General features: G+C 72.3%; 50 protein-coding genes and 2 pseudogenes (1 of these 52 running past the window's edge). 24 read left to right on the top strand and 28 right to left on the bottom strand.

The genetic code is table 11. The annotated features are described in order from the left end of the window. On the top strand, window positions 1-394 hold the 3' portion of the coding sequence (locus tag VE614_RS18420) for a glycosyltransferase family 2 protein (protein ID WP_324937849.1). 608 nt of this gene lie to the left of the window's left edge; 394 of the gene's 1,002 nt are visible here — the last part of the coding sequence; its start codon lies beyond the left edge, outside the window; its stop codon occupies window positions 392-394. After that, window positions 391-930: an HAD-IIIA family hydrolase gene (locus VE614_RS18415; protein ID WP_324937847.1), complete on the top strand. Its 540-nt coding sequence runs from the start codon at window positions 391-393 to the stop codon at window positions 928-930. Before VE614_RS18420 ends, VE614_RS18415 begins: the two co-directional genes overlap by 4 nt. A gap of 201 nt (window positions 931-1,131) precedes the next feature. Here VE614_RS18415 and VE614_RS18410 read toward each other — a convergent pair whose 3' ends face one another. After that, window positions 1,132-2,061, bottom strand: coding sequence for a polysaccharide pyruvyl transferase family protein (locus VE614_RS18410; RefSeq protein ID WP_324937845.1), 930 nt, complete (start codon window positions 2,059-2,061; stop codon window positions 1,132-1,134). A gap of 103 nt (window positions 2,062-2,164) precedes the next feature. Between VE614_RS18410 and VE614_RS33780 the strand changes: the two genes are divergently transcribed. Together VE614_RS33780 and VE614_RS33775 are read left to right on the top strand one after the other, a co-directional pair. Continuing rightward, window positions 2,165-2,389, top strand: coding sequence for a hypothetical protein (locus tag VE614_RS33780; RefSeq protein WP_414719597.1), 225 nt, complete (start codon window positions 2,165-2,167; stop codon window positions 2,387-2,389). Beyond that, window positions 2,386-2,679: pseudogene (locus VE614_RS33775) on the top strand (Gfo/Idh/MocA family protein); the annotation flags it as partial. The gene VE614_RS33780 and the pseudogene VE614_RS33775, both read left to right, overlap by 4 nt. 131 nt (window positions 2,680-2,810) lie before the next feature. Here the strand turns inward: VE614_RS33775 and VE614_RS18400 are convergent. Beyond that, on the bottom strand, window positions 2,811-4,319 hold the full coding sequence (locus VE614_RS18400; RefSeq protein WP_324937843.1) for a hypothetical protein: 1,509 nt from the start codon (window positions 4,317-4,319) through the stop codon (window positions 2,811-2,813). Between the two features lie 1,070 nt (window positions 4,320-5,389). Between VE614_RS18400 and VE614_RS18395 the strand changes: the two genes are divergently transcribed. Further along, window positions 5,390-5,842, top strand: a complete 453-nt coding sequence (locus VE614_RS18395) for a nucleoside deaminase (protein WP_414719600.1) — start codon at window positions 5,390-5,392, stop codon at window positions 5,840-5,842. 135 nt (window positions 5,843-5,977) lie between these two features. Further along, window positions 5,978-7,099, top strand: a complete 1,122-nt coding sequence (locus tag VE614_RS18390) for a winged helix DNA-binding domain-containing protein (protein WP_324937839.1) — start codon at window positions 5,978-5,980, stop codon at window positions 7,097-7,099. Between the two features lie 99 nt (window positions 7,100-7,198). Here VE614_RS18390 and VE614_RS18385 read toward each other — a convergent pair whose 3' ends face one another. From VE614_RS18385 to VE614_RS18375, 3 genes are all read right to left on the bottom strand, one after another. Then, on the bottom strand, window positions 7,199-7,990 hold the full coding sequence (locus VE614_RS18385; protein WP_324937837.1) for a serine protease: 792 nt from the start codon (window positions 7,988-7,990) through the stop codon (window positions 7,199-7,201). A gap of 248 nt (window positions 7,991-8,238) precedes the next feature. After that, window positions 8,239-11,124, bottom strand: a complete 2,886-nt coding sequence (locus tag VE614_RS18380) for a LuxR family transcriptional regulator (protein ID WP_324937835.1) — start codon at window positions 11,122-11,124, stop codon at window positions 8,239-8,241. Between the two features lie 309 nt (window positions 11,125-11,433). Further along, window positions 11,434-12,294: a helix-turn-helix transcriptional regulator gene (locus VE614_RS18375; RefSeq protein WP_324937833.1), complete on the bottom strand. Its 861-nt coding sequence runs from the start codon at window positions 12,292-12,294 to the stop codon at window positions 11,434-11,436. Window positions 12,295-12,417: 123 nt separating this feature from the next. Between VE614_RS18375 and VE614_RS18370 the strand changes: the two genes are divergently transcribed. The 3 genes from VE614_RS18370 to VE614_RS18360 all read left to right on the top strand — a co-directional run bounded on the left by VE614_RS18370 (window position 12,418) and on the right by VE614_RS18360 (window position 16,800). After that, entirely contained in the window at window positions 12,418-14,115 is a 1,698-nt protein-coding gene (locus VE614_RS18370; RefSeq protein ID WP_324937831.1) for an AMP-binding protein, read from the top strand. Then, complete coding sequence (locus tag VE614_RS18365) at window positions 14,112-15,707, top strand: AMP-binding protein (RefSeq protein WP_324937829.1); 1,596 nt, start codon at window positions 14,112-14,114, stop codon at window positions 15,705-15,707. Before VE614_RS18370 ends, VE614_RS18365 begins: the two co-directional genes overlap by 4 nt. A gap of 67 nt (window positions 15,708-15,774) precedes the next feature. Then, window positions 15,775-16,800 (top strand): LacI family DNA-binding transcriptional regulator, encoded by a 1,026-nt coding sequence (locus tag VE614_RS18360; RefSeq protein WP_324937827.1) that lies wholly within the window; start codon window positions 15,775-15,777, stop codon window positions 16,798-16,800. Between the two features lie 150 nt (window positions 16,801-16,950). Here VE614_RS18360 and VE614_RS18355 read toward each other — a convergent pair whose 3' ends face one another. Then, window positions 16,951-17,265, bottom strand: a complete 315-nt coding sequence (locus tag VE614_RS18355) for a hypothetical protein (protein WP_324937825.1) — start codon at window positions 17,263-17,265, stop codon at window positions 16,951-16,953. Between the two features lie 198 nt (window positions 17,266-17,463). On the opposite strand from VE614_RS18355, the gene VE614_RS18350 reads away from it, so the two are divergent. The 7 genes from VE614_RS18350 (at window position 17,464) to gcl (ending at window position 31,030) form a co-directional block, all read left to right on the top strand. Next, window positions 17,464-18,588: an MFS transporter gene (locus VE614_RS18350; protein WP_324937976.1), complete on the top strand. Its 1,125-nt coding sequence runs from the start codon at window positions 17,464-17,466 to the stop codon at window positions 18,586-18,588. 453 nt (window positions 18,589-19,041) lie between these two features. Continuing rightward, window positions 19,042-21,435 (top strand): glycoside hydrolase family 9 protein, encoded by a 2,394-nt coding sequence (locus VE614_RS18345; protein ID WP_324937823.1) that lies wholly within the window; start codon window positions 19,042-19,044, stop codon window positions 21,433-21,435. Between the two features lie 290 nt (window positions 21,436-21,725). Continuing rightward, entirely contained in the window at window positions 21,726-22,856 is a 1,131-nt protein-coding gene (locus VE614_RS18340) for a GH12 family glycosyl hydrolase domain-containing protein (RefSeq protein ID WP_324937821.1), read from the top strand. 164 nt (window positions 22,857-23,020) lie between these two features. Beyond that, window positions 23,021-25,282, top strand: coding sequence for a glycoside hydrolase family 3 N-terminal domain-containing protein (locus VE614_RS18335; protein WP_324937819.1), 2,262 nt, complete (start codon window positions 23,021-23,023; stop codon window positions 25,280-25,282). A gap of 82 nt (window positions 25,283-25,364) precedes the next feature. Then, a complete protein-coding gene (locus tag VE614_RS18330; protein WP_324937818.1) occupies window positions 25,365-27,587 on the top strand; it encodes a glycoside hydrolase family 6 protein in 2,223 nt (740 codons plus the stop codon). Window positions 27,588-27,643: 56 nt separating this feature from the next. Then, window positions 27,644-28,750, top strand: a complete 1,107-nt coding sequence (locus tag VE614_RS18325; RefSeq protein WP_324937816.1) for a lytic polysaccharide monooxygenase — start codon at window positions 27,644-27,646, stop codon at window positions 28,748-28,750. A gap of 495 nt (window positions 28,751-29,245) precedes the next feature. Then, window positions 29,246-31,030 carry a glyoxylate carboligase gene (gene gcl, locus VE614_RS18320; RefSeq protein WP_324937814.1) on the top strand — a complete coding sequence of 595 codons (1,785 nt, stop codon included), beginning with the start codon at window positions 29,246-29,248 and terminating at the stop codon, window positions 31,028-31,030. Window positions 31,031-31,096: 66 nt separating this feature from the next. Here the strand turns inward: gcl and VE614_RS18315 are convergent, their stop codons facing one another. From VE614_RS18315 to VE614_RS18230, 18 genes are all read right to left on the bottom strand, one after another. Beyond that, window positions 31,097-31,672: a TIGR04222 domain-containing membrane protein gene (locus VE614_RS18315; RefSeq protein WP_324937812.1), complete on the bottom strand. Its 576-nt coding sequence runs from the start codon at window positions 31,670-31,672 to the stop codon at window positions 31,097-31,099. Window positions 31,673-31,828: 156 nt separating this feature from the next. After that, on the bottom strand, window positions 31,829-32,065 hold the full coding sequence (locus tag VE614_RS18310; RefSeq protein ID WP_324937810.1) for a hypothetical protein: 237 nt from the start codon (window positions 32,063-32,065) through the stop codon (window positions 31,829-31,831). Between the two features lie 301 nt (window positions 32,066-32,366). After that, window positions 32,367-33,824, bottom strand: a complete 1,458-nt coding sequence (locus VE614_RS18305) for a catalase (RefSeq protein ID WP_324937808.1) — start codon at window positions 33,822-33,824, stop codon at window positions 32,367-32,369. Between the two features lie 175 nt (window positions 33,825-33,999). Further along, complete coding sequence (locus VE614_RS18300) at window positions 34,000-34,917, bottom strand: 2-hydroxy-3-oxopropionate reductase (protein WP_324937806.1); 918 nt, start codon at window positions 34,915-34,917, stop codon at window positions 34,000-34,002. A 27-nt stretch (window positions 34,918-34,944) separates the two neighbouring features. Further along, a complete protein-coding gene (locus VE614_RS18295) occupies window positions 34,945-35,784 on the bottom strand; it encodes a TIM barrel protein (protein WP_324937804.1) in 840 nt (279 codons plus the stop codon). A gap of 179 nt (window positions 35,785-35,963) precedes the next feature. Further along, the gene (locus VE614_RS18290; protein ID WP_324937802.1) at window positions 35,964-36,821 is read right to left on the bottom strand and encodes a hypothetical protein; all 858 of its coding nucleotides are present in this window, start codon (window positions 36,819-36,821) and stop codon (window positions 35,964-35,966) included. Window positions 36,822-36,853: 32 nt separating this feature from the next. Further along, window positions 36,854-37,372, bottom strand: a complete 519-nt coding sequence (locus tag VE614_RS18285; protein WP_324937800.1) for a hypothetical protein — start codon at window positions 37,370-37,372, stop codon at window positions 36,854-36,856. Next, window positions 37,345-38,610: an MlaD family protein gene (locus VE614_RS18280; RefSeq protein ID WP_324937798.1), complete on the bottom strand. Its 1,266-nt coding sequence runs from the start codon at window positions 38,608-38,610 to the stop codon at window positions 37,345-37,347. Before VE614_RS18280 ends, VE614_RS18285 begins: the two co-directional genes overlap by 28 nt. After that, a complete protein-coding gene (locus tag VE614_RS18275; RefSeq protein ID WP_324937796.1) occupies window positions 38,607-39,893 on the bottom strand; it encodes an MCE family protein in 1,287 nt (428 codons plus the stop codon). Before VE614_RS18275 ends, VE614_RS18280 begins: the two co-directional genes overlap by 4 nt. Then, window positions 39,890-40,987 carry an MCE family protein gene (locus VE614_RS18270; protein ID WP_324937974.1) on the bottom strand — a complete coding sequence of 366 codons (1,098 nt, stop codon included), beginning with the start codon at window positions 40,985-40,987 and terminating at the stop codon, window positions 39,890-39,892. The genes VE614_RS18275 and VE614_RS18270 overlap by 4 nt, the downstream gene beginning before the upstream one ends. Window positions 40,988-41,013: 26 nt before the next feature. Next, a complete protein-coding gene (locus tag VE614_RS18265; protein WP_324937794.1) occupies window positions 41,014-42,018 on the bottom strand; it encodes an MCE family protein in 1,005 nt (334 codons plus the stop codon). Then, the gene (locus VE614_RS18260; protein WP_324937792.1) at window positions 42,015-43,040 is read right to left on the bottom strand and encodes an MlaD family protein; all 1,026 of its coding nucleotides are present in this window, start codon (window positions 43,038-43,040) and stop codon (window positions 42,015-42,017) included. Before VE614_RS18260 ends, VE614_RS18265 begins: the two co-directional genes overlap by 4 nt. Next, window positions 43,037-44,269, bottom strand: coding sequence for an MCE family protein (locus VE614_RS18255; protein WP_324937790.1), 1,233 nt, complete (start codon window positions 44,267-44,269; stop codon window positions 43,037-43,039). Before VE614_RS18255 ends, VE614_RS18260 begins: the two co-directional genes overlap by 4 nt. A 7-nt stretch (window positions 44,270-44,276) precedes the next feature. Continuing rightward, window positions 44,277-45,080, bottom strand: coding sequence for an ABC transporter permease (locus VE614_RS18250; RefSeq protein ID WP_324937789.1), 804 nt, complete (start codon window positions 45,078-45,080; stop codon window positions 44,277-44,279). Between the two features lie 6 nt (window positions 45,081-45,086). Further along, on the bottom strand, window positions 45,087-45,857 hold the full coding sequence (locus VE614_RS18245) for an ABC transporter permease (RefSeq protein WP_324937787.1): 771 nt from the start codon (window positions 45,855-45,857) through the stop codon (window positions 45,087-45,089). After that, a complete protein-coding gene (locus VE614_RS18240) occupies window positions 45,854-46,786 on the bottom strand; it encodes an ABC transporter ATP-binding protein (RefSeq protein ID WP_324937785.1) in 933 nt (310 codons plus the stop codon). Before VE614_RS18240 ends, VE614_RS18245 begins: the two co-directional genes overlap by 4 nt. A gap of 106 nt (window positions 46,787-46,892) precedes the next feature. Then, window positions 46,893-47,933: an RNA polymerase sigma factor gene (locus tag VE614_RS18235; protein ID WP_324937783.1), complete on the bottom strand. Its 1,041-nt coding sequence runs from the start codon at window positions 47,931-47,933 to the stop codon at window positions 46,893-46,895. Window positions 47,934-47,993: 60 nt separating this feature from the next. After that, window positions 47,994-49,049: a lytic transglycosylase domain-containing protein gene (locus tag VE614_RS18230; protein ID WP_324937781.1), complete on the bottom strand. Its 1,056-nt coding sequence runs from the start codon at window positions 49,047-49,049 to the stop codon at window positions 47,994-47,996. A 142-nt stretch (window positions 49,050-49,191) separates the two neighbouring features. Between VE614_RS18230 and VE614_RS18225 the strand changes: the two genes are divergently transcribed. From VE614_RS18225 to VE614_RS18190, 8 genes and pseudogenes are all read left to right on the top strand, one after another. Then, a complete protein-coding gene (locus tag VE614_RS18225) occupies window positions 49,192-49,443 on the top strand; it encodes a thiamine-binding protein (RefSeq protein WP_324937779.1) in 252 nt (83 codons plus the stop codon). After that, window positions 49,440-49,808 (top strand): helix-turn-helix domain-containing protein, encoded by a 369-nt coding sequence (locus tag VE614_RS18220; protein ID WP_324937777.1) that lies wholly within the window; start codon window positions 49,440-49,442, stop codon window positions 49,806-49,808. Before VE614_RS18225 ends, VE614_RS18220 begins: the two co-directional genes overlap by 4 nt. A gap of 194 nt (window positions 49,809-50,002) precedes the next feature. Further along, on the top strand, window positions 50,003-50,515 hold the full coding sequence (gene uraD / locus VE614_RS18215) for a 2-oxo-4-hydroxy-4-carboxy-5-ureidoimidazoline decarboxylase (protein ID WP_324937775.1): 513 nt from the start codon (window positions 50,003-50,005) through the stop codon (window positions 50,513-50,515). Between the two features lie 4 nt (window positions 50,516-50,519). Next, window positions 50,520-50,915 carry a hydroxyisourate hydrolase gene (gene uraH, locus VE614_RS18210; RefSeq protein WP_324937773.1) on the top strand — a complete coding sequence of 132 codons (396 nt, stop codon included), beginning with the start codon at window positions 50,520-50,522 and terminating at the stop codon, window positions 50,913-50,915. A gap of 6 nt (window positions 50,916-50,921) precedes the next feature. Next, window positions 50,922-51,845 (top strand): factor-independent urate hydroxylase, encoded by a 924-nt coding sequence (gene pucL, locus VE614_RS18205; protein WP_324937771.1) that lies wholly within the window; start codon window positions 50,922-50,924, stop codon window positions 51,843-51,845. A gap of 64 nt (window positions 51,846-51,909) precedes the next feature. After that, window positions 51,910-52,239, top strand: a pseudogene (locus VE614_RS18200) (purine permease); the annotation flags it as partial. Window positions 52,240-52,467: 228 nt separating this feature from the next. Beyond that, a complete protein-coding gene (locus VE614_RS18195; protein WP_324937769.1) occupies window positions 52,468-53,853 on the top strand; it encodes an 8-oxoguanine deaminase in 1,386 nt (461 codons plus the stop codon). Window positions 53,854-54,191: 338 nt separating this feature from the next. Continuing rightward, the gene (locus VE614_RS18190) at window positions 54,192-55,538 is read left to right on the top strand and encodes a nucleobase:cation symporter-2 family protein (protein WP_324937972.1); all 1,347 of its coding nucleotides are present in this window, start codon (window positions 54,192-54,194) and stop codon (window positions 55,536-55,538) included. Between the two features lie 180 nt (window positions 55,539-55,718). Here the strand turns inward: VE614_RS18190 and VE614_RS18185 are convergent, their stop codons facing one another. The 4 genes from VE614_RS18185 to VE614_RS18170 form a co-directional block, all read right to left on the bottom strand. Continuing rightward, window positions 55,719-56,141 carry an acyl-CoA thioesterase gene (locus VE614_RS18185; protein WP_324937970.1) on the bottom strand — a complete coding sequence of 141 codons (423 nt, stop codon included), beginning with the start codon at window positions 56,139-56,141 and terminating at the stop codon, window positions 55,719-55,721. 73 nt (window positions 56,142-56,214) lie between these two features. Continuing rightward, window positions 56,215-56,865: a hypothetical protein gene (locus tag VE614_RS18180; protein WP_324937767.1), complete on the bottom strand. Its 651-nt coding sequence runs from the start codon at window positions 56,863-56,865 to the stop codon at window positions 56,215-56,217. Between the two features lie 47 nt (window positions 56,866-56,912). Then, window positions 56,913-57,512: a histidine phosphatase family protein gene (locus VE614_RS18175; protein WP_324937766.1), complete on the bottom strand. Its 600-nt coding sequence runs from the start codon at window positions 57,510-57,512 to the stop codon at window positions 56,913-56,915. Between the two features lie 33 nt (window positions 57,513-57,545). Beyond that, on the bottom strand, window positions 57,546-57,671 hold a 126-nt coding region (locus VE614_RS18170; protein WP_324937968.1), incomplete at its 5' end, for a DUF397 domain-containing protein.

Here is a 57,671-nt window from a genome sequence, read left to right as displayed (position 1 = left end):
CCCCGCCGCGCGCTGGGCCGCCTCCCTGCGAGCCCAGCGCCGCCACGCCGACGACGCCCTCATGCGGCGGCTGCACGGCCCCCGCTGGTGGCACCGGGCCGTCGCACCCCCCAACCGCCCGACCGCCCCGCTCGCCGTCACCGCCACCGGCGCCACCGCCTGCGCCCTGGCCCTCGCCGGACACCGGCGGGCCGCCCTCGCCGCCGGACTCGGCTGGGCCGCGGGCACCGCCGCGATCGCCCGGACCCGCATCGCCCCCGGACCGCGCACCCGCGACGAGGTGACCACCCTGCTCGTCACCAGTGCGCTCAACCCGCCCGCCGCCATCTGGCACCGGCTCGCCGGACGATGGCGGCACCGCTCCGCGCCGCCCTGGCGGGACGTGGCCGCATGACCCGCGTCCAGGCCGTGCTCTTCAACCGCGACGGCGTTCTCCTCGAAGGCGCCCCCCGGTCGCCCGACGACGTCCGCCCGGCGCCCGGTGCCGCCGAGACCCTGGGGCAGCTGCGCCGGCGCGGTCTGCGCACCGGCGTCATCACCCTGCGCGGACCGCTCACCGAGGCCGAGACCCGCCGCGTCGACACCCGCGTCGAGGAACTCCTCGGTCCCTTCGACGTCTGGGCCGTCTGCCCGCACGCCGCCGACGAAGAGGACTGCCGCTGCTGCGCCCCAGACCCGACCCTGCTGCTGTGGGCCGCCGGACGGCTGTGCACCGCCCCCGCCGCCTGTGCCCTAGTCGGCGACACCGCCGCCGACGCCGAGGCCGCGCAACGGGTGGGCGCCCGGGCTCTGCTGCTGCCGAGGCGGGGGAGCGGAGCGCAGGGGGCCGAGGAGGGCGCGGGGGACGCCGAGTCCGCCGCAGAGGTCGTTCCCGACCTGTCGGCTGTCGCCCGCGCTCTGATGCCTGACGCGCCGCGCACACCCGGCTGAGACGGGCCTGCTGACCGTGGCGCCGGGCGACTGTCGACCGCGGACAGCGGGTCGACGGCTGCGTCCTGTGTCCGGGATCCCCTGTCCACCGTCCACCGTCACCGACCCGTCCACGTCGGCCGCAGACAGTAGACCGTCCAGATCATCGCGGCCCCGAGCGGACCGGATCCTGCGAGCGAGTGACGGCAGACGGCGGACCGTCTACGTCGCCCTTCCGGCCCGCGGTGGGCGACCGTCGACGAGTGCGGACAGCAGATCGTCCGCACCATCCCGTGCACCGCCCCCGGCGAACTCCCCCCGCGCCCGCCGCGCCGCCTCCCGTCCCGGCCCCAGACACCACTCCCACCACCGCTCCAGCCCTTCCGCGTCCAGGCCCTCGGCGGGCAGGAGCGCGGGCCAGGCGCAGGCGCGGGCCTGGGCGGTGACCTTGGCGCCGCCCGCGACGGGGTCGACGGCCAGCGCCGGTGTGCCCGCGCGCAGTGCCAGCACCAGACCGTGCAGCCGGTCGGTGACGACGAGGTCGAGGCGGGCGAGGACGGAGGAGAGCTGGGCGGGTGTCGCGCACAGCCGCCAGTCGCGGATGTCGAGCCGGGTCTCCAGTTCGAGCCGGGCGCAGTCCTTGCCGGCCAGCCAGCGGGTCACCCGCTCGGCGACCAGGTCATGCCGCCGCTGTGCCCCGTACTCGTGCTGTCCGTGGGTGAGGACGACCCCGGCCACGGGCCGGACGGGGTCGGCCGGTGCCCGCGCCGCCAGGTCGGTCACCGGCTCGGTGCCGGGCGCGTCGCGGGCCACCACCCGGTGGAACCCGGTGACGGCCGGGGCACCGGGGTCGAGCACGGACGTGCCGACCGCGATCCGCGTGCAGTGGGCGAACCGCCGGTGCAGGTCCTCGATCTGCGGCCCGTGCAGGGGACCGCAGACGAACACCAGATGTGAGTAGCTTTCGGGCCGCACCTCGTCAAGGTGCGGTGCCCGGGGCCGGAAACCGGGGCTCCAGACGACGTCGTAGGGCCATCCCGCCCGGCCGAGCACCTCCTCGACCCGGGCCAGCGCCAGTACGTCCCCGGCGGTGGCCTCCCCGTGGTGGAAGCTGAACCACCCGGTGAGCAGAATCCTCCGCGGCGCGGTCACGGCGGGCCGAGTGCCCGGCCGGGCCGCACCTCAACCGCCGGTCTCCCTCTCCTGGACCCACCCCCTCCAGAAAGCGATTGCTCCGATCTGTGACCCTGGGGACATGACTGCCGCCCCCGCGTCCCGCCGCGGCTGCGCCGTGGTGGGCCTCGGCTCCCGTGCCCGGCTCTACTCGCAGGCGCTGTCCGGCCCGTACGCGGACCGTGTCGACCTGGTCGGCTTCTGCGACACCACCGCCCACCGCATGGCCGTCCACAACGAGTGGGTCTCCGCCGCCCACGCGGGCCGCTGGAGGCGGGCTGCGACGTGGTCACGGAGAAGCCGATGACGACCGACGCGGAGCGCGCCCGGCGGGTCCTCGACGCCCGGCGCCGCACCGGGCGTCCGGTGCGGGTGGCGTTCAACTACCGCTACAGCCCCGTCCACACGGCCGTACGGGAACTCCTCGCCGCCGGAGAGATCGGCGAGATCGGCTCCGTGCACTTCGAGTGGCTGCTGGACCTGCGGCACGGCGCCGACTACTTCCGCCGCTGGCACCGCGAGAAGACGAACTCGGGCGGTCTGCTGGTGCACAAGTCCACCCACCACTTCGACCTCGTCAACTGGTGGCTGGACGCGGCACCCGACACCGTCTGCGCGCAGGGCGGGCTGGTCTCCCTGGACGCCGAGGCGGAGGACGGCTACCACCGCGACCGGAACGTCTGCGCGCGTGCTGGAGGTCTGACGGCGCGCACGGGTGGGAGCGGCCCTCACCGCCAGGGCGTCGCCGAGAGGCGGATGCTCGCCTCCTCGCCGAGCAGCGACCGGGCCGTCTCGGGGAACGGGATGTGCGCGACCCAGCGGTCGGCGGCGGGGTCCTCGTCGGTCAGCGGGCGGCCCTGCGGCTCGTGGTCCTTGATCGTGCCGGGGATCAGCGAGTTCCAGGTCGCCCAGATCCCGGGCATCGCACCGCTGCCGACGTCCACCACCAGGGAGTCGTCGAAGTCGGCGGTCTGCTCCAGATGGTCGCCGAAGCTGAGGATCCGGTTGCTCGCCCGCAGCGACAGGATCCGCACATGCAGGGCGTACCGCATGGTGGGGCTGTCGGCCGGGCGCGGCAGGTCGGTGCTCAGGAACGTGGTCGTCAGCGGCACGGGCGGGGTGTCGGCGCCCTCGGCGACGGGTTTCGGCAGCGGTAGGGGGCACCAGTGGGCGGCCTGCCGTTCGTGCACCACGACGGGCAGGCCCCGGATGGCCAGCAGCACCTCGGCCTGCCAGCTGACGTCGCGGTCGGCGGACAGCCGGTGGCCGGCCAGCGCGGCCTCGATCCGGCGGTCGCCGAAGAGGAAACGGCGCAGGTTCTGGTAGCCCTCCTCGGAGTTCACCAGCCCGTAGCGGCCGCTGTGGCTGCGGTGCACGAACGCCCCGTGGGAGCCCGGCACCGCGGCCTTGTCGATCTGCACCAGGCCGTCGCTGCGGGCGCCGACCATGCCGGCGGACATCCCCAACGCCACGTCGTAGTCGCCCGGGTTGGTGCCGACCAGGCAGAACACCCGCTCCACCGGGAACCTCCCCGGCCCCTGGGGCATGGCCCGGGCGTCCCAGTCGTCCGGGGGCTCGTCGCCGCGCCGCTCGGCGTCGGGGGTCAGGTAGGCGTACATCCGGCGCGGTCCGAAGATGTCGCCGCCCTGGATGCCGAAGGTGTCCCGCAGCCGCTCGAAGAGACCGAAGCCCACGTCGAAGGAGATCCCGCCGTGCGGTGTGCCGTAGGTGAAGAGCTTGTCCACGTGCTCGACCGGGTCGATGCCGCGGCCGGGGAGGACCTTCTGCAACAGGCAGCGGCAGACCAGCCCGCCCATGGAGTGCGCGACCAGGTGCACCCGGGGCGCACCGCTCTTCCCCTTGATCTTCTCGATCAGCCGCAGCAGATCGGTGGCGGCGTCCTCCAGGCGGAATTCCTTGGGCTTCGCGCCCCAGCTGGTGGCCGACGCGTCGTAGAAGCGATGGACCCAGATGCTGTTCGCCGGAATCTCGGGGTGCGTATCCAGATAGGCTTCCTGGCCGCCTTCGACGAGAATGTGGTAGCCCTCGTCGAGATGGAGGCGGAGCAGCGGGCTCTCGAACTGATGGAAGGTCGGTTTCTCGCCCGGGCCCACCCGCACATGCGTGGATCCTTCGTTGAAGCCGTAAAAGGGATCCGTGACGGCCTTGTTGATTCCTGAAGTATCGCCCGCGAATCCTCTGACGTAGATGATCGGGAGCTTGTCCTGGCTGGTCATGGCCGGCTCCGGGAGGGGCGGAATTCAACTCCACTCTACGTCCGGCCCTCCGCACCGGCCACCGCCGGAGCGGCAGGGGCCTGGCGGGTGACGGCATCCTCGGGCCCCAGGCCCGAGCGGCCCTGTCCGCGGATCTGCGGGCCCGGGGTCACGACACCAAAGGCTGGGCGCGCGGCGTTCGCTCCGTCGCGGCAGCGCCTCCCACAGCGCGCCGGCCAACCGGGCGTGCAGGCCGTCCGGTTCGGCGGTGACGGTGATCCCCGGGCCGGCCGGGCGATCTCGATATGCCCGGCCGGCCGGACGACGTCTCGGACCAGGCTTTCTCCTTCGTTCGGTGAGATGCCGGCGGGGTGTCGGTGAGCTGACGGCGGGCTGACGGCGGGCTGTCAGCGGGCTGACCGTGAGCCGGAAGGGACGTGGACGCAGGTCCTGGCCGGAGATTCGGGCATCGCGCGAGGCCTCCCGAGCGCGGGGGCGGTGTGGACACGGCGAGGACGATCCCCTGGTTCGTCCGACTCGTGTGAGGAGCACACAGGCAGCCGAGCGAAGTCAGCCAGGGGTGGAAGACATGAAGAGATCCGCAGGGGAGAGCGGCACTTCATGGACTTCTACGAGAACCGGTCCGCTCGCACGGTCGCTCCCCCCGGCACCCCTCCGGCCGGAATGCGTGCGCGAATCCGGTCCGTGATGAAGCCGAACGCACCGGCCGCCGTCCGCGCCCGGCGCACAGGCATGTAGGAGTCTACGAAGCGGGGGTCCCAGCCTGCGGAAGTCTTCATGTCTTCCACCCCTAGCTGCCCCGGCCCGGTCGGCTGTGTACTCCTCACACGAGTCGCCACGCAGCAAGGGATGAGTGTCGTGGACGGCTCCCCGCTTCCCGCACACCAGGACCGTGGAGGCTTCCGCATGACCGGCCCGGCCTCTCCCGCCCGCACCCCGCAGGACCGCGACGAGCGCCCCGCCGAACCCCCGCGGGCCCCAGGCCCGGGGAACCCTTCCCCTCTCCGAAAGAAGTGACCGTGACTGCTCAGACCCAGGAAAAGAACATCCAGGAGATCGAGCGTGCCTGGATGGACGAGGCGATCAGGCTGGCCACCAACAGCGTGATGAACGGGGGCGGGCCGTTCGGCGCCCTGGTCGCCAAGGACGGCGAGATCGTCGCGCTCGGGAACAACCAGGTCACCGCGACCCTGGACCCGACGGCGCACGCCGAGGTGAGCGCGATGCGCGCCGCCTGCAAGCAGCTGGGCACCTTCTCGCTCGAGGGCTGCGTCCTGGTCACGTCCTGTGAACCGTGCCCGATGTGCCTTTCCTCCGCGCTGTGGGCGCGGGTCGACCGGATCGTCTACTCCGCGGACCGGCACGACGCCGCGGTGGCCGGCTTCGACGACCGCAAGTTCTACGACCTGTTCGACAAGAAGCCCCAGTCCATGTGGCCGACCCGGGTCGAGCAGCTGGACCTGCCGCACCGCACGGCACCCTTCGACGCGTGGCTGGCCAAGGCCGACCGCATCGACTACTGAGCACATCGCCCGCCGGGTGCATCGCCCTCCGGGCACCCGCTAGCCGGGCGGTGGACGACCGCCATGTCGTCCGCTGCCCGGGCCGTTTCCCATTTAGGACGGTATCTGGCCTCTTCTGGCGCTAGCGTGCCGTCCATGACCAGGACGAAGCCGCAGCCCGCCGCGACCGCCCCCGTGCTCTCCACCCGCGCCCTGAACCGGGCCACGCTCGCCCGGCAGCTGCTGCTGCGCCGCGCGCCGATGTCCGCCAAGTCGGCCGTGGAGCACCTTGTCGGGCTCCAGGCGCAAGAGGTGAAGCCGCCGTACGTCGCGCTGGCCGCCCGTCTCGACGGGTTCGCGCCCGAGGAGCTGTCCGGGCTGCTGGCCGACCGCGAGGTCGTACGGATGGTCACCCTGCGCTCCACCATCCATCTGCACACCGCCGACGACGCCCTCACCCTGCGGCCGCTGGTGCAGCCCGCCCGGGACCGGGAGGTGAACATGAAGCAGTTCCGCGAGGGGCTCGTCGGTGTCGAGCTCGACCGGCTCGCCGCCCTCGCGCGCGACCTGGTCGAGGTCGAGCCGCGCACCATGCGGCAGTTGCGCGAGGCGCTGCTCGTCGAGTGGCCGGACGCCGATCCGCTGGCCCTCGCCGTCGCCGCCCGCTGCAAGCTCCCGCTCGTCCAGGTCACCCCGCGCGGACTGTGGGGGAGGAGCGGCCAGGTCGCCCTCACCACCGTCGAGCACTGGCTGGACCGCCCGGCCGAGCCGCCCGCGTCCCCCGACACGGTCGTCCTGCGCTACCTCGCCGCCTTCGGTCCGGCCTCCGTGCAGGACATGCAGACCTGGGCCGGGCTGACCCGGATGCGCCCGGTCTTCGAACGGCTGCGGCACCGGCTCGTCACGTTCCGCGACCCCAACGGCGTGGAGCTCTTCGACCTGCCCGACGCCCCGCGCCCCGACCCGGACACCCCCGCCCCGCCGCGCCTGCTGCCCGAGTTCGACAACCTGCTGCTGTCCCACGCCGACCGCACGCGGGTGATCCCGGCCGCGCAGGGGGGCCGCACCTGGCAGGTGAACACCTTCTCCCGTCCGTTCCTCGTGGACGGTTTCCTCGCGGGCGTGTGGTGGCTGTACGACGACGCTCTCGTGATCGAGACCTTCACCGAAGCGGCCGAGGCCGCGCGCGACGAGCTGGCCGCGGAGGCGGAGCGGATGCTCAGGGTGCTGTATCCGGAAGGGTCCTACGACATCCGGTTCGGGACCGTCCCCGCCTGACGCCGCGGGCATGGAAAGGGGGCGTTGCGGGCCGCTCGTGGAGGCCCGCAACGCCCCCTGGTATTCACCTGAGGGGTGCCCTCAGGAGCTCGTCGCCCGTTACGAGTTGACCTGCGCGGTCACCAGGCTGGAGAACGTGGTCAGCCGGGTGTAGACACCCGGGTAACCGGCCTGGGCGCAACCCTCGCCCCAGGAAGTGATCCCTGCCAGGACGCCCCCGACAAGCAGGGGACCGCCGCTGTCGCCCTGGCAGGTGTCCACGCCGCCGGAGGAGTATCCGGCGCACACCATCTCGCTCTTGACGTAGTCGGAACCGTACGAGCCGCCGCAGCTGGTGTCGGAGACGATCGGCACGGTCGCGGTGCGCAGCTGGTTGGAGGAGCTGCCGCCCGACGACGTGGTGCCCCAGCCCAGCACGCGGGCGGTGGTTCCGGCCGCGTAGACGGAGGTGTCGGTGGACGAGACGTACTTGGCCGTGGTGTACGGCATCGCCGTCGACAGGGTCAGCACCGCGACGTCCTCACCGCGGGTGGCGGTGGTGTAGTTCGGGTGGATCCAGATCTTGCTGACCCGGGCGACCGTGCCGTTGGTGCCGTTGAGGTAGGTGCGGCCGCCGACCACGCGGACGCCGCTGGTGGTCTCTCCGACCATGCAGTGCGCGGCGGTCACGACCTTCGTCGGGGAGACCAGCGTGCCGCCGCAGAACTGGTTCTGCGAGGCGTCGGTGATCTGCATCATGAACGGGTAGCTGCTGGTCGTCGTGGTGGTGCCGCCGACGATGGGCTGGGGGGCGGCGACGGCCGAAGGGGCGGCGGTCAGCGCGGTCGCGGCGGCGGCAGCGGTGGCCGCTATGGCGACGGCGGTCTTTCTCGCACGGGTGAGCCCGAACATGAGGTCTCCTCAGGGGATTGCCGGTGGGGGGTCGCGCGGGTGTGGGGGGTGTGGCACGGAGGTCTGGGACGGACCCCCGTGTGCCCGGCGAGCGGCACGCCCCTTACGCTAGATCCCGGTCCGCTGACCTCCCAATGAGGGAAGCCCCTAAGGGGGTTGGTGAGGGAAAACCCTCGGTCTGCTCCCCCTCGGCCCGGCCCTCGGTCCGGCCACCTCGGCCCCGTCAGGGGCCGGCTCCCTCCCGGCCCTCAGCCCGTGCGCCCCGCCGCCAGCCGGACGATGTCCACCCGGGACCGGATCCCCAGCTTGCGGTAGACCCGGGTCAGGGTCGCCTCCACCGTCTTGACGCTGATGAACAGCCGGGCGGCGATCTCCCGGTTGGTGGCGCCCTCCATGACCAGTGCGGCGACCTGACGCTCCATCGACGCCAGTCCGTCCAGCGCGGCCGTCGCGGGCGCGGGCACCGGAGCCGGGCCGTGAGCCGGCGGGGGAGCGGCCGCCGCCTCCACCTGCCGCAGCCACGGCAGCGCCCGGCACCGCCGGAACAGCCGCGCCGCCTCGTCGTACGACGCCGGACCGGACCGGGCGCCGCCGCCCGCCCGGGCGAAGCCGAGCGCCTGCGCGTGAGTGCGCAGCCGGGCCAGCGCGAAGGCGGCCCGCGCCTCCTCCAGCCCGTATCCCAGTTCGGCCAGCCGGTCCTGAACCGACGTCAGCCGCGCGATCGCGCCGTCGTGGTCCCCGTGTGCCGCCCGCACCAGGGCCTCCGCCCGGTCCAGCACGGCCAGCACGCTCTCCCGGCCCAGTCGCAGCGCCTGCTCGCGCGTGACGGCGATGACGTCCTGCGCCTCGGCGACCTCCCCGATCCGCACCAGCGCCTCCGCGAGGTCACCGTGCCAGCGCCCGCGTGCCGGGTCCGTCACCCCGAGTCCGTGCTCCAGTTCCCGCACCCGGCGCAGCGACCGGACGGTGCCGGGGGCGTCCCCGGCGACCAGCTGGACGTAGCCGAGGGAGGCCAGTGCGCGCGACATGTAGATCTGGTCGCCGTCCTCCTCGGCGTGCTCGGCCGCCTCCCGGGCCAGCGCCAGCGCCCGGTCGACATCCCCGCCGGACGCCTCCGCGACGGAGGTGAGCACGGCGGAGGCCACCTCGCCGATCCCGGAGTCCCGGGCCAGCCGCAGGCTCTCCCGGGACAGGTCCAATGCCCGTCCGCAGTGCCCGGCGCGCAGCTCGGTCTCGGCGAGCATCCGCAGGAAGTGCACCTCGCTCTCCACCATGCCGCGCCGCCGCACCTCGCTGAGCAGCCTGGTGACGGTGGCGCGGGCCTCGGGCAGCTGGTCGCTCATCAGCAGCCAGCGCAGCCGGGTGGAGCCCGCCCCGTTGTGGTGGCAGGCGACCTGCGGGTCCTGCGGTTCCTGGAGGGCCCGCCGGATGGTCGCCGGGGCGTCGGGGTGACCCATCAGGGTCTCGGCCTGCGCCTGGAAGGCGAGCGCCAGCAGCTCGGTGCGCCGGTCGGCGCCGCGCGCGGCCAGCTCGGCGGCGTGCGCGGCCTCCTCCCGGCCCTCGGCGAAGTCGCCCTCGACGACGAGGGCCCGCCAGGCCAGCTGGTAGTGGACCAGGGCGAGCAGCCGGGGGTCGTCGCCCGCGTCGGCGAGCGCCTGCGGGAAGACCGCGTCGACGTCTCCGAGGGCCTGCCCGGCGGCCTCGATCACCACCATCCAGGCCCGTACCCGGTCGGCGGGCGCGGTCGCCCGGGACAGCACCTCCCGCGCGATGTCCCGGGCGAGGTCCACCTCGCCCGCGGTGATCGCGTCCTCGGCGGCCTGCAACCGCCGCTCGTCGGCGGCCGGTACACCGTCGGCGGGGGTGTGCCGGGCGGCGAGGAGCCCCAGCGAGGCCGCCATGGACGGCGCGCCGCGGTCCCGGGCCAGCGCGGCGGCCTCGGCGAGCCGGGCCGCCACCTCCGGGTCGGTTCCGTTGGTGGCCAGCGCCAGGTGCCGGGCGCGTTCGATCGGATCGGAGGCCGCCTCGGAGAGCGCCGCGTGCGCGGCGCGGCGCCGGTGCGCGGGCGCTTCCGCGTACAGCGCGGCCGAGATCAGCGGATGCGCGAACCGTACGGCCGGGCCCTCCGGTTCGGTGGCGAGCAGCCCCAGTTCGGCGGCCCGCGCGGTCTCCGCCTCGGCGTGGTCGCGGCCGGCCGCGTGCAGCAGGGCCAGCGTGGGACGGGCGCCCGCGCTGGCCACCAGGAGGGTGTGCCGGGCCTCGTCGGACAGCATCTCCAGCCGGTTCAGCACCAGAGCGCGCAGCGAGGTCGGCACCGGCAGCGGCTCGCCCGGCCGGGGCGGGGTCGGGCTCTCGGCGAGCGCGCGGCCCAGTTCCAGTGCGAACAGCGGGTTGCCGCCGCTGGTGCGGTGGATGTCGCGGACCGTGGAGCGGGGCAGCCCGGTGTAGCCGCGGTGGTCGAGCAGCGCGGAGACCTGGACGCGGGAGAGCGGGCCGAGGCGCAGGGCGAGGGTGTCGGGCGGGGACGGGGGTCCCCCCGCTCTCGTGAAGTCGAGGGCGGGGAAGCGCGGTTGCCGGTCGTACTCCTGGCCCTCGGTGCGGACCGCGCACAGCAGCTGGACCGGGGCGCCGCCGAGGCGGCGGGCGGCGAAGCCGAGCAGTTCGGCGCTGGCCGGGTCGAGCCACTGGAGGTCGTCGGCGACGACCAGGACGGGTCCCGCCGCGGCGAGCGCGCGCAGCGCCGAGAGCACGGCGAGCCGCAGCGCGAGGCCGTCGCGCTGGAGGGTGGACTCGCCGCGGCCGGTCAGGGCCGACTCCAGCGCGGTGCGCTGGGTGGCGGGCAGCTGGTCGGACACCTCGTGGAGGACCAGGCCGAGCAGGTCGGCGAGGGCCAGGAAGGGGAGATGGGATTCGGACTCGGTCGCGGAGCAGCGCAACACGGTGCGGGCCGTGGCGCCGTATTCCGCGGCCAATGCCCGCAGCACGGTCGACTTTCCTATTCCGGCGGGCCCGTGGAGCAGCACACTGCCGCCGCGCGCCAGCTGCTCACGCGCCGACGCGAACGGCTCCTCCCGGCCGATGACCAGGTCGGGGCGGCATCTGGCAGGCTCCTTGAAGTCCCGTCGCACGGTCACCGCTCCCCTCCGTGTGTCGTGTTCTGGCCAAATTCTAGGCGGGGAGTGATTGAAATTCGGAGCGACGCGGTGGTGAGGGAAATAACAGCGACGTGCATGGGGAATTTCAGCTCCGTGTCAATTGCATGACGAACGGCACACGGGGAGGGCCGCGACTCCGGGTGCGCCCGGAAGGGGCGCGGGGAACCGTGCGAGCAACCACGAGGAACCCCCATCCGCCAGCCTCCAGAACCCCTACGGCGCTCACACCCCGGAACCCCGACGGCGCCCACGCCCCGGAACCCCGACGGTGCCCACGCCCCGGCACTCCTACGGCAGCACCCCCGCCCGCCGCGCGGCCACCACCGCCTCTCCCCGCGTCCGCGCGCCCAGCTTCCGCATCGCCGAGCGCAGATAGCTCTTCACCGTCTCCGGGCGCAGCCCCAGCCGCTCGGCCGCCGCCGCGTTCGTCGACCCCGCCGCCACACAGGCCAGCACGTCCACCTCCCGGGGCGCCAGCCGCACCCCGCCCGGCGCTCGGACCGGTGCCAGCAGCCCGCAGGCGTCCAGGAGTTCCGCCCGCAGGCCCGGGTCGGCGATCCGCGGCGCCAGCGCCCGCAGCGCCGCGTGCGCTTCCCGCATCCGCTCTCTTACCGCCCCCGCCTCCGCCGGGTCCGCCGCCTCCGCGCCGCCCCGCGGCTCCGCTCGGGCGGCGTCCAGCAGCCCCCGCGCCTCCTCCCGCGCCACCAGCGCCTGCTCCACGTCCCGCGCCGCCTCGACGGCCGCGTGCAGCATGCGGTCGCCCAGCGGCTGGGCGGTGCGCAGGGCGCCGTACAGCACCCCCCGCACCCGCCGCCGTACGACGACGGGCACGGCGAGCACGGACCGCAGCCCCTCCACGGCGACCGGCGCGTCGTACTCGTGGCTGATCTGCCGGGAGGCGGAGTAGTCGGCCACGGCGCACGGCCGGCCCAGCGCCACCGCCTTGCCGCCCAGCCCGTTGCCGGAGGTCACCGCGAGCGCGCTGAGCGCCGGGGTGCGGGTCCCGGTCAGCTCCGTGATGCGCACCCGCGGCCGTCCCGCCTCCACCAGGCCGCCGAACGCCACCGGGAGGCCGGTCGTGCGGCGCAGCCGCAGCAGCGCGCCCCGGATGACCGCGGTGTCCGACGTGTCCGCTCCGTCTGCTCCCACGTGCTCGCCCTTTCCTGGCGCGCCCCGCGGCGCGCACCCCCGTTAGGGGGTAGTGAGACCTGCATCACGGATTACACGATGTCCGGGAGCCGCCCGGCAACGGTCCGGACAGAGGGAGAACGAATGACGACGGCGACCGAGGACTTCCGCCAGGCGCGGGACTTCCTGCTGGCACACCGTGAGGACTACAGCACGGCCTACGACGGCTTCGCCTGGCCCCGGCCCGAGCACTTCAACTGGGCACTCGACTGGTTCGACGTCATCGCGGACGGCAACGACCGCACCGCGCTGCACATCGTCGAGGAGGACGGCACCGAGACCCGGCTGAGCTTCGCCGAACTCTCCGACCGCTCCGACCGGGTCGCGAACTGGCTGCGCGCCCGCGGCGTCACCGCCGGCGACCGCGTCCTCGTCATGCTCGGCAACCAGGCCGAGCTGTGGGAGACCGCGCTGGCCGCGATGAAGCTGCGCGCCGTCGTCATCCCCGCCACCCCGCTGCTCGGCGCCGCCGACCTGCGCGACCGCGTCGACCGGGGCCGCGTCCGGCACGCGATCGTGCGCGCCGCCGACACCGGCAAGTTCGACGAGGTGCCCGGCGACTACACCCGGATCGCGGTGGGCGGCACCCCGGGCGGGGCCTCGGGTGGTGCGCCGGCCAGGTCCTGGCTGCCGTACGAGGAGGCGTACACGTCCCCGGCCGGCTTCGCCCCCGACGGCCCGACCCGCGCCGACGACCCGCTGATGCTCTACTTCACCTCCGGGACGACCGCCCGCCCCAAGCTGGTCGAGCACACCCACACCTCGTACCCCGTCGGGCACCTGGCCACCATGTACTGGATCGGCCTCAAGCCCGGCGACGTCCACCTGAACATCTCCTCGCCCGGCTGGGCCAAGCACGCCTGGTCCAACCTCTTCGCCCCCTGGAACGCCGAGGCGACCGTCTTCCTCCTCAACTACACCCGCTTCGACGCGGCCCGCCTGATGGCCGAGATGGACCGCGCCGGCGTCACCACCTTCTGCGCACCGCCCACCGTCTGGCGCATGCTCATCCAGGCGGACCTCGGCGCGCTGCGCACCCGGCCCCGCGAGGCCGTCGCCGCCGGCGAGCCGCTGAACCCCGAGGTCATCGAGCAGGTCCGGCGCGCCTGGGGCGTCACCATCCGGGACGGCTTCGGCCAGACCGAGACCGCCGTCCAGGTCGCCAACACCCCGGGCCAGCGGCTGAAGACCGGCTCCATGGGCCGCCCCAGCCCCGGCTACCGCGTCGAACTCCTCGACCCCGTCACCGGCGCCCCCGGTGCCACCGAGGGCGAGATCGCCCTGGACCTCGCGCAGCGGCCGGTCGGCCTGATGACCGGCTACCACGGCGACCCCGAGCGCACGGCGGAGGCGATGGCCGGCGGCTACTACCGCACCGGCGACGTCGCCGCACGCGACGAGGACGGATACCTGACCTACATCGGGCGAAGCGATGACGTCTTCAAGGCGTCCGACTACAAGATCAGCCCCTTCGAGCTGGAGAGCGCCCTGCTGGAGCACGAGGCCGTCGCCGAGGCCGCCGTCGTGCCCGCCCCGGACGCACTGCGCCTCGCCGTCCCCAAGGCGTACGTCGTCCTCGCGGACGGCTGGACGCCCGGCCCCGACACCGCCAAGGTCCTCTTCGAGCACTCCCGCGAGGTCCTGGCGCCCTACAAGCGCATCCGCCGCCTGGAGTTCGCCGACCTGCCCAAGACGGTCTCCGGCAAGATCCGCCGTGTGGAGCTGCGCGAGGCCACGGCGGCCGGCTCGGACGCCGAGTACCGCGAGGAGGACTTCCGGTGAACTCGTACACCCACGGGGCGAGCGCGATCCCGCTCCTCGGCGACACCATCGGCGCCGATCTGGACCGCGCGGTCGCCGCCTGGCCGGACCGGGAGGTGCTGGTCGACGTCCCGTCCGGCCGCCGCTGGACGTACGCCGCGTTCGCCTCGGACGTCGACGGCCTGGCGCGCGCCCTGCTCGCCGCCGGGGTCGCCAAGGGCGACCGGGTCGGCATCTGGGCGGTCAACTGCCCCGAGTGGGTCCTCGTCCAGTACGCCACCGCGCGGATCGGCGCGATCATGGTGAACATCAACCCGGCGTACCGCACCCACGAGGTCGCCTACGTCCTGAAACAGGCGGGCGTCCGCGTCCTCTTCGCCTCCCTCCGGCACAAGACCAGCGACTACCGGGCGATGACCGAGCAGGTCCGCGGCGACTGCCCGGAGCTGCGCGAGGTCGTGTACTTCGGCGACCCGAGCTGGGACGCGCTGCTGGGCCGGGCGGCGGGCGGGGCCGGCGGGCCGGAGGCGTTCCCGGAGCTGTCCTGCGACGACCCCGTCAACATCCAGTACACCTCGGGCACCACGGGCTTCCCGAAGGGCGCCACGCTCTCCCACCACAACATCCTCAACAACGGTTACTTCGTGGGGGAGTCGATCGGATACAGCGAACAGGACCGCATCTGCGTCCCCGTCCCCTTCTACCACTGCTTCGGCATGGTCATGGGAAACCTGGCGGCCACCTCCCACGGCGCCTGCATCGTCATCCCCGCCCCGTCCTTCGACCCGAAGGCCACGCTGGAGGCGGTGCAACGGGAGCGCTGCACCTCGCTGTACGGCGTTCCCACGATGTTCATCGCCGAGCTGAACCTGCCGGACTTCGCGTCGTACGATCTCTCCTCGCTGCGCACCGGCATCATGGCGGGCTCGCCCTGCCCCGTGGAGGTGATGAAGCGGGTCGTCGCCGAGATGCACATGGAGCAGGTCTCCATCTGCTACGGCATGACCGAGACGTCCCCCGTCTCGCTCCAGACCCGCATGGACGACGACCTGGAGCACCGCACCGCCACGGTCGGCCGGGTCCTGCCGCACATCGAGGTGAAGATCGTCGACCCGGCGACCGGCGTGACCCTGCCGCGCGGCTCCGCGGGCGAGCTGTGCACCCGCGGCTACAGCGTGATGCTCGGCTACTGGAACGAGCCCGAGAAGACCGCCGAGGCCGTCGACGCGGGCCGCTGGATGCACACCGGAGACCTCGCGGTGATGCGCGAGGACGGCTACGTCGAGATCGTCGGCCGCATCAAGGACATGATCATCAGAGGCGGCGAGAACATCTACCCGCGCGAGATCGAGGAGTTCCTCCACGCCCACCCCAGGATCGCCGACGTCCAGGTCGTCGGGGTGCCGCACGAGCGGTACGGCGAGGAGGTGCTGGCCTGCGTCATCCCGTCCGACCCCGCCGCCCCCCTGACCCTGGAGGAACTGCGGTCGTTCTGCGACGGCCGGCTGGCCCACTACAAGATCCCGAGCCGGCTGCGAATCCTCGACTCCTTCCCGATGACCGTGTCCGGAAAGGTGCGGAAGGTGGAGCTGCGGGAGCGGTACGGCGGCTGAGAGACCGCCCGGGCGTTCGATCACAGGAGCCGGGGCCCGTAAGATCGGACGCCCTTGGGGGTGAAGGATGGTCAAACGGCGGCCCGTTGCGACGCCCACGCTGGAGGAGGTGGCCGCGCTCGCCGGTGTCGGGCGGGGCACGGTCTCCCGCGTCATCAACAACGAGACGGGCGTCAAGGAATCGACCCGCCGCGCCGTACAGCGGGCCATCGCCGAACTCGGCTATGTGCCCAACCTGGCGGCGCGGTCACTGGCCGGACGGCGCGCCGACGCCGTGGCGCTGGTGATGACCGAGCGGGACTGGCGGCTGTTCGGCGAGCCGTTCTTCGCCGAGACCGTCCGCTCCGTCGGCGACGCCCTCACCGACACCTCCGTCCAGCTGCTGCTCACCCTGGTCCGCACCGACGCCGAACGGCAGCGGTTCCTCGAATACGCGCGCGGCGGCCGGGTCGACGGCGTGCTGCTGATGTCCGTACGCGCCGAGGACCGGCTGCCCGACATGCTCGCCGACGCCGGCCTGCCCACCGTGCTGCTCGGGCGCCGCTCGGGCGACGAGCAGGTCACCTCCGTCGACGCGGACAACGTCGGCGGCGCCCGCGAGGCCGTCGCCCACCTCGTGCGCGGCGGCCGCCGCTCGATCGCCACCATCACCGGGCCGCTCGACATGTACGTCGCCCAGTGCCGCCTGCGCGGCTACCGCCAGGCCCTCGCCGACGCCGGACTGCCCACCGACCCCTCCTGGACCGTCGAGGGCGACTTCACCGAGGCGAGCGGACGCCGGGCGATGACCGAACTCCTCGAACGGCACCCTGACGTCGACGCGGTCCTCGCCGCCTCCGACACCATGGCCGCCGCGGCCCTGTCCGTCCTGCGCGCCGCGGGCCGCCGCGTCCCCGACGACGTGGCCGTCGTCGGCTTCGACGACTTCCACCTCGCCCAGCACACCGACCCGCCCCTGACCACCGTCCGCCAGCCCCTGGAGGAGATCGGCCGCACCATGGTCCGTCTCCTGCTGGAGGAGATGGAACAACCGGAGGTCGCCTGGCGGCACGTGATGCTGCGGACCCGGCTGGTGATCCGGGAGTCGGCGTGAGCCCCTCAAAGGAGGCCGCCGGACTCGCCGAGCGCGTACTGCTCATCGAGAGCCGCGCCGGCGAACGGGCCGTCGCGGCCTTCGGCCGAGGCCTCCCCGCACTCCCCGGTCACCGGCCTGACACCCTCGCCTCTCGGTCGTCCGGCCGGTTCACCGAGTCCACACCTGCTGGAACTCTTCGGCCGGGATCGTCTCCAGCGGGTCCTCGTCGGGGGCGATCGCTTGGTCTGTCAAGCCGCCGTGCTCGTCCTCCAGGTGCTCCCAGCTGTACCGGTGGAGTTGGCCGGCCGACGTCAGCTGTGCTTGCTTGATGATGATCAACTCGCCGCGATCGGCTACGGCCTCCAGGTACCAGAGGCCGCCTTGCTCGTCAGCGTGGCGGAAGTGGTGCCGCGGGGCGGCGGCCTCGTCGAGTGCTCGGTAGTACGCCACGGTCTCAGCTGTGATGCGCTCCAGGTCAACCACGAGACCATCCTGCCAGCGAGCCCACATGGCTGATCCGCACCGCAGGGACGAATTCGGTTGCGGCAGGACCGGTGAACCCGGTGAAGTACCTCCATGGGCGGCGCCAGGGAGCAGGCGCGATCGGCGCGGGCGGGAAGAGACCGTGCGGTCGGTGGGCGGCCGGCCCCATGGCAACGGTCGGCGGTGCTCGTGGCCCTGATGCTGGCCGCCTTCACCTTCAACACTGCGGAGAACCTGCCGATCGGCCTCCTGGATCTCCTCTCCGAAAGCCTTCGGGTGTCGGTGCCGGCGGTCGGCCTCCTGGTCACCGGTTACGGTGTGACGGTCGCCGTCGCGTCCGTGCCGCTGGCCCACGTCACGCGGACCCTGCCTCGACGTCATGTGCTCACGGGCCTGCTGGCCGCACTGGTCGTGTCGAGTCTGATTGCGTCGCTGGCCACCTCCTACCGGCTGCTCCTTGTGGCACGGCTGCTGACCGCGCTCGCCCAGGCGCTGTTCTGGGCCGTGATGGGGCCGGTCGCGGTGGGCCTGTTCGCACCCGAGGTCCGCGGGCGGGTGGTCGGGGCGCTGTCCGTCGCCGGTTCGCTCGCCCTCGTGCTCGGTGTCCCCGCCGGGACCTGGCTGGGCCGGCGGAGCGATTGGCCAGTGCCCGTCGCGATGCTGGCCGGTCTGGGCCTCGTGTCCCTCGTGACGGTCGTCGTTCTGCTGCCCACCTCGCGTCCGGAAGAAGAGCCCGCCGCCTACGGAACCAGTCCCGACGCCCGTCGGTTCGGCATCGTGCTGGCGGCCGGGACGCTGTCCGCTACGGGGGCGTTCGCGGGATTCACCTACATCGTGACGTTCCTGGGTGACGTGAGCGGATTCGCCCCGAGCACGGTCAGCGTCCTGTTCACAGTTTTCGGCGTTGCGTGTCTGACCGGGGTGAGCATCACCGGTGCGCTACTGGACCGCTTTCCGCACGCCGCGTTGACCACTGCGGTAGCCACGCAGGCGGTGGGCATGCTGGGCCTGTACGCGGGAGGCGCCGATCCGGTGGCGGCGGTGGTGTTCTTGGTGCTGATGGGCGGTGCGCTCGGGCCGGTGTTCATGACCACGCAGAACGAGATGCTGCATTGTGCTCCGGGCCGCACGGACATCGCACTCGCGGCGAACTCCGCTGCTTACAACGCCGGAATCGCGGCGGGTGCCGCACTCGGGGGAGTGGTCCTGCCGCTCGCCGACGTGCGGGGCACCTTCCTCGCCGGCGGTCTTCTGACCGTCGGGTCCTGCGCTGTGCTGCTCGGCGGGCGGCTGCTCCGTTGCCGGCCGGAGTCCGTCGAGTAGAGCTGCCGCCGGAAGGCGGCCGGTGGTCTTCTCGTCCAGCTGTCACACACCGGCAGGGGACCGGACCGCGTCACCTTCCCGCGGGTGCTGCACGCCGGCACGACGGGAGCCGGTCGATCGAATGCGACAGGCCGAGCGGGCCTGACCAGCCGGGCCGTGGAGAAGGACCGGCAGCCCGAACTCCTATCCCCGCCATGCCTTGACACGACTGGTCACGGCTGGCTTCATGGCCAGCACGTGGGAGCGCTCCCAGGGGCTCCCGGCACCGGCTCCCGCACGCCTCCCCGCGGACGCGAGCCGGCGCCGGGCTTCAACGCGTCGCGTGCGCACACCTCGTACACCCCGTACGCACGCCCGCGTGCACCGTGCGAAGCAGACCTCCGGCCGCCCCCCGTGCACGGCACGACCCCGATCCATCCTCCCCGCACACGCCCGTACGGAAAGGACGATCCGTTGCGCCCGCACTCACCCAACCCCTTCAAACGGCCCCAGCCGTCCCCCGCCCCCGCCCCCGCCCGGCGCGGACGCGCACGCGGCCCCGCCGCCCTCGCCGCCACCCTCACCGCCGGTCTGCTGCTGCCGCTCACCGCCGCCGCCCCCTCCTCCGCCGCGCCCGCGTTCAACTACGGCGAGGCCCTGCAGAAGTCCCTCCTCTTCTACGAGGCCCAGCAGTCCGGCCCGGTCCCGGACTGGAACCGGGTCGGCTGGCGCGGGGACTCCGGGCTGAACGACGGCAAGGACGCCGGCCTCGACCTCACCGGCGGGTGGTACGACGCTGGTGACCACGTCAAGTTCGGCCTGCCGATGGCGTATTCCGCGACCGTGCTGGCCTGGGGCGGCCTGGAGGAACGCGCCGCCTACACCGGCACCGGCCAGTGGACCCACCTGAAGAACAACCTCCGGTTCGTCAGCGACTACTTCGTCAAGGCCCACCCCTCGCCCAACGTCCTGTACGGTCAGGTCGGCCACGGCGGCAAGGACCACGCCTGGTGGGGGCCGGCCGAGGTCATGCCCATGGAACGGCCCGCCTTCAAGATCGACGCCTCCTGTCCCGGCTCCGACCTCGCCGGGCAGACCGCCGCCGCCCTGGCGGCCTCCTCCATGGTGTTCGCGGACAGCGACGCCGCGTACGCCGGGAAGCTGCTCACGCACGCCAAGCAGCTCTACGCCTTCGCCGACACCTACCGCGGCGAGTACAGCGACTGCATCACCGACGCCCAGAGCTACTACAACTCCTGGAGCGGGTACCGGGACGAGCTGGTGTGGGGTGCCGTCTGGCTGTACAAGGCCACCGGTGATCCCGCCTATCTCGCCAAGGCCGAGAGCTACTACGACAACCTCTCCACCGAACCCCAGACCTCCACCCGCTCCTACCGCTGGACCCTCTCCTGGGACGACAGCTCCTACGGCGCCTACGTCCTGCTCGCCCAGCTCACCGGCAAGCAGAAGTACGTCGACGACGCCAACCGCTGGCTGGACTGGTGGACCGTCGGCGTGAACGGCAGCCGGGTGCGCTACTCGCCCGGCGGACAGGCCGTCCTCGACAGCTGGGGCTCCCTGCGCTACGCCGCGAACACCGCGTTCGCCGCGCTCGTCCACTCGGACTGGCTGACCGGCGATCCGGCCCGCAAGGCCCGCTACCACGACTTCGCCGTCCGGCAGATCAACTACGCCCTCGGTGACAACCCCCGTAAGTCCAGTTACGTCGTCGGCTTCGGGGCCAATCCGCCCACCAAGCCCCATCACCGTACGGCGCACGGGTCCTGGTCCGACCAGATCACCAACCCGGCCGACAGCCGGCACGTGCTGTACGGCGCCCTCGTCGGCGGACCCAGCGCGGCCGACGACGCCTACACCGACGACCGGCAGAACTACGTCAACAACGAGGTCGCCACCGATTACAACGCGGCCTTCACAGGCGCTCTCGCCCGCCTGTACGCCGAGTACGGCGGCATGCCCCTCGCGGACTTCCCCAAGGCCGAGACCCCCGACGGACCCGAGATGTCCGTGCAGGCCTCGGTGAACGCCTCCGGCGCCGGCTTCACCGAGATCAAGGCCTATCTGGTCAACAAGTCGGCGTGGCCCGCCCGCGCCCTCACCGACAGCTCGCTGCGGTACTACTTCACCCTCGAACCCGGCGTCCAGCCGAGCCAGATCAGCGTCAGCACCAACTACAACCAGTGCGGTCCGGTCTCCGGGCCCACCCGCCACGCGGGCGACGTCTACTACGTCACCGTCGACTGCTCCAGCGCCGTGATCGCGCCTGCCGGCCAGTCCGCGTACCGCAAGGAGGTGCAGTTCCGGATCAGTTCGGCCGGTGCCTGGAGCCCCGGCAACGACTGGTCGTACCAGCGGATCGCGACCACTCCCGGCAGCACCCCCGTCGACGCCCCCAACATCGTCCTGCTGGAGGGCGCGGAGCGGCAGTGGGGCGCCCTGCCGGACGGCAGTTCGCCGAGCCCGGATCCGACCCCGACGCCGACCCCGACCCCCGCTCCCACGCCGACCCCGACGCCCACACCCACCCCCGCCGTGGGCTGCGCCGTCACCTACACCGTCGGATCCTCCTGGAACGGGGGGTTCACCGCCGAGGTGCGGATCAAGAACACCGGGGCGGCTCCCGTGGACGGGTGGAAACTCGGCTTCTCCTTCCGCGGCGGCGAGCAGGTCACCAACGCCTGGAACGCCACCGTCACCCAGTCGGGGGCCGAGGTCACCGCGGCGAACGCGGGCCACAACGCGACCCTCCCCGCGGGCGGCACGACGAGCTTCGGCTTCCAGGCGGGCGGTACCCCCGCCGGCGCGCCCGCCGCCTTCACGCTCAACGGCCGTGCCTGCGCCACCTGATTCCCCTCCGCACGGTTCTTCGCAAACTTTCGGGAGCGCTCCCAATTGCTATGGGCGGCTTGCTCGTTGACTGAGCAAGCCGGAGCCACCCCCGCTGACCTGCGTCTTCGAAATCCATTCGACGGAATCGCGCGCGCGGGGTTGTCAGGGGCACGGGCGGACTCCTACAGTCGCGTCCGAAACCGGTGGGGTGGGAGCGCTCCCATCAGTGGGGAGATGGGAGCGCTCCCGACACCCCGATGCCACAGCACCCCCTGTCGAATCCGGTTCCCACGCCAGAGAGGCCCCGCATGCGATCGTCACCGCACCGCCTCCGCACCGCCCGCGCCCTGTTCGGCGCCCTGCTCACCGCGCTGACCACACTCGCCGCGCTGCTCGCCGCCACGGCACCCGCGCAGGCCGACACCACGATCTGCGAGCCGTTCGGCTCGACCGTGATCCAGGGCCGCTACGTCGTCCAGAACAACCGCTGGGGCACCAGCGCCACCCAGTGCGTCACCGCCACCGACACCGGCTTCCGGGTCACCCAGGCCGACGGCTCGGTGCCGACCAACGGCGCTCCGAAGTCGTACCCGTCGGTCTTCAACGGCTGCCACTACACCAACTGTTCGCCGGGCACCAACCTCCCGGCGCAGATCAGCACCATCTCCAGCGCGCCCAGCAGCATCTCGTACGGCTATGTCTCCGGCGCCGTGTTCAACGCCTCGTACGACATCTGGCTGGACCCGACGCCCCGCACCGACGGCGTCAACCGGACCGAGATCATGATCTGGTTCAACCGGGTCGGCCCGATCCAGCCGATCGGCTCCCCGGTCGGCAGCGCGAGCGTCGGCGGCCGCACCTGGGAGGTGTGGACCGGCAGCAACGGCTCCAACGACGTGATCTCCTTCGTCGCCCCGTCGGCGATCGGCAGCTGGAGCTTCGACGTGATGGACTTCGTCGACCAGGCCGTCGCCCGGGGGATGGCGCAGAGCAACTGGTACCTGACGAGCGTCCAGGCCGGGTTCGAGCCGTGGCAGAACGGCGCCGGGCTCGCGGTGAACTCCTTCTCCTCGACGGTGAACACGGGCGGCACGGGCCCCGGTGGCCCGGGTGACCCGGCGGCCGCCTGCCAGGTGACGTACGCGACCAACGTGTGGCAGGGCGGCTTCACCGCGAACGTGACGGTGAAGAACACCGGCACCTCCGCCGTCGACAACTGGAAGCTCGGCTTCACCCTGCCGTCCGGGCAGAGCGTCACCAACTCCTGGAACGCGACCCTGTCCGGCTCCTCGGGCGCGGTCACGGCGAGTCCGGCCGCGCACAACGCGCGGATCGCGGCCGGGGCGACCCAGAGCTTCGGCTTCCAGGGCACCTACAGCGGCAGCTTCGCCAGGCCGGCCGGATTCACCCTGAACGGCACCGCCTGCTCCGTCGCCTGACCCGCGACGCACCGACCCGCTCCGGGCTCCGCCCTGCGCCGACTGGGCGGACCCCGGAGCGTTCCACCCGGCCGCACCGGCGGGGCCCGCGCCCCCGCCGGTCCCGTCCCCCCCTCCCGGCACCACCTCCCGCCCCTCCGGCCCGCACCCGGAAAGGCCCCGCCATGACCCCGCTCCTCCCCGAAGCAGCCGCCCGCCGCACCGCCCGCCGCTCCGTCCGTCCTCGGGCCCGCCGCCCGATCGTCGCCGCCCTCTGCGCCGCGGCGCTCGCCGTCACCGGGCTCACCGCCGCCGTCCCGCCCGAGCGGGACACCGGGCCGGACTCCGCGCGGGCCGCCGCCGTCCTGCCGTACCAGGACCCGGCTCTGCCCGTGCCGCAGCGGGTCGACGACCTGCTGGCCCGGATGACGCTCGACGACAAGCTCGGCCAGATGACCCAGATCGAGAAGGACGCGCTGGTCCCGCAGTCCGACCTCGCCGCCTTCCGCATCGGCTCGGTGCTCTCCGGCGGTGACTCCACGGTCAGCCCCAACAACGCCCAGACCTGGGCCGACACCTACGACTCCCTCCAGCGCACCGCCCTGGCGACCCCGCTCGGCATCCCGATGATCTACGGTATCGACGCGGTGCACGGGCACAACGCGGTGCGCGGCGCCACGCTCTTCCCGCACAACATCGGTCTGGGCGCCACCCGCGACCCCGCGCTCGTGCAGCGCATCGGACGCGCGGTCGCCGAGGAGGTGGCCGGCACCGGTATCGACTGGTCGTTCGCGCCGTGTCTGTGCGTGGCCCGCAACGACCGCTGGGGACGGACGTACGAGTCGTTCGGCGAGACGCCCGAACTGCCCACCTCGATGACGTCGTTCGTGACCGGCCTGCAGGGCGCCGCCCTGGGCGGCGGCCCGGCCTCCGTGCTCGCCACCGCCAAGCACTACCTCGGCGACGGCGGCACCACCGGCGGCGTCGACCAGGGCAACACCCAGATCTCCGAGGCCGAGCTGCGCGCGATCCACCTGCCGCCCTTCCAGGAGGCCGTCAAGCGCGGCGTGGGCTCGGTGATGCTCTCCTACAGCAGCTGGAACGGCGTCCGCTCGCACGCCCACAAGTACCTGGTCACCGATGTCCTCAAGGGCGAGCTGGGCTTCACCGGGTTCGTCGTCTCCGACTGGGCCGCCGTCGACCAGCTCGACGGGCAGACCGGGTTCACCGGCGCCGAGATCGCCACCGCCGTCAACGCGGGCGTCGACATGGTGATGGTCCCGCACGACTACAAGAGGTTCCTGAGCCTGCTGCGCGGCGAGGTCTCCGCGGGCCGTGTCGCCATGGCCCGGATCGACGACGCCAACCGGCGCATCCTCACCAAGAAGTTCCAGCTCGGGCTGTTCGAGCGCCCGTTGACGGACCGTTCGTACACCGCCACGGTCGGCTCGGCGGCGCACCGGGCGCTCGCCCGGGAGGCGGTGCGCGCCTCACAGGTGCTGCTGAAGAACGACGGCGGGATCCTGCCGCTGCCGAAGACGGGCAGGCTGTTCGTCGCCGGGAAGTCCGCCGACGACATCGGCAACCAGAGCGGCGGCTGGACCGTCGGCTGGCAGGGCCGCAGCGGGCCCGTCACCGAGGGCACCACGATCCTCCAGGGCATCCGCGGCGCCGTCGCCGACCCTTCCCGGGTCACCTACGACCGCTACGGCAACGGCATCGACGGCGGCTACACGGCCGCCGTGGCCGTCGTCGGCGAGACCCCGTACGCGGAGATGCGCGGTGACCGGCCCGACGGCATGGGCCTCGACCAGGAGGACCTCCAGACCCTGGCCCGGCTGAAGGCGAGCGGGGTGCCCGTCGTGGTGGTGCTGGTCTCCGGCCGCCCGCTGGACATAACGGCTCAACTGCCGGACTGGAAAGCCCTGTTGGCCGCCTGGCTGCCCGGCACCGAGGGCGGTGGCGTCGCGGACGTGCTGTTCGGTGTCCACGCGCCGACCGGCAAGCTGCCCATGACCTGGATGCGCGGCGCCTCCCAGCAGCCGATCAACGACGGCGACGGCAAGAGCCCGCTCTTCCCCTACGGGCACGGCCTGACCTACGGCACCGGCCCCGGCCCGGATCCCGATCCCGAACCCGATCCGACCCCCGCCAAGGCCTGCACCGCCACCCACAAGCTGGTCAACTCCTGGCCGGGCGGCCACCAGGCGGAGGTCACCGTCAAGAACACCGGCACCGGCCCGATCACCGGCTGGACGGTCGACTGGGAGCTGGGCGGCGCCACCGTCACCAGCCTCTGGAACGGCACCCACACGGTCGCGAACGGCCGGATCACCGTCCGCAACACCTCGTCCAACGGCACCCTCGCCGCCGGCGCCACCACCTCGTTCGGCTACACGGCGAACGGCACCGCGGGCACCCCCGCCCCGCGCTGCGCCCCGGCCTGACCGGACCCACGGTTCTCCCCACCGGCCGACCTCGCGGATGTCCCCACACCCGTCACCCGCACCCCCGCACCGAGGAGAGCACATGACAGACCGGACCAGACGCGCGGACGCCCGTCCGCGCAGGCCGCACCGCAAGCGGACGGCGGCCCTGGCCACCGCGGTGAGCACACTGCTGCTGGGCGCGGCGGCCCAGTTGTCCGCACCCGAGGCGTCCGCCGCGGAGGCGCACGTCGACAACCCGTTCGCCGGTGCCTCGTTCTACGTCAACCCGGACTACGCCCGCCTCGTCGACGGGTCCATCGCCCAGACCGCCGACGCCACGCTCAAGGCGAAGATGGAGAAGGTCAAGAGCTACCCGACGGCCGTGTGGCTGGACCGCATCGCGGCCATCCACGGGGGTGAGGTCAACGCGGGGCGCAAGAGCCTCGCCGACCACCTGGACCTCGCGCTCGCGCAGAAGAAGCCCGGCCAGCCGCTCGTCGCCACCTTCGTCGTGTACGACCTGCCGGGCCGCGACTGCGCCGCCCTCGCCTCCAACGGTGAACTTCCCCTCACCCCGGCGGGTCTGGCCCGCTACAAGAGCGAGTACATCGACGAGATCGCCAAGGTCTTCGCCGACCCGAAGTACCAGGACATCCGCATCACCACGGTCATCGAGCCGGACGGCCTGCCGAACCTGGTCACCAACCTCTCCGACCCGGAGTGCGCCCAGGCGAAGAGCAGTGGCATCCAGGTCGACGCCATCCGGTACGCCCTGAACAAGCTGCACGCCATCCCGAACGTGTACACGTACATGGATTTCGCCCACTCGGGCTGGCTCGGCTGGGACACCAACCTGTCCCAGACCACCCAGCTGTACACGGACGTCGTCAAGGGCACCACGGCCGGGCTGAGCAGCGTCGACGGCCTGATCACCAACGTCTCCAACTACACGCCGCTCGCCGAGCCGTTCCTCACCGACCCGAACAAGACGGTCGGCGGCAACGTGATCAAGTCGGGCAAGTACTACGAGTGGAACCCGAACTTCGACGAGTCCGACTTCACCAAGGCCGTCCACGCCACGCTGGTCGCCCAGGGCTGGCCCGCCTCCACCGGCATGGTCGTCGACACCTCCCGCAACGGCTGGGGCGGCGCCGCCCGGCCCACCGCCGAGAGCACCAGCACGGTCCTCGACACCTACGTCAGCCAGTCCAAGGTGGACCGCCGGGTACACCGCGGCCTGTGGTGCAACGTGAACGGCGCGGGCCTCGGGCACCCTCCGCAGGCGACGCCCGCCGGCTATCCGGACTCGCACCTCGACGCGTTCCTGTGGATCAAGCCGCCGGGGGAGTCGGACGGCGCGAGCAAGGACATCCCGAACGAGGAGGGCAAGCGTCCGGACCCGATGTGCAACCCCGAGTACTCGGCGCCCAACGCGGGCGGCAACCCGACCGGCGCGATGCCGGACGCGCCGCTCGCCGGCCACTGGTTCCACAACCAGTTCTCCATGCTGGTGCGCAACGCGTATCCGGCCGTGCCCACCGGCGGCGGCGGTGACCCCGACCCGACCGACACCACCGCCCCGACCGTGCCGACCGGCCTGAGGGCCACCGCGAAGACCGCGTCCAGCGTCTCGCTGGCCTGGACGGCGGCCACCGACAACGTGGGCGTCACCGGGTACGACGTGTACCGCGACGGCACCAAGGCCAGCACCGCGCCGGTCGCCGGGACCACGTTCACCGACACCGGGCTGAGCGCGGCCACCGCGTACAGCTACACCGTCCGCGCCCGCGACGCCGCCGGGAACGTCTCCGCGGCCTCCGCCGCGCTGAGCGTCACCACGGAGCCGGGCGGCGGCGGCCCCGACCCGGCCGGCGGCCTGAAGGTCACCTACAAGAACAACGACGCCTCGGCCACCGACAACGCCATCCGCCCCGGACTGCGGATCGCCAACACCGGCAGCACCACCGTGGACCTGACCAAGGTCACCGCTCGCTACTACTTCACCCGCGACGGCGGCTCGCCCACCGTGAACGCGTTCTGCGACCACGCGGCCGTCGGCTGCGGCAACGTCACCCTGCGGGTGGTGCCGCTGAGCACCCCGGTCGCGGGCGCGGACGCCTACCTGGAGGTCTCCTTCAAGACCGGCTCCCTGGCCGCCGGGAAGGACACCGGCGACATCCAGCTGCGGATGAGCAAGTCCGACTGGTCCGCGTTCGACGAGGCCGGCGACTACAGCCGCGCCGCCTCCACCGCCTACACCGACGCCCCCAGGATCCCCGCCTACCTGGGCGGCGGCCTGGCGTGGGGCGCCCCGCCGGTCTGACCGGCCCGAAGACCCCCGAGGAGACCCACACCACCCCACCCATCACAGGAGAGACGATGGCTCGAAGCAACAGACGATCGCTGTCCTTACTGGCGGTGCTCGCCACCCTGCTCAGCGGGCTCGGCCTGGCCCTGATCGGCCAGGGCAGCGCGCAGGCGCACGGCGTGACGATGACGCCCGGCTCGCGGACCTACCTCTGCTGGCTGGACGCCAGGACCAGCACCGGCGCCCTGGACCCGACGAACCCCGCGTGCAAGGCCGCGCTCGCCGAGAGCGGTGCGACGGCGCTGTACAACTGGTTCGCCGTGCTCGACTCCAACGCGGGCGGACGCGGCCCGGGCTACGTCCCGGACGGCAAGCTGTGCAGCGCCGGCGACCGCTCCCCGTACAACTTCACCGGCTACAACGCGGCCCGCGCGGACTGGCCCCGGACGCACCTGACCTCCGGGGCGACGATCCGTATCAAGCACAGCAACTGGGCGGCGCACCCGGGCGACTTCCGGGTGTACATCTCCAAGCCCGGCTACGCGCCCACCAAGCCGCTGGGCTGGGGCGACCTGGAGCTGATCCAGACGGTCACCAACCCGCCGCAGTCGGGTTCGGTGGGCTCGGAGTCCGGCCACTACTACTGGGACCTGAAGCTGCCCTCGGGCCGCTCGGGTGACGCGATGATGTTCATCCAGTGGGTGCGGTCGGACAGCCAGGAGAACTTCTTCTCCTGCTCCGACATCGTCTTCGACGGCGGCAACGGCGAGGTGACCGGCATCCGCGGCTCGGGGAGCACCCCGGCCCCGACGCCGACCCCCACCCCGACCCCGACCCCGACGCCCACGCCGACCCCGACCGACCCGCACACCGGGTGCATGGCCCTCTACAAGATCACGAACTACTGGAACGGCGGCTTCCAGGGTTCCGTCGAGGTGATGAACCACAACACCACGGCGCGTGACGGCTGGGCCGTGCGCTGGCAGCCGGGTTCCGGAACCAGGATCAACCAGGTCTGGAACGGCACGCTCAGTACCGGCTCGGACGGCACGGTGACGGTCAGGAACGCCGATCACAACCGCACCATCCCGCCGGACGGCACCGTGACGTTCGGCTTCACCGCCACCTCGACCGGCAACAACCTGCCGGTCGGCTCGGTCACCTGCGTCAACCCGTAACACCGGCAACGACGGCGCCGGCTCCCGCATCCGCGGGGGCCGGCGCTCCCCTGTGCCCGCGGCCACGGGGCGGGGCGGTCGCAGGCGGCGCGGCGCACGCTCACCCACTCCTCGTCCCAGGAGCGGTGGGTGACGAGGTGGCCGGTGCGTGCGGTTCGAGGGGCGGGGCGACGGGCGCGCCGCAGGCGCACGGATGGACGGGCGCGGCGAACGGATGGGCGCACCGGCGGACCGGGCAGCGCACCGACACGCTCTCGGGCATGCCCTCGGCATCCTCCGGCGGGTCCCCGATCGCCCGTTGATCGGCACGTCTGGTGCGGACGTCCCTTGACGGCTTTCACCACTCCCCTTACATTGCTTCCAGATAGTAGAAATTGTTTTCCGTAATGTGGAAAACGTCGGAAGTAACGAAGACAGCGACACCGGACATCCGGAAGGTGCTCACCGCGGGGGCGCGACGGGAGTGCGTATCCGACAGCCGAAGCAGGAGTTCCCATGGCTCGTATGACCGCTGCCCGCGCGGCAGTCGAGATCCTCAAGCGCGAGGGTGTCACCGACGCGTTCGGTGTGCCCGGCGCGGCGATCAACCCCTTCTACGCGGCGCTCAAGGCCTCCGGTGGCATCGCGCACACCCTCGCCCGCCATGTCGAGGGCGCCTCCCACATGGCGGAGGGCTACACCCGCACCCACCCCGGCAACATCGGCGTCTGCGTCGGCACCTCGGGCCCGGCCGGCACCGACATGATCACCGGTCTGTACTCGGCGACCGGCGACTCCATCCCGATCCTGTGCATCACCGGCCAGGCCCCGACCGCGGTGATCCACAAGGAGGACTTCCAGGCCGTCGACATCGCCTCGATCGCCAAGCCGGTCACCAAGATGGCGGTGACCGTCCTGGAGGCCGCACAGGTCCCCGGCGTCTTCCAGCAGGCCTTCCACCTGATGCGCTCCGGCCGTCCCGGCCCGGTCCTCATCGACCTGCCGATCGACGTCCAGCTCACCGAGATCGAGTTCGACCCGGAGACCTACGAGCCGCTGCCGGTCTACAAGCCCGCCGCGTCCCGCGCCCAGATCGAGAAGGCGATCGGCATGCTCAACTCCGCCGAGCGCCCGCTGATCGTCGCGGGCGGCGGTGTCATCAACGCCGACGCGGCCGGACTCCTGGTGGAGTTCGCCGAACTGACGGGCACTCCGGTCGTGCCGACCCTCATGGGCTGGGGCGTCATCCCCGACGACCACGACCTGAACGCCGGCATGGTCGGCCTGCAGACCTCGCACCGCTACGGCAACGCGACCTTCCTGGAGTCCGACTTCGTCCTCGGCATCGGCAACCGCTGGGCCAACCGCCACACCGGCAAGCTCGACGTCTACACCGCCGGCCGGAAGTTCGTGCACGTCGACGTCGAGCCCACCCAGATCGGCAAGATCTTCGCCCCGGACTACGGCATCGCCTCCGACGCCAAGGCCGCCCTGGAGCTGTTCGTCGAGGTCGCCAAGGAGCTGAAGGCCGCGGGCAAGCTGCCCGACCGCTCCGCCTGGGCCGCGTCCGCGCAGGAGCGCAAGGCGACCCTGCTGCGCCGCACCCACTTCGACAACGTGCCGATCAAGCCGCAGCGCGTCTACGAGGAGATGAACAAGGCCTTCGGCCCGGAGACCCGGTACGTCTCCACCATCGGCCTCTCCCAGATCGCCGGCGCCCAGATGCTGCACGTCTACCGGCCACGCCACTGGATCAACTGCGGCCAGGCAGGCCCGCTCGGCTGGACCATTCCGGCCGCGCTCGGCGTCGCCAAGGCCGACCCGGAGGCGCAGGTCGTCGCCCTCTCCGGTGACTACGACTTCCAGTTCATGCTGGAGGAGCTGGCGGTCGGCGCGCAGCACAAGATCCCGTACGTCCACGTCCTGGTCAACAACTCCTACCTCGGCCTGATCCGCCAGGCGCAGCGGGCGTTCGACATCGACTTCCAGGTCAAGCTGGAGTTCGAGAACATCAACTCGCCCGAGCTGGGCGTCTACGGTGTCGACCACGTGAAGGTGGCCGAGGGCCTGGGCTGCAAGGCGATCCGGGTGACCGACCCGAGCGAGCTGGCCGCCGCCTTCGAGCAGGCGAAGAAGCTGGCCGCCGAGTTCCAGGTGCCGGTCGTCGTCGAGGCGATCCTGGAGCGCGTCACCAACATCTCCATGTCCGGCACCAACGACATCGGCAACGTCGTGGAGTTCGAGGAGATCGCGACCGAGCCCGGTCACGCCCCCACGTCGATCAGGACGCTGAAGGTCTGACGCATACGGCGGTGAGGGCGGCCCGTCCGGGGGGTGGGCCGCCCTTTCGCGTGCCCGCGCGCGGGCTCAGTCGGAGCCGCCGCCGTCCCCGCCCCCGCACAGGGGCGCCCCGCCCCCGTAACCCCACGAAGGGCTCGTGCCCCTGACGTCGGCCACCTCGGCCCGGGGCAGCAGGCCCGACCGGAAGGCGAACCGCGGCACGAGCGCCCGCAGGGCCGCATCGCCGTACAGGGCCACGGCGAGCAGCTTGTCGTCGTCGGTCAGCCCGCGCCGGCCGGCGGGCAGCCGGTGCCGGGCCCGCAGGTCCGCCACGTCCCGCCGGGCGCCCCGCGTCGGCCCGAGGAACGGCCAGCGCAGCAGCCCGGCCTCCGCGAGCGGGATGCGCATCTCGGCCACGGCCAGGCGGACCTCGGGATCGCGCATCAGGCGGCGGAACCGGGTGGGCCGCCGAAGGGCGCGGACGACGGCGTCCTCCAGGCCGTTCGCCCCGGCCTCCGCAGCGGCCCAGAGCGTGCCCGGCCGGGCGGGTTCCAGCACACCCCGTAGATGCAGGGCCACCACGGCGACGGTGACGGCGGCGCGCGGACCGCCCCGCAGCAGTGCGATCTCGTGCGGCGCCAGGGCCGCCGTACCGTCGCTCATGGCACTCACCCCCGTGCGGGGCCCGCCGCCCCCGTGCCGGCGGGCCCCGTGACAGCACTGTGCCCGCTCCCGGGGGCCGTTGACGCCTCCCGGGGCGGGTTCAGAGGTTGATTTGAGCATGCCGTAGCGGCCGTACGACCGCTGATGTACGGCCGCTCAGGCCTCGTGGTGCTCCGACAGCCCCGGCCAGTCGTCGGGCCCGCCGCCCTGCCACTCGATGAGGTCGCTCTCCGCCACGTCCGTGACGTACAGGTCGGCCAGCCGCAGGATCTCGCCCACGTCGTCGGCGTGCGTGGCGATGCCCAGCGTCTCGTCGCCCTCGGTGACCCGGCGCGAACCGTCCAGGGCGGGCGGATGGACGACGACGTGCGGATGGTGCGATGCGTGTGCCATGACTTCAGGCTGCTGCGGGCCGCCGCGATCCGCACCCCGGCGGGCGCTGGGAGGGCGCCGGGCACGGGTGAGCGCCGGGTGCGGGACCGTCCGCACCCGGCGCTCGTCCGGGGTGATGCCGGGACCGCGGCGATGCGACGGAGCCGGAAGAACCCTTCCCTCTGGTCGAGAAGGGGATCTCCGGACCTTCACCACCGCACTGGCTCGCACGCGCCGCGGTCCGCACCCTGTCCACGCCCGCCCGTGCCGGACGGCCACCCCTCATCCGGGCCGTCCGGCGGCCGGGCGCGGACAGGGAGTCTCAGTCCTCGCGCAGGGCGCGGACCGCTTCCTCGACGCGCTTGCCGTACTCCGGGTCGGCGGCGTGGAAGTGGGCCAGGTTCTTCTCGATCACGTCGTCGCGGGAGACCTGGGAGAGGCCGCCGGCGATGTTGGCGACGAGCCGGGACTTCTCGTCCGCGCTCATCAGGCGGTACAGCTCGCCCGCCTGGAAGAAGTCGTCGTCCTTGGTGTGCAGCGGCGCCACGTGGGTGCCGGTGTGGCCGTTCACCGCGAGCGGGGCCGACAGCGGGCGGCCGGTCTCGGCCGGGCTGTCGTAGGAGTTCGGCTCGTAGTTCTTGGCGTGGCGGCCCTGGCCGTTGAGGGCCATGAAGCCGTCCCGGCCGTAGTTGTTCGCCTCGGTCGCCTTCGGCGCGTTCACCGGGAGCAGGGTGTGGTTGACGCCCAGGCGGTAGCGCTGCGCGTCGGCGTAGGCGAACAGCCGGCCCTGGAGCATCTTGTCCGGGGACGGGCCGATGCCGGGCACGAAGTTGTTGGGGGAGAACGCGGCCTGCTCGACCTCGGCGAAGACGTTGTCCGGGTTGCGGTCCAGCACCAGGCGGCCCACGCGCTGGAGCGGGTAGTCCTTGTGCGGCCACACCTTGGTCAGGTCGAACGGGTTGAAGCGGTAGTCCGCCGCCTCGGCCGCCGGCATGATCTGCACGTACAGCGTCCAGGACGGGTTCACGCCCCGCTCGATCGCCTGGAGCAGGTCCGTCTGGTGCGAGTTGGCGTCCTTGCCCGCGATCTCCTGGGCCTGCTCGGTGGACAGGCAGCGGATGCCCTGGTTCGTCTTGAAGTGGTACTTGACGAAAAAGGCCTCGCCCTGCTCGTTCGTCCACTGGTAGGTGTGCGAGCCGTAGCCGTTCATGTGGCGGTACGACGCCGGGATGCCGCGGTCGCCCATCAGCCAGGTCACCTGGTGGGTGGCCTCGGGGGAGTGGGCCCAGAAGTCCCAGACGTTGTCCGGCTCCTGCTTGCCGGTGAACGGGTCGCGCTTCTGCGAGTGGATGAAGTCGGGGAACTTGATCGGGTCCTTGATGAAGAACACCGGGGTGTTGTTGCCGACGAGGTCGTAGTTGCCCTCCTCGGTGTAGAACTTCACCGCGAAGCCGCGCGGGTCGCGCACCGCGTCCGCGCCGCCGAGCGAGTCGGCCACGGTGGAGAAGCGCACGAACACCTCGGTGCGCTTGCCGATGCTCTTCAGGAAGTCGGCGTGGGTGTAGCCGGTGACGTCGTCGGTCACCTCGAAGTAGCCGTGGGCGCCGGAGCCGCGGGCGTGCACCACACGCTCCGGGATGCGCTCCCGGTTGAAGCGCGCCAGCTTCTCCAGGAGCTGCTGGTCCTGGATCAGGAGCGGGCCGCCGACGCCGGCGGAGGCGGAGTTCTGGTTGTCGGCGACCGGGGCGCCGGACTCGGTGGTGAGCACGCGCTTCGACATCGTGGACCTTCCGTACGAGGGGCAGCGAAAAACTATTTCCGCTTTGTGGAGCCTAGAAGTGGGCCGATCTGGGCGTCAACAGTTTGTTGAAGTTGGATTCCGGACGGCGCCGCCGCCTGGGCGCGACAGGACAGGTGTCAGCGACGGCGCCGCCCGGGGTCTGTGTGGTGCCGGGTCAGACCTGGGCGCCCGACAGGCGCTCGACGGCCCGCAGCAGGGCCGAGTGGTCCAGGCCGCCGTCGCCCTGGGCGCGCAGCGAGGCGACCAGCTGGGCGACCACGGCACCGACCGGCAGGGCGGCGCCGACGTTGCGGGCGGCGTCGGTGACGATGCCCATGTCCTTGTGGTGCAGGTCGATGCGGAAGCCCGGCTTGAAGTCGCGATGGAGGAAGTTGTCCTTCTTCCGCGTCAGCACGGTCGAGCCGGCGAGGCCGCCGTTGAGGACGTCCAGCGCTGCCTTCAGGTCCACGCCCGACTTCTCCAGGAAGACCACGGCCTCGGCGCACGCCTGGATGTTCACCGCGACGATGAGCTGGTTGGCGGCCTTCACCGTCTGGCCGGAGCCGTGCGAGCCGCACAGCACGATGGTCTTGCCGAGCGCCTCGAGGATCGGCTTGGCGTAGTCGAAGTCGGCCTGCTCGCCGCCGACCATGATGGACAGCACGGCCTCGATGGCACCGGCCTCGCCGCCGGAGACGGGGGCGTCGAGGACGCGGATGCCCTTCTTCTCGGCGTTCTTCGCCAGGTCGACCGAGGTCTGCGGGGTGATCGAGGACATGTCGATCAGCAGAGCGCCGGACTTGGCGTTCTCCAGGATGCCGTCCGGGCCGTAGGCGATCGCCTCGACCTGCGGGGAGGCGGGCACCATCGTGATGACCACGTCGGCGTCGCGGACGGCCTCGGCGATCGAGCCGGCGGCGGTGCCGCCCGCGGCGGCCAGGCGGTCCAGCTTCTCCTTCTCCAGGGTGTAGCCGGTGACGCTGTAACCCGCCTTGATCAGGTTCTCCGACATGGGGGAGCCCATGATGCCGAGGCCGATCCAGGCGATCGCCGGGCGGGTCGGGCGGGAAGAAGCGGAAAGGTCGTTGCTCATGAGGGTGCCTCTTTCAGTGCAAAGTGGTCAGCGGGCGGCGCGGGCCTCGGCGGGCAGCCAGTCGAAGGCCTCCGCGCTGGGGCGGTCGCCCGGCTTGTACTCCAGGCCGACCCAGCCGTCGTAACCGGCCTTCCGCAGCTGGTCGAGCAGCTCCTCCAGCGGGAGGGTGCCGGTGCCGGGGGCGCCGCGGCCGGGGTTGTCGGCGATCTGCACGTGGCCGGTCTTGTCGGCGTACGCGGCGATCACCTGCGGCAGGTCCTCGCCGTTCATCGACAGGTGGTACAGGTCCATCAGGAACCTGGCGTTGCCGAGCCCCGTCGCCTCGTTGACCTTGTCGACGACGCCGACCGCGGCGGGCGCGCTCACCAGCGGGTACAGCGGCGACTCCGGCTGGTTCAGCGCCTCGATCAGCAGGATCGCGCCGATCCGGTCGGCGGCGCGGGCCGCGAGCGTCAGGTTCTCCAGGGCCAGCGCGTCCTGCTCGGCCGGGTCGACGCCCTCCACGCGGTTGCCGTAGAGCGCGTTGAGCGCCTTGCAGCCGAGGGAGGCGGCGAAGCCGGCGGCCACGTCGATGTTGGCGCGGAACCTCTCCGACTCCTCGCCCGGGACCGACAGGGCGCCGCGGTCCGGGCCCGGGAGCTGGCCGGCGTAGAAGTTGAGGCCGGTGAGCTGTACGCCCGCGTCCTCGATCGCCTTCTTCAGCGCGTCCAGCTCGGACTGCTCGGGGGTGGGGGAGTCGATCCAGGGCCACCACAGCTCGACCGCCGTGAAGCCGGCCGCGGCGGCGGCCGCGGGGCGCTCCGGGAGCGGGAGTTCCGTGAAGAGGATCGACAGGTTGACGTTGAAGCGCTGGTCTGCGAATCCCATCGGGGCCGCGCTCCCTTCCTGGCTTGCTGCTCCGCCAGCTATTTCGCATAGCGGAAGTTGATTTCTGCTTAATGGAATACATGGGGAAGACTGCCTGTCGTCGGGGAGGGCTGTCAAGAGCCGGACACGCAAAAAGAGCCCCCGCGCTCATCCGCGCGAGGGCTCTTCAGGGGTGCAGGTCAGAGCGCGTCGACGGCGCTCACCTTCCAGCCGGTGCCGGTCCGGCCCATCGTCATCCGCACCCGGTTCAGGTCCACGCGGGACCCCGTGACCTGGGTGCTCTCGGTGACCTGGTTGACGAAGAGCAGCACCACGACCCGGTCCGGCGCGGCCGACACCACGGAGGCCGCCGGGGCGCCGCCGCCCGGCGGCTGCACGACCGTCGCCTTCACCACGCCCTTGTACTTCGCGGCCGTCGGCCCCACGACCGCCTTCGTCGTCCGGCCGTACTCCGCCCGGAACCCCCCGGTCAGATGGGCGCGGGCACGGGCGAAGTCGCGCTCCAGACGCCGGTGGTCGTACGACAGCACGACCGGCGCGGCCTTCCGCGCCGCCGCCAGAGCCTCCGCGCGCGCCTGCTCGATGACCTGTCCCTGCCGGTACTGCCACCCGAGGACGCCCGCCGCGACCAGAGCCGCCAGCAGGAGCACGGTGAGGGACAGGGTGCCCAGCCTGCGCCCGCGCGCCGGGAGGACGATCTCCTCGTCGTCGGGCCGGGGCTCCGGCGGGTCGTCCCAGCCGTCCGGCGCCTCGACGACGACGGTACGCCCGGAGCGCGGCGTCTTGCCCGACCGGTCCTTCAGCGGCGGCTGGTCCTCCGCCGGCGGCTTGCCCTTCACCCGCCCCGGCTTCCCCGCCGGCCGCCGTTCCTTCGCCGGCCGCTGTGTCTCCGCCCGCCGCGGCTCCTCCTCCGGCCGCTGCTCCCGTTCCGTCCGTTCCGTCCGTTCCGTCCGCTTGGCCGCCGCGCGGACCGCCGCGGTCAGGGTGCGCCGGGCGGGCGTGGCGGGGCCACGGCCCTTGGTCGTCGGGTGTGCCACGGTCGTTCTCCTCACGGGTGGTACGGGCCGGCTCATCCGACGAACTCCACGTCGGACGTCAGCCAGCGGCCCTTCTCCAGGACGAGGTCGAGCTGCAGCCGGTACGTGCGGGCCTCGCCCCTCGGCACGGCGACATTGGTGACCTCGCTGTCCGCGACCACCAGCACCCGCGCCGAGCGCTCGTCGGCGCGGACGATGCCCGCTTCCAGGACCTGCCCCTTCGACACCGACTTGTTCTGCGCCACCAGCCGGGTCAGCTGCTCGGTCTGCGCGGCGAACTGCTCCCTGAAGTCGCCGGTGGCGCCCTTCAGCACGGCGCCGCTGTCGCGGTCGTAGTGCCGGTAGTCGAGCGAGGTGAAGTTCAGCGCCGACTGGCGGGCCGCGGCCAGGATGTCCTGTCGCCGCTGCTCCGTCTGCCGCTGTTCGTACACCTGCACGCTCAGCCAGACGGCCGTCGCGGTCGTGAGGACCGCCGCCGCGGCGAGCGCCGCCGCGCTGTCGAGCAGCGCGCGCACGCGCCGCCTCACGCCATGGGTCCGACGAGCAGCCATTGCCAGGACTCCTTTCCGAACACGGCCTGCTGGCCGCCCGCCGAGCCGATCTCGACGGGCCTTCCGTCCGGCCCCTGGGCGAGACCGGTCTGCGGGTCGTACGCCGAGACGTACTGCGTGTCGTGGGCCCGGTGCGCGCCCGGGGCGTTCTGCGCGCCCCGCACCGAGGTCTCGCTGCCGCGCGGCTCCGCGCAGTGCGCCCCGGTGTTGGCCGGGCGGGTGCCGGTGTCCGCCGGGTCACGGCGACGGGTGTCGTAGCCGCGGGTGCACGGCGGCGGGTCGTCGGCGTTGACCACCATGCCGAAGTGGGTGGTGCCGTCGCCCGGAATGACCGTGTAGCTGCCGGAGACCACCACCGGGAAGGTGACCAGCGCCTGCTCCACCCCGGGCAGCCGGGCCAGGGTGACCTGACCGCCGCTGATCAGGTTCGCGAGCAGCACCGAGAGCCGTGGCCCGGTCGACTTCAGCAGTGAGTCGACCTGCTGCGCGGCCGGGGCGGCGGTGTCGATCAGCTTGCGCAGATCGCCGTCGCTGGCCTTCAACTGCGCGGTCAGCGCGGCCAGATCGCGGGAGAAGGACGCGATCGCCGAGCCCTGGTCGGCCTGGGTCTTGAGGACCGTCCGCGAGTCCTCGATCAGCTGGATCGTCTCCGGCAGTGCCTCGGACGCCGACTCGACCAGCGCGTTGCCCGAGTCCACCAGCCGGCTCAGATGCGGGCCGGTGCCGGCGAACGCCTCGCCCAACTCCTCCACGGTGATCCGCAGATCCTCCTTGCCGACCGAGTTCACCAGCCGGTCCAGGCTCACCACCAGATCCGTGGTGGGCAGCGGCACCCGGGTCCGGGCGCGCGGGATGGTGCCGCCGTCCCGCAGATACGGCCCGCCCGGGCGGCGCGGCTGAAGGTCGACGTACTGCTCGCCGACGGCCGAACGGTTCCCCACGACGGCCAGGGTGTCCGCCGGGATGCGCGGCGCCCCGTCCTCGATCTCCAGGGCCACCGACACCCCGGTGTCCCCGGTCAGCCTCAGAGCGCCCACCCGGCCCACCGGCACCCCGCGATAGGTGACCTCGGCGCCGGTGAAGATGCCGCCGGAGTCGGCGAAGTCGGCCCGCACGGTGTACCCGCGGTCGAGCACCGCGTCCACCAGGCCGGTGTACTCGGCGCCGACGTAGGACACGCCCACCGCGGTCAGGGTGGCGAAGGCGAGCAGCTGGGCCTTGACCGTGCGTGTGATCACGGGAGTATCCCCTTCAGCAGGAGCTCGGCGAGGGCGCGGTCGTAGCCGGCGGGGGCGCCGGACCCGTGGGAGACCGCGGTGCCGGTGCAGACGGGCGGGCACAGCGGGCCGCCGTCGCCGGGCGTGTCCGGCAGGGGAGCGGGCGACGGCACGCCCGGTACGCCGGGCACCTCCGGTACATCGGGTACGCCGGGTACGTCCGGCAGCCCGGGCGGCTCCGGCAGGTCCGGTGGGTCCGGCAGCCCGGGGCCCTGCGGAGGGGCTCCGCCCTCGTCCGGTGCGTCGGTGACGTTGCCGTACAGGCTCGACAGATCGAGATCGGCGGTGACCTTCAGGTTGACGTAGTCGCCCTTGATCGCGTCCACGGCGTTGCGGGGGAACGGGTACGTGGTCAGCAGCTCCAGCGAGTTGGGCAGGTCGGCGCCCGCCTTGTTGAGCTGGGCCAGGATCGGGCGGAGCGCCTTGAGGTTGGCGACCGTGTCCGCGTGCGAGGCCCGTACCACCCTGGTGCCGGTCTTGCCGAGCCGGGACAGCGCCGTGAGCATCTTCGTCAGGTCGCGCCGCTGGTCGGCGAGGACCTTCAGGGCGGGCGGCAGGGTGTCGACGGCGCGGGCGATGGTCTTCTTCTCGTTGCCGAGCCGCTTGGCGAGGCGGTCGATGCCTCTCAGCGCGCGGACGATGTCCTCACGCTGCTCGTCGAGTCCGCCGATGAAGGTGTTCAGCTCCGTCAGCAGCGACTTGACCCGGGTCTCCCGCCCGTCCAGGGCCTTGTTCAGTTCCACGGTGATCGTCTTGAGCTGGGCCACCCCGCCGCCGTTGAGCAGCGCGGACAGGGCGGACAGCACCTCCTCGATCTCCGGGTTGCGGCCGCTGCGGGCCAGCGGGATCCGGTCGCCGTCGCGGAGCTTGCCGGCCGGCGCGGTGTCCACGGGGGCGGACAGCGCCACGTACTTCTCGCCGAGCATGCTGGTCTGCCGCAGTTCGGCGACCGCGTTGCCGGGCAGCTTCACCGAGTCGTCGATGCGCAGCCGCACCCGGGCGTGCCAGCCGGCCAGTTCGACCTTCTCGACGGCGCCCACGGTGACGTGGTCGACCTTCACGGCGGACTGCGGCACCAGGTCGAGGACGTCCCGGAACTCGACGGTGATCCGGTAGGCGTTCCCGTCCGCGGCGGCGCCGCCGGGCAGCGGCACGTCGTACCAGCCGTTGACCTCGCACCCGGACAGCAGCAGCGAACCGGCCGCCGTCCAGACGGCGGCCCTGCGCGTACGTCCCGCGCTCATGCGTCGGCCTCCAGGATTCCGCCCAGCGTGCGGTCGGCCGGGCCGGTCGCGGCCGGGGCGGCGGGCAGCTCGGGCAGCTCGGGCAGGGAGTCGAACAGCCGCTTGAGGTCGGTGCAGTCGGTGCCCTTCTCCCCGGTCGTGCGCAGGATGGAGCACAGCAGCGCGGCCGGATCCTGCGGGTGGTCGGGGTTGTTGCGGGTGTCGAGGGTGCCCGAGGAGGCGTTGTAGGCGTTCTGCAGGTTCGACAGGCCCGTCGGGGCGACCTCCAGCAGCTCCTCCAGGGCGGCGCGCTGGGTGACCAGCACCCGGGTCACCTTGCTGAGGCCCTTCACGTTCGCGGTCAGCGACTTCTTGTTGTTCTTCACGAAGTCCGCCACGTCCCCGAGCGCCGTGCCCAGGTGCTTCAGCGCCAGCGCCAGGTCCTCGCGCTCTCCGGCCAGTTGCTCGGCGACCTTGGCGAGCGTGCTGTTGAACGTCCGCACGCTCTTGTCGTCGGCGGCCAGCGCCGCGGTGAACACCTGGAGGTTGCGCACGGTGCCGAACAGGTCGCCGCGGCCGTCGGAGAGGGTGGTGACCGCCAGCGACAGGTCCTCGACCGTCCGGTGGATGTCCTCGCCCTGGCCCTCCAGGGTGTCGGCGCTCACCCCGAGCAGCCGGGCCAGCGAGCCCTCCTTGTTCGCACCGTCGGGACCGAGCGCCTCCGCGGTGGTGTGCAGGCTGTCGAAGACCCGGTCCAGCTCGACCGGGACGGCCGTGCGCGACTCGGGGATCACGTCCCCGTCCCGCAGTACCGGGCCCTTGCGGTACACCGGCAGCAGCTGCACATAACGGTCGCTGACCACCGAGGAGTTGATGATCGCCGCCTGCGCGCCGGCCGGCACCCGGCGCCCGGCGTCGTACTCCAGCACCACCCGCACCCGCCGCCCCTGCGGCTCGATCTCCACGACCTCCCCGATCCGCACGCCCAGCACCCGGACGTCGGAGCCGGGATAGATGCCGACCGTGCGCGGGAAGTACGCCGTGACCCGGACCGTCTGCGTGCGCGGCCACAGCACCACGGCGGCCGTGGCGGCCACGGCGAGGACGACGGCCAGCACCGCCCACCGTCTGCGGTTCCCGCTCACCGGTCGCCTCCCGTCCGCGGCACCACCGGAGCGGCGACCAGGTTCTGGATGTAGCTGTCGAACCAGCGGCCGTTGCCGAGGGTGTTGCTGAAGACGCGCACATACGGCGCGAGCAGCTTGACGCTGCGGTCCAGGCTCGACTGGTTGCGCTCCAGCATCTCGACCACTTTGTTCAGGCCCTTGAGGGCGGGACCGATCTCCTTGCGGTTGTCCTCGACCAGCCCGGAGAGCTGGATGCCGAGCGCCGCCGAGGTGACGAGCAGCTTGTGGATCGCCGTGCGCCGCTTGCCGATCTCCTCGAACAGCTCGCCGCCGTCCTCGACCAGTGCGGAGAAGTCCTCCGTGCGCGCGGCCAGCACCCCGGTGACGCCCTCGGCGTGGTCGAGCAGTTTCCGCAGCTCCTCGTCCCGGCTCGCCACCGTCCGGGAGATCTTCGACAGTCCCTTGATGGAGGCCCGCACCTCGGCGGGTGAGTCCTCGAAGGTGGCGGAGATGGTGTCCAGGGCCTTCGCCAGCCGCTGCGTGTCGACCTCCTCCGTGGTGGTGGTCAGATCGCTGAACGCCTGCACGACGTCGTACGCCGGGACGGTCCGCCGCAGCGGGATCTCACTGCCGGCCGGCAACTGCCCCGGCCCCTTGGGGTGCAGCGCCAGATACTTCGCGCCGAGGATCGTCTTCACCCGGATCGACGCACCGGTCGCGGTGCCGAACGCGGGCTCGCCCTTCACCTTGAAGACGACCTTGACGTGGTCGCCGTCCAGGTCCACCTCCTCGACCTTGCCGACCTTCACCCCGGCGATCCGCACCTCGTCGCCCGGTTTCAGCCCGCCCGCCTCCGTGAAGGCCGCGCTGTACGTCTCGCCGTCGCCGATCACCGGAAGGCTGTCGGCGTTGAACGCGGCGACCGTCAGCAGCGCGAGGGTGGTCAGGCCGGCGGCACCGACGACGACGGGGTTGCGCTCGCGGAACGGCTTCAGGCGGGGCAGCCGCAGGGTCCTCATCCCGCACACCTCGCCCGCGCCACATGCAGTTCCGGCGTCAGCACCCGCTCGGTCTTCGGCAGCACGATCCGGCCGTCGAAGTCGCAGAGGTAGAAGTTGAACCACGAGCCGTAGGACGCCGTCCCCGTCAGCTCGTTCAGCTTGCCCGGCAGCCGCTTCAGCACGCCCTCCACGGTCTTCTCGTTGTCGTTCAGCGTTCCGGTGAGTTCGGTCAGCCCGGCGATGTCGTCCTTCAGCGGCGGCCGCGCGTCCTCCAGCAGCCCCGAGGTGGCCTCGGTGAGGTTGCCGATGTTCACCAGGGACTCACCGATCGGCTTGCGGTCGGCGGACAGCCCGGAGATCACCCGGCGAAGCTCCCTCAGCAGGCTGGAGAACCGTCCGCCCCGCTTGTCCAGCGTCCCCAGCACGGTGTTGAGGTTGTCGATCACCGAGCCGATCAGCTTGTCCCGCCCGGCGAGCGTGGTGGTGAGGGAGGCGGTGTGCGCGAGCAGGCTGTGCACGGTGCCGCCCTCGCCCTGGAGGGTCTTGACGATCTCGGTGGCGAGCTTGTTGACGTCCTGCGGGCTGAGCGCGGCGAACAGCGGCTTGAAGCCGTTCAGCAGCGCGTTCAGGTCCAGCGCGGGCTCGGTCCGGGACAGCGGGATGGTGCCGCCCGGCCGCAGCCGGGTGCCGTCCCCGGAGCCCTCCGTCAGCGCGATGTACCGCTGCCCGACCAGGTTCCGGTAGCGCACCACCGCGCCCGTGCTGGTGAGCAGCGGCCGCTCGGCGTCCACGGTGAAGGCGACCTCCGCGAGCGTCCGGTCCTTGATCCGGATGTCCTCGACCTCCCCGACCCGCACGCCCGCGACCCGGATGTCGTCGCCCTCCTCCAGTCCCGTGACATCGCTGAACACCGCGCGGTACCGGTGCTCAGGACCCAGGTCGAGATGGACGATGGTGGCGGCCAGCAAGGTGGTGGCCAGGGTCGTCACCACGGCGAAGAGACCGAACTTGATCAGTGGGGCGGCTGTCCTCCCGCTCATGCGTTGCTCACCGCCGTCCCCCGCGCCAGCGGCCCGAACAGCAGCGTGGCCACGGGCGGCACCTCGTCAGCCGGCACGCCGAGGACCGGCGCCACCAGCGAGCCGACCGCCCGCTGCTCGGCCCGGGTGGCGGACACGTCCGGGGGCAGGGCACTGCTCGGACTCCCTTCCTTCGTACCGTCGTTCAGATGGGTGGGCGGCGCCGGCACCGCCGGATGCGGCAGGCCACGGCAGTTCGGCCCGGACCGTTCGCCGTGGACGGGCTCCTCGCCCGGCGTGTACGCGGGGCGATGCCGTACGACTTCGAGGGTGATCCGCATCTTTCCGCCCCGGAACGTCTCCTGCGCCGCGGCGTTCTGCCGGACCAGGCCCTCCAGCAGACACGGGTACTGCGGCGAGTAGCGGGCGAACAGCTGGAGCGTGGGCCGGGAGACCCGCCCGAGGGTGATCAGCCGGTCCCCGTTGGCGTCGAGGAAGTCCTCACCGGTGCCCGCGGCCCGGGCGGTCGAGACGAGGGCGGCGGCCAGCCGTTCCTCCTTCTCGACGATCGTGCGGCTGGTGGTGACCGTGTTGCGCAGGATCGCCAGCAGGTCCGGTGCCGCGTCCGCGTACACCTCGGCGACGTCGGCGAACCGCGCGATGTCCTCCTTCAGCGAGGGCAGATGCGGGTTCAGCCGCCGCAGATAGCCCTCGACGCGGACGAGGTTGTCGCCGATCCGCTCGCCGCGCCCCTCCAGGGCGGTCGCGAACGCCGCGAGGGTGGCGTTGAGCCGGCCCGGCTTCACCGTGCGCAGCAGCGGCAGCAGGTCGTTCATCAACTGCTGCAGCTCCATGCCGACCCGGGTGCGGTCCTGGGTGATCACATCGCCCGCGCGGATCGGCCGGGCGGTGGAACCCCGCGGCACGACCAGGTCGACGTACTTCTCGCCGAACAGCGTCTTCGGCAGCAGCCGCGCGTGCACGTCGGCCGGGATGAGCGGCACGTGCTCCGGCTTCAGCGCGATGCCGAGCGTCGCCTTCGACCCGTCCGCCCGCACCTCGCGCACCTCGCCGACCAGCAGACCGCGCAGCTTCACGTCGGCGCGCGGATCGAGCTGGTTGCCGAGGGAGTCCGCCTCCAGGGTGATCCGTACGACGGGCGTGAACGCCTGCCGGTAGACGGCCACCGACAGCGACAGCAGCAGCGCCAGCACCGCGATGAACACGACGCCGTACACCTTGAGCCTCATGAGTGCCTCACCCCGCGATCCGTACGGTCGTGCCGGCGCCCCAGATCGCCAGGCTGAGGAAGAAGTCCAGGACGTTGATCGCGACGATCGAGGTGCGCACCGCGCGCCCCACCGCGACCCCGACGCCCGCCGGGCCGCCGCTCGCGTAGTAGCCGTAGTAGCAGTGCACCAGGATGATCAGCACCGCGAAGACGATCACCTTGCCGAACGACCAGAGCACGTCGACGGGCGGCAGGTACTGCTGGAAGTAGTGGTCGTAGGTGCCCGCCGACTGCCCGTAGTAGCCGGTGGTGATGGTCCGGGCGGCGAAGTACGAGGAGAGCAGGCCGATCACGTACAGCGGGATCACCGCGAGGAACCCGGCGATCATCCGCGTGGTCACCAGGAACGGCAGCGACGGCACGCCCATGACCTCCAGCGCGTCCGTCTCCTCACTGATCCGCATCGCGCCGAGCTGCGCCGTGAACCCGGCGCCGACCGTCGCCGACAGCGCCAGCCCGGCCACCAGCGGGGCGATCTCACGGGTGTTGAAGTACGCCGACAGGAACGCCACGAAGTTGGAGGTGCCGAGCTGGTTGAGGGCCGCGTAGCCCTGGAGGCCCACCTCGGTGCCGGTGAAGAACGACAGGAAGGCGATCACCCCGACCGTGCCGCCGACCACCGCGAGCGCGCCCCGGCCGAAACTCACCTCGGCGAGCAGCCGCAGCACCTCCTTCTTGTAGCGGCGCAGGGTGCGCCCCGTCCAGGCCAGTGAACGGCCGTAGAAGGAGAGCTGGGCGCCCAGGTCCTCGAGTTGTCGCGACAGAGTCATGTGTCCTCACCCCCGCTGTGGAACGACTTGGAAGTACACGGCCGTGAGGACGAAGTTGGTGACGAACAGCAGCATGAAGGTGATCACCACGGACTGGTTGACGGCATCGCCCACGCCCTTCGGGCCGCCCTGCGCGGTCAGCCCCTTGTAGGAGGCGACGATCGCGGCGATCGCCCCGAACACCAGCGCCTTGATCTCGGCCGCCCACAGGTCGGACAGCTGGGCGAGGGTGGTGAAGGAGGCCAGATAGGCGCCGGGGGTGCCGTTCTGGAGGATGACGTTGAAGAAATAGCCGCCGGCCACCCCGACCACCGACACCAGGCCGTTCAGCAGCACCGCGACCAGCATCGACGCCAGCACCCGCGGCACCACCAGCCGGTGGATCGGGTCGATGCCGAGCACCTGCATCGCGTCGATCTCCTCGCGGATCTTCCGCGCCCCGAGGTCCGCGCAGATCGCCGTGCCGCCCGCGCCCGCGATGAGCAGCGCGGTCACGATCGGCGACGCCTCCCGCAGCACGGCCAGCACCGAGGCGGCACCCGCGAACGACTGGGCGCCCAGCTGCCGGGTCAGGCTGCCGATCTGGAGCGCGATCACCGCGCCGAACGGGATCGACACCAGCGCCGTCGGGAGGATCGTCACACTCGCGACGAACCATGCCTGCTGGATGAACTCCCGCAGCTGGAAGGGCCGTTTGGGGACGGTCCGCAGGATGTCCAGCGCCATCGCGAACAGGTTGCCGGAGTGCCGCAGCGCCCCGGCCGGCGACAGGCTCATGCGCCGGCCACCTCCTCGCGGGCCGGCGCCGCCTCCCGCCGGGCGATCTCCTCCCAGCGCGGCGGCCGGGGAATCCCGCGGCTCGGCAGCAGCCGGGGCGTCAGCGGCGGAACGCCGTTCCCGTCGTCGTCGAGCTGCGCCAGCTCCTGTTCGACCTGCGCCGCGTCCTTCTCCTCCGCCATGCCGATCGGGCCCTGCATCCGGCCGTTCAGGAACTGCCGTACCACGGGCTCGTCGCTGGTCAACAGCTTCTCGCGGGGCCCGAACATCACCAGCTCACGGCGGAACAACAGCCCGATGTTGTCCGGCACCTGGCGGGCCGAGGCGATGTCGTGGGTGACGATCAGGAAGGTCGCGTCGATCTGCGCGTTGAGGTCCACGATCAGCTGGTTGAGATAGGCGACGCGCACCGGATCGAGGCCCGAGTCGGGCTCGTCGAACAGGATGATCTCCGGGTCCAGCACCAGCGCCCGCGCCAGCCCGGCCCGTTTGCGCATGCCGCCGGAGATCTCGCCGGGCAGCTTCTGCTCCGCGCCGAGCAGCCCGACCATGTCCATCTTCTCCAGCACGATCCGCCGGATCTCGCTCTCCGGTTTGCGGGTGTGCTCACGCAACGGGAAGGCGATGTTGTCGTACAGGTTCATCGACCCGAACAGCGCGCCGTCCTGGAACAGCACGCCGAACAGCTTGCGCACCTCGTACAGCTCGTGCTCGCGCAGCCTGGTGATGTCCCGGCCCTGGATGGTGACCGAGCCGCGGTCGGGCCGCAGCAGGCCGACGAGCGTCTTCAGGAAGACGGACTTGCCGGTGCCGGACGGCCCGAGCAGCACGGAGACCTCTCCGGCGGGCAGCGTCAGCGAGACGTCCTGCCAGATGACCTGGTGTCCGAAGGACTTGGTGAGCCCTTCCACACAGATCTCGACACCCATCCGGTCCACCCTTCCGCCGGCCGTGGAGCAGCTTCGACATCTGCTCTACGGCGAGGTGCGGGGCGTCCGTCGCGGCGGACCGAGAATTTTTTCGTGCCGCGATGTCCTACGGGAGGCGGAGCGGCGGTGGGGTCGCGGGCAGCTCGGGCAGCTCGGGGATTCCGGGGAGGCTGGGACGCACCTCGTCCGCGTCGGGGAGGGCGGGCGGCTCCGGGACGTCCGGGAGCCCGGGAACCGGTGCCGCGGGCAGCTGGGGCACGGCGCCCAGGTCCGGCACCCGCACCGGCACCGGCGTCAGCTCCGGCAGGTCCGGCACGGGCGCCGGAAGCGTCCGCGCGGGCGCCGGCCGGGGGCCGCGCGGGGCGGTCGTGGCCGACGGCCCCCCGGCCTGCCGAGGCGCGGGCGCGAGCTTCTCCCCGAACGGGCGCTGCCGGGGCGCGGGCGCCGGCGCCGGGGCCACGGACGTCCGGGGCGCCACCGCCCCCCGCTCGCCGCCGCCCTCCCGCTCGTACGGCAGGACCAGCCCCGCCACCGCGAGCGTGACCGCCGTCGAGGCGACCGCCACGGCCGGCGCGTGCCCGCCCGTGCGTGGCCGGCCCCGCCCCCACAGGAACAGCAGCAGGCCCAGCGTCCCGGCGAGCGAGTTGCGCAGCGTGCGCCGGGCGCGGGCCAGCAGCGACTCGACGGTCCGGTAGCTCAGACCCATCCGGTGGGCGACCTGGCCGACGTCCAGGTCCTCGGACTTCAGCCGCAGCGCCTCCGCCTGCCGGGCGGGCAGCTCCCCGCTGCGCACGGCCAGCCACCTGGCCTCGGCCCGGTCGCAGACGACCTCCTCGACCGGCACCGGGCCCGGACCGACGAGCGTGGGGCTGCGGTGCACCTCGGCCTCCCGGCTGACCTGGCGGTGCCGGTCGACGCACAGCCGCATCGTCACCGTGGTCAGCCAGGCGGCCAGCCGTTCGTCGTCGAGGTCCGGCCGCTCGGCGGCGCGCAGCATGGCCTCGTGCACGGCGTCCTCGGCGTCCTCCGGGCTCATCGACCGGCGGCGGGCCACCCGCAGCAGTTCCTCGCGATGACTCCACATGCGCTGCCAGCGGTCGTGCGCCGCCTGAATCTCCGCCCGCGCGGGCATGTCCGTCGTCGCCATGAGGGCCCCTTCGCGCTCACCCGCCGGACCCGTCTTGGTGCGGTCCGGCGGGCTGCGACATTACCGCCGGGTAGCGGCGGTTGTGGAGGGGGCGGCGGCTATCGAGTCGGCAACGCCTCCGAGCAGCGGGGGAGCCTCCTCCGTGGGCAGCTCGACGGGGGGTCGAGGGGGCGGGGCGACGGGGGCTGCCGGCGCCGATGCGGCGGGGGAGGGCCGTGGGGCGGTCTCGGGGGTCTCGGAGGGCTCGGGCCGCGGTGCCGCCGTGGGCGACGCGGGCCCGGCCGGAGCGGGCCGCGACGGCGCCGGCTTCCGGGCGGACGGGGACGGGGACGGCTCGGGACGGGCGGACCCCGTCGCGTCCGGCACGACCTGGTGATGTCCGCCGAGGAAGTACCCGTACCAGGCCAGCACCGTGCGCAGATAGGCCCGCGAGTGGTTGTAGCCGAGGATCGCCCGCTCCAGGTCGGCCGCCTCGGACAGGTCCCGGCCGCCCGCGCACAGATAGCGGCCGGCGGCGAGCGCGGCGTCGTACACGTTGTGCGGGTCGGCGCGGCCGTCGCCGTTGCCGTCCGCACCCCACCGCGCCCAGGTCGACGGGATGAACTGCATCGGCCCGGCCGCGCGGTCGTAGGCGCGGTCGCCGTCGTAGGCGCCGTCGTCGGTGTCCCGGATCAGGGCGAAGCCGTTGCCGTCCAGGCGCGGGCCGAGGATGGGCGCCCGGGTGGTGCCGTCCGCGGTGACCCGGCCGCCGCGGGCCTGCCCCGACTCGACCTGGCCGATCGCCGCGAGCAGCTCCCAGCGCAGCCCGCAGCCGGGGTCGGTGCGGGCCACCTCCGCCTCGGCCCGGCGGTAGGCGGCGAACACGCTCGCCGGCACTGCGGCGGCCGCGGCCCCGGCCCGGCCCTCGGGCCGCTCCGCCGCCCGCAGCGGCGGCAGGTCGGTGCGGTACGGGGTGTCGCCGGAGACGCTCGGCCCCTGCTCGGCGGGCGCCTGCCGGGCGGGCGGGGCGGCCGCCCGCGCCGCGACCGGTGCCGGTGCCTGCGAGGCGGTCAGCGCGGCCATCGCCGCCACCGCCGCCGCCGTGCCTCTCGCCGCCCTGACTCTGTGTCCTGCCACGTCGTGATCCCCTCCCGTAGGCATCCGTCATCTGCTCTACGGGGCGGACCGGCGGGTCCGTCGCGCGGATCCGGCGCCGTGCGGCCACCCCGAAATCCCGGGGGACTGCCCGAATGTCCGTGGCGCGCGTTAGGTTGAGCCCGTGCGACTGCGAGTGGAATTCACAACCGAGCCCTTCGATCTCGACGAGGCTCCCGCGCACGCGGTGGTGGCGCGTGAGGTCATCGAGGCCGCCGAGCTGGACGAGGTGGACGTCGGCCCGTTCGGCAACACCGCGGAGGGCGCCGCCGACCAGGTGCTCGGCGCCGTGGACGCCCTGCTGCGCAGGACCCTGCAGGCCGGCGCGACCCGGGTCTCGCTCCAGGTCAACGTGGTGGGGGAGGGCGACCGGTGACCGGTGCGGGCGAGGAGCCCTTCATCACGGCCGTGAAGCCGCTGGTCGACGCCATGGGCGGCGAGATGGTGCCGCCCGGCGAGGCCGGCCCCGACGACGTCGTGCTCGCCTGGGAGGGCGCCGACGTGGTCGCCGTACGGCTGCCGCAGCTGGCGGACTCGCTCGATCACATCCTGGCCGCCATGGAGCGCAAGCGGGGCAAGCCGCTGGCCGACCTGGACCGCCGGGCCAAGCAGGAGATCGTACGGACGCTGGAGGCGCGCGGCGCCTTCGCCGTACGGCACGGTGTGGAGACCGTGGCGGGCGCGCTCGGCGTCAGCCGCTTCACCGTCTACAACTACCTGAACCGCGAGAAGGAAGGCTGAGCCGTCCCGACGCGGGTGGTCCGAAGGCCGCCGTCCCCGTCCGGGGCGGCGGCTTTCCGGCATCCCACCGCCATCCGCCGTCCGTCCGCTTCGACACCCCGAATTTTCAACAAAGTGTTGACGTGCTGTTTCGGAGGGCGTTAGCTATCCGCAGCCCGTTCAGCACGAAGGCCGACACGGCCACGGAGGCTCCCGTGACTTCCACTTCCACGCCGCCGGGTCTGGCCCGGTTCAACGACCTGGAGGAGCCCGCGGCCTTCGCCGCACTCCATGAGGCGTGTGCCTCCACGGCATGGGTGAAGCGGCTGCTCGCCGCCCGGCCCTACGCCTCGGCCGAGGACCTCTACACGGCCGGCGACGCCGCGATGGCCGAGCTGACCGCCGAGGACCTCGCGGAAGCGATGGCCGGGCACCCGCCGATCGGCCGACCCGAGCCCGGCGACCCGACCTCCGCGCGCGAGCAGCGCGGCATGGCCGGCGCCTCCGAGGAACTCAAGGCGGAGATGCTCGAACTGAACCTGGCCTACCAGGAGAAGTTCGGCCATGTCTTCCTGATCTGCGCCACCGGCAGGACCGGCGAGCAGATGCGGGACGCGGTCAAGGAGCGGATCGGCAACACGCCGGAGCGGGAGCGGGAGATCGTCCGCACGGAACTGGGGAAGATCAACCGCATCCGACTGGCCCGACTCGTCGAAGAGGACGCCTGACACCATGAGCACCAGCAGCACCGCCTCCGTGTCCACGCACATCCTGGACACCTCCGTCGGCCGCCCCGCCGAGGGCGTCGCCGTCCACCTCTCCGCCCGCGGCGGCAGAGGCGCGGACTGGCAGGCGCTCGGCGGCTCCGCGACCGACGCCGACGGCCGGTGCAAGGACCTCCCGGCCCTGCCGGAGGGGACGACCCACGTACGGCTCGACTTCGCCGTCGAGTCGTATTTCGAGAAGAAGCAAGCCGATGCGCAGCAGGACGCCCCCGCGAATCGGGACAGCGGTGCCGCGGTGTTCTTCCCGGAGGTGGCGATCACGTTCGCCGTCGTACCGGGCGAGCACTACCACGTGCCGCTGCTGCTCAACCCGTTCGGCTACTCCGTTTACCGAGGGAGCTAGCAGACAATGCCCACGATCCTGGGACAGAACCAGTACGGCAAGGCCGAGAACCGAGTCGTAAAGATCACGCGGGACGGCGCAACCCACCACATCAAGGACCTGAACGTCTCCGTGGCGCTGAGCGGCGACATGGACGACGTGCACTACTCCGGCTCGAACGCCAACTGCCTGCCGACCGACACCACCAAGAACACGGTGTACGCGTTCGCCAAGGAGTACGGCATCGAGTCCGCCGAGCAGTTCGGCATCCACCTCGCCCGGCACTTCGTCACCAGCCAGCAGCCCATCCACCGGGCGCGGATCCGCATCGAGGAGTACGCCTGGGAGCGGATCGAGACCTCCGACGCCAACAGCAAGTTCATCGGCGCCGACGAGGTCAAGCACTCCTTCGTGCGCAAGGGCCAGGAGACCCGCCTCACCCAGATCACCTTCGACGGTGAGAACTGGGAAGTCATCTCCGGTCTGAAGGACCTGATCGTGATGAACTCGACCAACTCCGAGTTCTGGGGCTATGTCAAGGACAAGTACACGACCCTCCAGGAGGCGTACGACCGCATCCTGGCCACCCAGGTCTCCGGCCGCTGGCGGTTCAACTGGACCGACGACGAGCAGAAGATGCCCCACTGGGAGAAGTCGTACGAGCAGGTCAAGAAGCACATGCTCCAGGCCTTCGCCGAGACCTACTCCCTCTCGCTGCAGCAGACGCTGTACCAGATGGGCGCGCGGATCATCAACAACCGCAGCGAGATCGACGAGGTCCGCTTCTCCCTCCCGAACAAGCACCACTTCCTGGTGGACCTGGAGCCGTTCGGGCTGAAGAACGACAACGAGGTGTACTTCGCCGCGGACCGCCCCTACGGCCTGATCGAGGCCACCATCCTGCGGGACGGCTGCGAGGCCCGTATCCCGGTCGACATGACCAACCTCTGACGCGGGACGCGCGCCCCCGGTCCCGCCACCCGGGCCGGGGGCCCGCGACACCGGAGGGAACACCATGGCACAGCCTGCAAGGGAGCCGGTGAAAGGCTCCTGTTCCACCCCGCCGGCACACACCGAGGACGCCGTCACGTCCGTGCACCCGGTGGACGAGAAGCTCCACCCCTCGCGGCTCGTCCCCGCCAGGTACGCGGGCGTGGCCACTCCTCCGCTCATCGCGGGCGTCGCGACCATCCTCCGGACCATCGGCGTCAAGAACGCCGTCGGCAACCGGCTGCCCTTCGTCAACGCCGCCTCCTCGGCCGGCATCGCCCCGATCCTCGCCATCGCCGAGACCAACGACCCCGGGCGCCAACTCCCCGCCGTCCACGGCGCGCCGGTCGCCGCGCTGCCCGCCCCGTTCGCCTCCGGCGCGCCCGGGTTCCAGCCCGCGGCGATCCTGTCGCACATCAGCGCCGGCGCGCTCGTCGCGGTCACCCTCAACCTCTTCTTCCACCATCTCGGCACCCGGGGGCGGCAACCGGCTCCGGCACTCAAATCCTCCTAGGGTCCTGCCGTGCCCTCCCCGTGGACACCCCCGCCGTCCACGGCCGACACCGAGAGACAAGGAAGAACCATGGCACCACCGGCAGCCCAGCGCGTCGTCATCGAGAACTGCGCGATCGCGACCGTGGACGCGGGCGACACCGAGTACGCCTCCGGGCACCTCGTCCTCACCGGCAACCGGATCGAGTCGGTCGGCGCGGGCAAGGCCCCCGAGGGGCTGGAGAACGTGGCGCGCCGGATCGACGCGAGCGGCCACCTCGCCACGCCCGGTCTGGTCAACACCCACCACCACTTCTACCAGTGGCTCACCCGGGGCCTGGCCACCGACCACAACCTGTTCGACTGGCTGGTCGCGCTGTACCCGACCTGGGCGCGCATCGACGAGCGGATGACGTACGCCGCCGCGCAGGGCTCCCTCGCCATGATGGCCCGCGGCGGTGTCACCACCGCCATGGACCACCACTACGTCTTCCCGCGCGGCTGCGGCGACCTGTCCGGCTCGATCATCCGGGCCGCCGCCGAGACGGGCGTCCGCTTCACACTGGCCCGCGGCTCGATGGACCGCGGCGAGAAGGACGGGGGACTGCCGCCGGACTTCGCCGTCGAGACGCTGGAGGGTGCGCTCGCCGCCACCGAGGAGACCGTCAGGGAGCACCACGACGCCTCCTTCGACGCGATGACCCAGGTGGCGGTCGCCCCGTGCTCGCCGTTCTCCGTCTCCACCGAACTCATGCGGGAGGGGGCCGAGCTGGCGCGCCGCCTCGGGGTGCGACTGCACACCCACGGGTCGGAGACGGTGGAGGAGGAGAAGTTCTGCCACGAGCTGTTCGGGATGGGCCCCACGGACTACTTCGAGTCCACCGGCTGGCTCGGCGAGGACGTGTGGATGGCGCACTGCGTCCACATGACCGACTCCGACATCGCCGCCTTCGCCCGCACCCGGACCGGTGTGGCCCACTGCCCGTCGTCCAACGCCCGCCTCGCCGCCGGCATCGCCCGCGTCCCCGACCTGCTGAAGGCGGGTGTCCCGGTCGGCCTGGGCGTCGACGGCACCGCCTCCAACGAGTCCGGTGAACTCCACACCGAGCTGCGCAACGCCCTGCTGATCAACCGCCTCGGCGCGCACCGAGAGGCCGCGCTGAACGCCCGCCAGGCGCTGCGCCTCGGCACCTACGGCGGCGCACAGGTCCTCGGCCGGGCCGAGCAGATCGGCTCCCTGGAGCCGGGCAAGCTGGCCGACGTGGTGCTGTGGAGGATGGACACGCTCGCCCACGCCTCCATCGCCGACCCCGTGACCGCCCTGGTCTTCGGTGCGGCGGCCCCGGTCACCGCCTCCTTCGTGAACGGCCGGCAGATCGTCGAACACGGTCGCCTGGTCGCCGTCGACGAGGACGCCATCGCCCGCTCCACCCGCGAGGAGGCCCAGCGCCTGGCGCGCATCGCCGCACAGGGCTGATTCCCAGAACTCCCGGCCGAGAGGGACGGCTCCCGGCCGGGACCCGTGGATCCGAGCGGGATCCACGGCAGCCGTCTCCGGGGCGCGCGCGACCGCACGCGCCCCGGAACGGCCGACCGCACACCGTCCCCAGCGCCACCCCCCCAACGGTCCCGCACGACCAACGCAACGCACCACCTCCCTGTACCCGCGTCAGAGCCGACGTGTAACCGACCGGAGGAGCCGCCGTGGCCGCTCAGCCCGATGCCGTACCGCCCATATCCGACAAGGGGCATGCCGAGGACCCCGGCGCCCGTTCCACCGTCCATCCCGTGGACGAGAAGCTCCCGCCCCTGAAGATGGCGACGACCGGCCTCCAGCACGTGGCCGCCATGTACGCGGGAGTCGTCGCCCCGCCCCTGATCGTCGGCGCGGCCATCGGCCTGTCCGGCACCGAACTCACCTTCCTCACCGGCGCCTGCCTCTTCACCGCGGGCCTCGCCACCTTCCTGCAGACCCTGGGCATCTGGAAGATCGGCGCCCGGCTGCCCTTCGTCAACGGCGTCACCTTCGCCGGTGTCGCCCCCATGACCGCGATCGTCGCCTCCACCGACGACAAGTCCGACGCGCTGCCGGTCATCTTCGGCGCGGTCATCGTCGCCGGTGTGCTCGGTTTCTTCGCCTCGCCCTTCTTCAGCAAGGCGGTCCGCTTCTTCCCGCCGGTCGTCACCGGCACCGTGATCACCCTGATCGGCATCTCGCTGCTCCCGGTCGCCTTCGGCTGGGCACAGGGGTCCAGTCCCACCGCGGACGACTTCGGCTCCGCCACCAACCTGGGCCTGGCCGGGGTCACGCTGCTGATCGTGCTGCTGCTGCGCCGTTTCACCCACGGCTTCGTCAAGCAGATCGCCGTACTGCTCGGCCTGGTCGCCGGCACGCTCATCGCGATCCCGCTCGGCGTGACCGACTTCAGCCCCGTCGCGGACGCGGACATCGTCGGCTTCCCGACGCCGTTCCACTTCGGCGCCCCGCAGTTCCAGCTCGCCGCGATCCTGTCCATGTGCGTCGTGATGGTCGTGTCGATGACCGAGTCGACCGCCGACATGCTCGCCCTCGGTGAGATCGTCGACCGCCCGGCGGACGAGAAGACCATCGCGGCCGGTCTGCGCGCCGACACTCTCGGCTCGGCGATCAGCCCCCTGTTCAACGGCTTCATGTGCAGCGCCTTCGCGCAGAACATCGGCCTGGTCGCGATGACCCGGATCCGCAGCCGGTTCGTCGTCGCCGCCGGCGGTGGCTTCCTGGTGCTGATGGGCCTGTGCCCGATCGCCGCCTCGCTCATCGCCGTCGTCCCCCGCCCGGTGCTCGGCGGCGCGGGCGTGGTGCTGTTCGGCTCGGTCGCCGCGAGCGGCATCCAGACCCTGGTGCGGGCCGGTCTGGAGCGGGACAACAACGTCCTCATCGTGGCGGTCTCACTGGCCGTCGGCATCATCCCGATCACCGCGCCGGAGTTCTACCACGCCTTCCCCGAGACGGCGAAGATCGTCCTCGACTCCGGTATCTCCACCGGCTGTGTCGCGGCGGTCCTGCTGAACTTCGTCTTCAACCACCTGGGCAAGGGCCGCGACGACCAGGACGTGACCCACCCGATGGAAGCGGGAGAGGAGATCACCGGGGCGGCCCACCGGGCCCCGGCCACGTCATGAGGCCGGCGGACGACCCCGCCTGTTCCATCGGGCTCCGGCCCGCTCGCCGCCGGTGCCTCGGGGCGAAGTCGTCGCCCCCGGGGCGCGGTTGGGAAGCCGCCGATCCGGGGCGGCGGGCGCACGGGCTGGGACTGCCGCGTCGTACCGCATGACGGACGGCTTCCCGGACGGGCCGGTCGGTCAGAGGCCGAACAGGGCGGGCTCGGCGGCCAGTTCCTTGAAGCGCTCGCGGGGGTCGGGGAGCAGCCGGCGGGCGTTCAGGTCCAGCAGCCCGCCGACCGCCTCGACCTCTGCGGCGACCGTGCCGTCGGCCTTGACGATGCTCTGCCGGATCCGGAACGTCTTGCCCTCGCCCCACTCGAACTCGCAGGTCACCTCGACCTCGTCGCCCGCGAGCAGCTCCCGCCGGTACCGGATGGTCGTCTCCAGGGCCACCGGGCCCACGCCCTTGGCCTGGAGGTCGGCCTGCCGGATGCCGGCCGCGTGGAGCAGGGACCAGCGGGCGTGCTCCGCGTAGTTGAGGTAGACGGCCTGGTTCAGGTGGCCCTGGGTGTCGGTCTCGTACCCGCGGACGGTCACCGGCACGGAATACGGCTTGCTCACCATGTCCCCTTGTGTGATCGACTTTTGTTCGACTGATCCTGGCATGTCCGCCGTCCCTCCCGTCCTCGGTCCCTCAGACGCGCCGCGGTGAGGCCAGCAGATACCGCGCCCTGGTCCGCGGGTCCGTGTGCTCGCCGGTCTGCCAGCCCGCCCGTTCCAGGGTGACCGCGCAGGCGTGCAGCGTCCCGGTGTCCGGCGCGTGCACGGCGACGGCGTCCGGCTGCGGGGTGGCGCGCACCCGGTACCCCGGCGTGTCCGGGCCCTCGGGCGGGTGCCCGGCGGCCTCCAGGGCGAGCGCGGCGGCCCGCACCAGATGGCTCCGCTCCCAGCCGCACGGCCGGTCCGCGGAGCCGTCCGGGTTGGTCATCCGGCGCAGCTCCAGCAGCCCCTGCCAGGCGCTGTGCACCTCGCGCGTCCGCGCGGGCCCGCTGTCCGGGGCCTCCTCCTCCCCGCCGACCCGGGCCGCGAACACCCCGGTGCCGTTCCCGGTGCCGTCCCCGGAGGCCGCGGGCCGCGGCGGCGGGGGAGGCGCCGTGGGCCCGGCCTCCCGCAGCCGGTGTCCGGCCGGGGTGAGGAAGTGGTCGTGCGGCGGGCGCGGATGCCGGAAGGCGAGCCCGCGCCGCACCAGCGCGGCGAGCTGCGCCTCGGTCCCGCGCAGCCGTCCGGTCACCGGATCGGCGGCGTCGATCACCCGCCGCTGGGCGGCGGTGGGCGGTCGGGTCACGGCGTGCTCCTTCCCGGCGCTGGGTCACTGCCCCACCGCTTCGAAGGCTACGACGGGGGTCTGACATTCCACCCGGCGATCACCGGCCGCCCGTGCTCGGTGCCCAGTCGGCACAGCGTCCCCGTGGCCAGCTGGAAGAGCGCGCCGTCCGCCGGGGGCAGCCCCAGCCGCCGTGCGGTCAGCACCCGCAGGAAGTGCCCGTGCGCGACGAGCACCACACTCCCCTCGGTGTCGGCGAGCGCCGCGTCGGCCTTGGCCAGCACCCGGTCCGCCCGCTCCCCGACCTGCTCGGGCGTCTCCCCGGGGCGGTCCGGCGGGCCCGGCGCGACCCCGTCCCGGAACAGGAACCAGCCGGGCCGCTCCCGCTGGATCTCCACGGTGGTGACGCCCTCGTAGGCCCCGTAGTCCCACTCCCGCAGATCCGCGTCCACCCGCACGTCGTGCAGGCCGATGAGCTGCGCGGTCTCCCGGGCCCGCTGGAGCGGGCTGACGAACGCGGCCCCGATCCGGTGCGACCGCACCAGCGGCACCAGCCGCCGCGCCTCCTCCCGCCCGCGCTCGGTCAGCGGAACGTCGGTCAGCCCGGTGTGCCGCCTGGACCGCGACCACTCGGTCTCACCGTGCCGCACGAGAAGGAGATCACCCATGCGGCCAGGTTACGGGCCTCAGCACGTCGCGGCTCAGTGGCCGGAGGCGTACGAGACGAAGGCGGCCCACGGTTCCGTCCCGAACGCGAGCCGGGGTCCCTGCTCGTTCTTGGAGTCCCGTACGTGGATGGTGTCGGGGGTGGAGGCGACCTCGACGCA

This window comes from Streptomyces sp. (genome assembly GCF_035645055.1).
In the GTDB taxonomy this organism is placed as follows: Bacteria; Actinomycetota; Actinomycetes; order Streptomycetales; family Streptomycetaceae; genus Streptomyces.
The sequence above is the reverse complement of the archived record's forward strand: the minus strand, read 5'-3'. Positions and strand labels throughout refer to the sequence as shown.

Excerpts from the sequence above, each read along its gene's own strand:
- VE614_RS18415 (WP_324937847.1), top strand. The coding sequence starts at position 391 with ATGACCCGCGTCCAGGCCGTGCTCTTCAACCGCGACGGCGTTCTCCTC.
- VE614_RS33780 (WP_414719597.1), top strand. The coding sequence starts at position 2,165 with ATGACTGCCGCCCCCGCGTCCCGCCGCGGCTGCGCCGTGGTGGGCCTC.
- VE614_RS18400 (WP_324937843.1), bottom strand. The coding sequence starts at position 4,319 with ATGACCAGCCAGGACAAGCTCCCGATCATCTACGTCAGAGGATTCGCG.
- VE614_RS18395 (WP_414719600.1), top strand. The coding sequence starts at position 5,390 with ATGGACGAGGCGATCAGGCTGGCCACCAACAGCGTGATGAACGGGGGC.
- VE614_RS18390 (WP_324937839.1), top strand. The coding sequence starts at position 5,978 with ATGACCAGGACGAAGCCGCAGCCCGCCGCGACCGCCCCCGTGCTCTCC.
- VE614_RS18385 (WP_324937837.1), bottom strand. The coding sequence starts at position 7,990 with ATGTTCGGGCTCACCCGTGCGAGAAAGACCGCCGTCGCCATAGCGGCC.
- VE614_RS18370 (WP_324937831.1), top strand. The coding sequence starts at position 12,418 with ATGACGACGGCGACCGAGGACTTCCGCCAGGCGCGGGACTTCCTGCTG.
- VE614_RS18360 (WP_324937827.1), top strand. The coding sequence starts at position 15,775 with ATGGTCAAACGGCGGCCCGTTGCGACGCCCACGCTGGAGGAGGTGGCC.
- VE614_RS18350 (WP_324937976.1), top strand. The coding sequence starts at position 17,464 with ATGCTGGCCGCCTTCACCTTCAACACTGCGGAGAACCTGCCGATCGGC.
- VE614_RS18340 (WP_324937821.1), top strand. The coding sequence starts at position 21,726 with ATGCGATCGTCACCGCACCGCCTCCGCACCGCCCGCGCCCTGTTCGGC.
- VE614_RS18335 (WP_324937819.1), top strand. The coding sequence starts at position 23,021 with ATGACCCCGCTCCTCCCCGAAGCAGCCGCCCGCCGCACCGCCCGCCGC.
- VE614_RS18330 (WP_324937818.1), top strand. The coding sequence starts at position 25,365 with ATGACAGACCGGACCAGACGCGCGGACGCCCGTCCGCGCAGGCCGCAC.
- VE614_RS18325 (WP_324937816.1), top strand. The coding sequence starts at position 27,644 with ATGGCTCGAAGCAACAGACGATCGCTGTCCTTACTGGCGGTGCTCGCC.
- gcl (WP_324937814.1), top strand. The coding sequence starts at position 29,246 with ATGGCTCGTATGACCGCTGCCCGCGCGGCAGTCGAGATCCTCAAGCGC.
- VE614_RS18315 (WP_324937812.1), bottom strand. The coding sequence starts at position 31,672 with ATGAGCGACGGTACGGCGGCCCTGGCGCCGCACGAGATCGCACTGCTG.
- VE614_RS18310 (WP_324937810.1), bottom strand. The coding sequence starts at position 32,065 with ATGGCACACGCATCGCACCATCCGCACGTCGTCGTCCATCCGCCCGCC.
- VE614_RS18305 (WP_324937808.1), bottom strand. The coding sequence starts at position 33,824 with ATGTCGAAGCGCGTGCTCACCACCGAGTCCGGCGCCCCGGTCGCCGAC.
- VE614_RS18300 (WP_324937806.1), bottom strand. The coding sequence starts at position 34,917 with ATGAGCAACGACCTTTCCGCTTCTTCCCGCCCGACCCGCCCGGCGATC.
- VE614_RS18295 (WP_324937804.1), bottom strand. The coding sequence starts at position 35,784 with ATGGGATTCGCAGACCAGCGCTTCAACGTCAACCTGTCGATCCTCTTC.
- VE614_RS18285 (WP_324937800.1), bottom strand. The coding sequence starts at position 37,372 with ATGGCTGCTCGTCGGACCCATGGCGTGAGGCGGCGCGTGCGCGCGCTG.
- VE614_RS18275 (WP_324937796.1), bottom strand. The coding sequence starts at position 39,893 with ATGAGCGCGGGACGTACGCGCAGGGCCGCCGTCTGGACGGCGGCCGGT.
- VE614_RS18265 (WP_324937794.1), bottom strand. The coding sequence starts at position 42,018 with ATGAGGACCCTGCGGCTGCCCCGCCTGAAGCCGTTCCGCGAGCGCAAC.
- VE614_RS18260 (WP_324937792.1), bottom strand. The coding sequence starts at position 43,040 with ATGAGCGGGAGGACAGCCGCCCCACTGATCAAGTTCGGTCTCTTCGCC.
- VE614_RS18255 (WP_324937790.1), bottom strand. The coding sequence starts at position 44,269 with ATGAGGCTCAAGGTGTACGGCGTCGTGTTCATCGCGGTGCTGGCGCTG.
- VE614_RS18250 (WP_324937789.1), bottom strand. The coding sequence starts at position 45,080 with ATGACTCTGTCGCGACAACTCGAGGACCTGGGCGCCCAGCTCTCCTTC.
- VE614_RS18245 (WP_324937787.1), bottom strand. The coding sequence starts at position 45,857 with ATGAGCCTGTCGCCGGCCGGGGCGCTGCGGCACTCCGGCAACCTGTTC.
- VE614_RS18240 (WP_324937785.1), bottom strand. The coding sequence starts at position 46,786 with ATGGGTGTCGAGATCTGTGTGGAAGGGCTCACCAAGTCCTTCGGACAC.
- VE614_RS18235 (WP_324937783.1), bottom strand. The coding sequence starts at position 47,933 with ATGGCGACGACGGACATGCCCGCGCGGGCGGAGATTCAGGCGGCGCAC.
- uraH (WP_324937773.1), top strand. The coding sequence starts at position 50,520 with ATGAGCACCAGCAGCACCGCCTCCGTGTCCACGCACATCCTGGACACC.
- pucL (WP_324937771.1), top strand. The coding sequence starts at position 50,922 with ATGCCCACGATCCTGGGACAGAACCAGTACGGCAAGGCCGAGAACCGA.
- VE614_RS18195 (WP_324937769.1), top strand. The coding sequence starts at position 52,468 with ATGGCACCACCGGCAGCCCAGCGCGTCGTCATCGAGAACTGCGCGATC.
- VE614_RS18190 (WP_324937972.1), top strand. The coding sequence starts at position 54,192 with ATGGCGACGACCGGCCTCCAGCACGTGGCCGCCATGTACGCGGGAGTC.
- VE614_RS18175 (WP_324937766.1), bottom strand. The coding sequence starts at position 57,512 with ATGGGTGATCTCCTTCTCGTGCGGCACGGTGAGACCGAGTGGTCGCGG.